Here is a 55,203-nt window from a genome sequence, read left to right as displayed (position 1 = left end):
ATAATTAAAATGAGAACCTATAAAACAAAAAACAGTAGTAAACCGGAGCTTACTACTGTTTAAAAATTGTACTTTTATTTTTTATTAATCCTGTATCGTTTTTTCAGGACTAGACAGAAATCAATTTAAATTTAGGCTATTGTACTTTCTAAACTTACTGCTTTCTTTAAAAATGATTTGATTAACAATCTATTCGGAGCCAATCCAGAAGTCATAATTTGTTTTTTTGTATTTATTCCTTCTTTTGAAATAGAGCTATTAGGATCTTGTTTTGACCCCATAAACCAAAGTACAAAATTCATAGTATTAGAAGAAGTATTTGTTGAAACATTTTCTTGTTTTACTACATTCAAAACTTCAGTATTATTATTAGTTGCTACAGTATTTTCAGTAGTTTGACCAAAAACAGAAACATTAGACACTAAAATAATTACTAGCAACATAAAAAAGTTGTTGTTTATTTTATTATTAGTATGTTTTGAAAAATGATTCATTTGTGTATTTTTTTTAAAATCAATAAGATGTTTCTCTTATTCTGATACGAAACTATACCATTAAATTTCTAATAAAAAATATTTTCGATGAATCGCCTTAATACTCGTCAAAGCGACAAAATTCGAATAAAAACTCTGTTTATTTTTACAGCATTAACATGAGGTAATCAACCATTTTCCTTTTTAACTTTAAAGAAAAAAAAAAAAAAATGAATTATAATACTAAAAAAAGGTTTTTCATTAAAAAAATGACAAAAAAAGGCTCCATTTCTGGAGCCTTTTAACTATAACTTAGAATTATGCTTGTCCTGCAGGGCCAAAATTAAGTGGTATTGAAGGTTGTTCACTATCTTTTATTTCGCCGTGAGCGACTTCAAATCGATGAATATTTTCTCCAATCGCTTTTAACAATCTTTTGGCATGTTGCGGTGTCAAGACAATTCTTGATTTTACCTTAGCTTTAGGAATACCAGGCATGATACTTACAAAATCCAAAACAAATTCTGAAGATGAATGATTGATTATTGCCAAATTAGAATAAATTCCTTCGGCAGTTTTTTCATCCAACTCAATGTTGATTTGTTCTTGTTGTTGATTTGAATTGCTCATATCCTTTTATTAATAAATGTATTCCTCTTTATTAGCCATCATATCATTGTAATCTTCTTTCGAACCTACAATAGTATTATCATATTCTCTCATACCAGTTCCTGCAGGGATTCTATGTCCTACAATTACATTTTCTTTCAATCCTTCTAAGTAATCGATTTTACCCGCAACAGCAGCTTCATTCAATACTTTAGTAGTTTCTTGGAAAGATGCAGCAGAAATAAATGATTTCGTTTGAAGTGATGCTCTAGTAATCCCTTGTAAAACTGGTGTTGCTGTTGCTGTAACAACATCACGAGCTACTACAAGATTTTTATCTGTACGTTTCAAAAGAGAGTTTTCATCACGCAACTCACGAGGCGTAATAATTTGTCCTTCTTTTAAAGCACTAGAATCTCCAGCATCTTCAACTACTTTCATACCATATAATTTATCATTTTGAACGATAAAATCTTTAGTATGAATCAATTGATCTTCTAAGAATAAAGTATCACCCGGATCTTGTACTCTTACTTTACGCATCATTTGACGTATTACTACTTCAAAGTGTTTGTCGTTGATTTTTACCCCTTGTAAACGGTATACTTCTTGAATTTCATTTACCAAATACTGCTGAACAGCTGCTGGCCCTTGGATTCTTAAAATATCATCCGGAGTAATTGCACCATCAGATAAAGGTACACCTGCTCTTACGAAGTCATTTTCTTGAACTAGAATTTGGCTTGATAATTTAACCAAGTATTTTCTAATATCACCAAATTTAGATTCGATAACAATCTCACGGTTACCTCTTTTGATTTTTCCAAAAGAAACAACACCATCGATTTCAGAAACAACAGCTGGGTTTGAAGGATTACGAGCTTCCAACAACTCAGTAATTCTAGGTAAACCTCCTGTAATATCTCCTGATTTAGAAGAACGACGTGGAATTTTTACCAATACTTTACCTGCTTTAATTTTCTCACCGTTTTCAACCATCAAGTGGGCTCCTACTGGTAAGTTATAAGAACGAATTAATTCATTGTCTTTACCGTAAACCAATAAAGTTGGAATTAATTTTTTAGCTCTAGATTCAGAAATTACTTTTTCTTGGAAACCAGTTTGCTCATCAATTTCAACCATGAATGATTGACCTTGCTCTAAATCTTCGTAAGCAATTTTACCAGTAAACTCAGAAACGATAACTCCATTATATGGATCCCATTTACAAATCACATCTCCTTTAACAACAGATTGACCGTCTTTAACGAAAATACTAGAACCGTAAGGAATGTTATTAGTACTTAATAAGATACCTGTTCTCTCATCGATTAATTTTAATTCAGTTGAACGAGAAACTACAATATCAACTGCATTACCTTCACTATCTTCTCCTTTAACCGTTTTTAAATCTTCAATTTCTAGTTTACCGTTAAATTTGGTAACAATACTAGACTCTTCAGATATACCACCCGCAACCCCACCAACGTGGAATGTACGTAATGTCAACTGTGTACCAGGTTCTCCAATAGATTGTGCTGCAATTACACCAACCGCTTCACCTCTTTGTGTCATTTTACCTGTAGCTAAATTTCTACCGTAACATTTTGCACAAATACCTTTCAACGCTTCACAAGTTAATGGTGAACGAACTTCCACTTTCTCGATAGGAGAAGCGTCAATTGCTTTCATTATAACTTCTGTAATTTGCTCACCAGATTTAACTAAAATCTCACTAGTTAAAGGATTTATTAAGTCTTGCAATGCAACACGTCCTAAAATTCTTTCTCCTAGAGATTCAACTATTTCCTCATTCTTTTTCAATGCTGATACTTCAACACCTCTTAATGTACCACAATCTTCGATATTAACAATAACATCTTGAGATACATCATGCAATCTTCTTGTTAAATATCCTGCATCGGCCGTTTTCAAAGCCGTATCCGCAAGACCTTTACGCGCACCGTGAGTAGAGATAAAGTACTCAAGGATAGAAAGACCTTCTTTAAAGTTAGAAAGAATCGGGTTTTCAATAATTTCACCACCACCAGCAGTAGATTTTTTAGGCTTAGCCATCAAACCACGCATACCGGTTAACTGACGAATTTGTTCTTTGGAACCCCTCGCTCCAGAATCAAGCATCATATACACCGAGTTGAAACCTTGTTGGTCTTCTCTAATGTTTTTCATTGCTAACTCTGTAAGTTGAGCATTCGCTGAAGTCCATACATCAATAACTTGGTTGTAACGTTCGTTATTAGTGATAAGACCCATGTTATAATTAGCCGAAATACCTTGAACTTGTTCTCTGGCGTCTGCAATTAATTTAGGTTTTTGATCTGGAATTCTAATATCCCCAAGAGAGAATGACAATCCACCTTTAAAGGCAAATTTGTAACCCATATCTTTCATGTTATCCAAGAAAGCCGCAGTTGTAGGTACATCAGTAGAACTTAAAACGTGTCCGATAATGTCTCTAAGGTTTTTCTTAGTCAATACATCATTGATATATCCAGCTGCTTCCGGTACTACTTCATTAAATAATACACGACCAGCAGTAGTTTGTATGATTTGGAACACCAAGTCACCTGCTTCATTAAAATGTTTTGCTCTAATTTTCACACGAGCATTCAATTCTAATCTGCCTTCATTCAAAGCAATATTTACTTCTTCAGCAGAGTAAAAAGTGATTCCTTCTCCTAAAATTTTAAGCTCAGGAGTAGATAAACGTTCTTTGGTCATATAGTATAGACCCAAAACCATATCCTGAGAAGGTACCGTGATTGGAGCACCATTTGCAGGATTCAGAATATTGTGAGAACCCAACATTAATAGTTGTGCTTCCAAAATAGCTTCTGGTCCTAATGGCAAGTGAACTGCCATTTGATCCCCATCAAAATCCGCATTAAATGCAGTACAAACTAAAGGGTGCAATTGGATTGCTTTTCCTTCAATTAATTTTGGTTGGAATGCTTGGATACCTAATCTGTGCAAAGTAGGAGCACGATTCAGTAATATTGGGTGACCTTTGATTACATTTTCAAGGATATCCCAAACTACAGGCTCTTTCTTATCTATTATTTTCTTAGCTGATTTTACAGTTTTTACAATTCCTCTTTCTATCAATTTACGGATAACGAAAGGTTTGTATAATTCTGCTGCCATATCTTTAGGGATACCACACTCAGATAATTTCAATTCTGGTCCAACAACAATTACCGAACGAGCAGAATAATCCACACGTTTTCCAAGTAAATTTTGACGGAAACGTCCTTGTTTACCTTTAAGGGAATCAGATAATGATTTTAATGGTCTGTTTGATTCTGTTTTTACTGCAGAAGCTTTACGCGTATTATCGAAAAGTGAATCTACAGATTCCTGCAACATACGTTTTTCGTTTCTTAAGATAACTTCTGGAGCTTTAATCTCCATTAATCTTTTCAAACGGTTGTTACGTATAATTACACGACGGTATAAATCATTTAAATCTGAAGTTGCAAAACGACCTCCATCAAGTGGCACAAGCGGACGTAATTCTGGTGGAATAACTGGTACCACTTTCATAATCATCCACTCTGGACGATTCTCACGGTTCAAGTTAGACTCACGGAAAGATTCAACTACTTGTAATCTTTTTAACGCTTCAGTTTTACGTTGTTTAGACGTTTCATTGTTCGCATTATGTCTCAATTGGTAAGACAATGCATCAAGATCAATTCTTGCCAATAAATCCATAATACACTCCGCTCCCATTTTGGCAACAAATTTATTAGGATCAAAATCATCAAGGTACTGATTATCAGCAGGAAGCGTATCTAAAATATTTAAATATTCTTCTTCTGTCAAAAAGTCTAATCTTTGCAGTGATTCACCATCTGCATTTTTAGCAATACCAGCTTGGATAACTACGTATCTTTCGTAGTAGATAATCATATCTAATTTCTTAGATGGAAGACCAAGGATATAACCAATTTTGTTTGGAAGAGAACGGAAATACCAGATATGAGCAATTGGCACAACAAGATTGATGTGACCTACTCTATCTCTACGTACTTTTTTCTCCGTAACTTCTACACCACAACGGTCACAGATGATCCCTTTGTAACGTATTCTTTTATACTTACCACAAGCACATTCAAAATCTTTTACTGGTCCGAAAATACGTTCACAGAAAAGACCATCACGCTCCGGTTTGTGCGTTCTGTAGTTGATAGTTTCCGGCTTCAATACTTCACCTCTTGATTCTTTCAAGATAGATTCAGGAGAAGCAAGTCCTATGGAGATTTTATTAAACCTTTTTACAGGGTTTTTATCTTTATTGTTATTATTTCTATTATTCATCATAGTTTTTACTATTGATTTATTTGCAATTAAAAATTGATTTTCGTTTTAATCTAAAGTCAAATATCATAAAGTTTTTAAAGTCACAGATGACTTTAGACTTTGGACTTTGAAACTTTCGACTTAAACACTTCCTCGAGTTACTTCTCTAAACTTCAAATAAAAATTTTGAAGTGCTATTTATAAAACCAATTGGGTCTAAATAAAAAATCGGAACGGGTTACGGGTATAAATCCTAAAAACTTCTATAAATGCCAAAGTAGAGACGCGATTAATCGCGTCTCTACAGTTGACAAAATTTATTTATTCTTCTAAACGAATGTCAAGTCCAAGACCTTTCAATTCATGCATTAATACATTGAATGATTCCGGTAATCCTGGTTCTGGCATAGATTCACCCTTAACGATTGCTTCGTAAGTTTTTGCTCTACCGATAACATCATCAGACTTCACAGTCAAGATTTCTCTAAGTGTACTTGATGCTCCATAAGCTTCAAGTGCCCAAACCTCCATCTCTCCAAAACGTTGACCTCCAAATTGAGCTTTACCTCCAAGTGGTTGTTGTGTGATCAACGAGTATGGACCTATAGAACGTGCGTGCATTTTATCGTCAACCATGTGTCCAAGTTTCAACATGTAGATAACTCCTACTGTTGCCGCTTGATGGAAACGTTCTCCTGTACCACCATCATATAAATGTGTATGTCCAAAACGTGGTATTCCAGCTTCGTCAGTCAATTCATTGATTTGATCAAGAGTTGCTCCGTCAAAAATTGGTGTAGCAAATTTTCTACCCAAGTTTTGTCCTGCCCAACCAAGAACTGTTTCATAAATCTGACCAATGTTCATACGTGAAGGTACACCTAGTGGGTTCAACACGATATCAACTGGCGTTCCGTCTTCAAGGAAAGGCATATCTTCATGACGAACGATACGAGCAACAATACCTTTGTTACCGTGACGCCCCGCCATTTTATCCCCAACTTTCAGTTTACGTTTTTTCGCAATATATACTTTCGCTAATTTCAAGATTCCTGCTGGCAATTCATCTCCAACAGTAATAGTGAATTTCTCTCTACGTAATGCACCTTGTAAATCGTTCAATTTAATTTTATAGTTATGAATTAAATCATTAACCATTTTATTAGTTGCATCATCAGCAACCCATTGACCTTTACTTAAGTGAGCAAAATCTTCAACTGCATAAAGCATTTTTTGCGTGTATTTTTTACCTTTTGGTAAAACTTCTTCACCCAAATCATTCATTACACCTTGAGATGTTTTTCCGTTAACGATTAAGAAAAGTTTCTCAACTAATTTGTCTTTTAATTCAACAAATTTAGTTTCGAATTCCATTTCTAAAGCGCCTAAAGCATCTTTATCTTGTGTACGTTTGCGTTTATCTTTTACTGCTCTTGCGAACAATTTTTTGTCTAAAACAACACCATGTAAAGAAGGAGATGCTTTCAATGAAGCATCTTTTACATCACCTGCTTTATCCCCGAAGATTGCACGAAGCAATTTTTCTTCCGGAGTAGGATCTGATTCCCCTTTTGGAGTAATTTTTCCGATAAGAATGTCACCAGGTTTAACCTCGGCACCAATTCTGATCATACCATTTTCATCTAAATCTTTAGTAGCTTCTTCAGAAACGTTTGGTATGTCATTCGTTAATTCTTCGTTACCTAATTTAGTATCTCTAACTTCTAATGAATAATCATCAACGTGAATAGAGGTAAAAATATCGTCACGAACTACTTTTTCAGAAATTACAATCGCATCCTCGAAGTTGTATCCTTTCCATGGCATAAAGGCAACTTTTAGGTTACGACCTAAAGCTAATTCACCATTTTGAGTCGCATATCCTTCAGATAATACTTGTCCAAGAACCACTCTGTCTCCTTTTCTTACGATAGGTTTCAAGTTGATACTTGTTCCTTGATTGGTTTTTCTAAATTTAATTAGATTGTATGTTTTTTCATCAGGCTCAAAACTTACCATTCTTTCTTCCTCAGAACGATCGTATTTGATAGTGATGATATTAGCATCTACATATTCAATAACTCCATCTCCTTCAGCGTTAATTAAAACTCTAGAATCAGAAGCTACTTGACGCTCTAAACCAGTTCCAACAATTGGAGCTTCAGGACGAATTAATGGTACAGCCTGACGCATCATGTTAGATCCCATCAAGGCTCTATTCGCATCATCATGTTCTAAGAAAGGAATCAAAGAAGCTGAAATAGAAGCAATTTGATTTGGAGCAACATCAGTATAATCAACTCTTGTTGGTTCAATTACTGGGAAATCACCTTCTTGACGTGCAATTACGTCTTCTGCAGTAATTTTTCCTGTAGCATCCATTTGGATATTTGCCTGAGCAATCATCATTCCTTCTTCTTCTTCTGCGCTTAAGTAAACTGGAGTAGACACTAAATCTACAGTTCCGTTAGTTACTTTACGGTAAGGTGTTTCGATAAAACCCATTCCGTTTACTTTAGCATAAACACCAAGAGAAGATATCAAACCAATGTTTGGTCCCTCAGGAGTTTCAATTGGACATAAACGTCCGTAATGCGTATAGTGAACGTCACGTACCTCAAAACCTGCTCTTTCTCTCGAAAGTCCACCTGGTCCTAGTGCAGATAATCTTCTTTTGTGTGTAATCTCGGCAAGTGGATTCGTTTGATCCATAAACTGAGACAACTGGTTTGTTCCAAAGAAAGAGTTGATAACAGAGGATAATGTTTTAGCATTAATCAAATCTATTGGCGTAAACACCTCGTTATCTCTAACGTTCATACGCTCTCTAATAGTTCTAGCCATACGCGCTAAACCAACACCGAATTGTTGAGACAATTGTTCTCCAACTGTTCTAACACGACGGTTTGATAAATGGTCAATATCATCAATCTCTGCTTTAGAGTTGATCAATTCGATCAAATATTTTACAATGGTGATGATATCTTCTTTGGTAAGCACTTGCTTTTCCATTGGGATATCTAAACCTAGTTTTTTATTCATTCTATAACGACCTACTTCACCTAAGTTGTAACGTTGATCAGAGAAGAATAATTTATCTATAATCCCACGAGCAGTTTCTTCATCAGGCGGTTCTGCGTTACGCAATTGTCTGTAGATATGCTCAACAGCTTCTTTTTCAGAGTTTGTTGGATCTTTTTGAAGCGTATTGTGAATGATGGCATAATCTCCTTGATTAGCATCTTCTTTATGCAACAAAATTGATTTAACGTTAGAATCGATGATTTCTTCCACATTATCTTTATCGATAATGGTATCTCTATCAAGGATTATTTCGTTACGTTCGATAGAAACTACTTCACCAGTATCTTCATCTACAAAATCCTCGTGCCATGTATTCAATACACGAGCAGCTAATTTTCTACCAACATATTTTTTAAGACCTGTTTTAGAAACCTTAATTTCTTCCGCAAGATCAAAAATTTCTAGAATATCTTTATCTCTTTCAAAACCAATTGCTCTAAAAAGAGTGGTAACTGGTAATTTTTTCTTTCTATCGATATAAGCATACATTACGCTATTAATATCTGTAGAAAATTCTATCCAAGATCCTTTAAAAGGAATTACTCTGGCAGAATACAATTTTGTACCATTTGCATGGAATGATTGACCAAAGAAAACACCCGGTGATCTGTGTAATTGAGATACAACTACACGCTCAGCACCATTAATAACAAAGGTACCACTTGGTGTCATATAAGGAATTGTACCAAGATATACATCCTGAACAATTGTTTCAAAATCTTCGTGTTCTGGATCTGTACAATATAGTTTTAACCTTGCTTTTAAAGGCACACTATACGTAAGACCTCTTTCTATACATTCTTGAATGGTGTAACGTGGTGGATCTACAAAATAATCAAGGAATTCCAATACGAAGTTATTTCTTGTATCAGTAATTGGGAAATTTTCCATGAAGGTATTGTAAAGCCCTTCGTCGCCTCTTTCGTCAGATTTAGTTTCTAATTGAAAAAAATCTTTAAACGATTTAACCTGAACATCTAGAAAATCTGGATAATCAGGAATGTTTTTTGTAGAGGCAAAATTCAATCTTTCAGTCTGATTTGTTATCATCAATGGACAAAATTTTGATTAAAAAAGTAATTTTTCTTTGTACAAATAGGGATTATTTATACGTTCCTTTTACAACCATTACATCTTTAAAAACCAATTTAAGATAACTACTTTCTTATTATCTGTTAATTTTTTTTCCTCGTAATGGGTAAAATGAATTTGTTTTAAAAGGCTCTTATGTACTTACACAAGGCAGACTTTTGTTATACGAAAAATGGTTTAGGTCATTGGGTGACTAAACCCAAGACCTAAACCTTATTCTTTAAACCGAGTTTAACTATTTAAGTTCAACCTCAGCTCCAGCTTCTTCTAAAGATTTTTTAAGCCCTTCAGCTTCTTCTTTAGAAACACCTTCTTTTACATTACTTGGTGCGCTATCAACTACATCTTTAGCTTCTTTCAAACCTAAACCTGTAAGTTCTTTAACTAATTTTACTACTGCTAATTTAGAAGCACCTGCTGCTTTTAATACAACTGTAAATTCAGTTTGAACGTCTTCAACAGCAGCGTCACCACCACCAGAAACTACTGCAGCTGCAGCAGCTGGTTCGATACCGTACTCATCTTTTAATATTGTTGCTAATTCGTTAACTTCTTTTACTGTTAGGTTAACTAATTGTTCTGCGAATTGTTTCAAATCTGCCATTTTTTCTATCGTTTTAAAATGATTTGTAAAAAATATAATTTATTTATTGTGCGCGTTTTTTGTAATAAAATTAGAGTAAGACTCTATTTTCATTATGCTTCCACTTCTTCTGTAGCCTCTTCGCTTTTTGCGAATTGGTTTTGAAGAGCAGAAATAACTCTTTGTGCTGGTGACTGCAATAATCCAATAAGTTCGCCGATAAGCTCTTCTTTAGATTTAATAGTTGCTAATGCATCTAATTGATCATCTCCAATATAAATTTCAGAGTTAATAAAAGCTCCTTTTAATACAGGTTTAGCTGATTTTTTTCTGAAATCTTTGATTATTTTACCAGGAGCGTTTGCTATCTCAGAAATGAATATAGCACTATTACCAGTCAAAACTGAAGGTAAATCTCCATAATCATTAGCTGAAGCTTCCATTGCTTTTGCAAGCAAAGTATTTTTAACCACTTCTAATTTTATACCTGCTTTAAAGCAAGCTCTTCTCAAGTTTGAAGTTGTTTCTGCATTCATTCCAGAAATATCAGATACATAAACAATGTTTGTACCAGCTAACTGTGCAGTTAAAACTTCAATCGCGATTGATTTTTCTTCTCTAGTCATACTAAAAATTTTTAACTACCAATTATACTGCTTTAGGGTCCAAAGCAATTGCAGGACTCATAGTGCTAGTTAGGTAAATACTTTTGATGTATGTTCCTTTAGCAGCAGTTGGCTTAAGTTTGATTAATGTTTGAATAATTTCGTGTGCATTGTCAACGATTTGTTCGCTTCCAAAAGAAATTTTACCAATTCCTGCATGCACAATACCAGTTTTATCAACTTTAAAGTCAATTTTACCAGCTTTAACCTCTTGAACAGCTTTAGCAACATCCATAGTTACCGTACCTGTTTTAGGGTTTGGCATTAAACCTCTAGGTCCTAAAATACGACCTAATGGACCTAATTTACCCATAACAGAAGGCATAGTGATGATTACATCAACATCTGTCCAACCGTCTTTGATTTTTTGTAAATAATCGTCAAGACCTACATAGTCTGCACCAGCTGCTAAAGCTTCCGCTTCTTTATCTGGAGTAACTAATGCTAATACTTTAACATCTTTACCAGTTCCATGAGGTAATGTTACCACACCTCTAACCATTTGATTCGCTTTTCTTGGATCTACACCCAATCGAACTGCGATATCAACAGACTCATCAAATTTTGCAGAAGCAATTACTTTTATCAATGCAGCTGCATCTTTTAAAGAGTATAATTTGTTCTTTTCAATTTTTGAAGCAGCCTCTTTTTGCTTTTTTGTCAATTTTGCCATGTCTTTCTCTTAATTAAAAAGGAGAATCTCCTGATACAGTTATACCCATAGATCTAGCTGTTCCAGCGATCATGCTCATAGCAGATTCGATTGTGAATGCATTTAAATCTACCATTTTATCTTCAGCAATTGCTTTGATAACATCCCAAGTAACGCTAGCTACTTTTTTACGATTTGGCTCACCTGATCCGGACTTTAGCTTTGCAGCTTCCAATAACTGGACAGCAGCAGGAGGAGTTTTTACAACAAAATCAAATGATTTGTCTTTATACACAGTAATTTGTACTGGGCATATTTTGCCGGGTTTATCTTGAGTTCTAGCATTAAATTGCTTACAGAATTCCATGATGTTTACCCCAGCAGCTCCTAAAGCAGGTCCAACCGGTGGCGACGGGTTCGCAGCACCTCCCTTAACTTGTAGTTTAACTACCTTACTAATTTCTTTAGCCATTTTTTAAAAAATTTAACACTACAATCATTGGAAGCGATTGTAATGGATATTATAGATGTAACAAAAAATTATACTTTTTCAACTTGCATAAAACTCAACTCCAATGGTGTTTTTCTTCCGAAAATTTTCACCATCACTTCTAGTTTACGCTTTTCTTCATTGATTTTCTCAACCGTTCCATTGAAACCATTGAAAGGACCATCAACAACCTTAATAGTTTCTCCAATATTGAAAGGAATAGAACGAGTATCTGTATTAACAGCTAACTCATCTACTTTACCTAACATTCTATTTACTTCAGAAAGTCTTAATGGTACAGGCTCACCACCTTTAATTTCACCTAAAAAACCAATAACACTTGTTATAGACTTGATAATATGAGGTATTTCCCCTATTAGATTTGCCTCAATCATAACATAACCCGGAAAATAAACTTTATCCTTGATTATTTTTTTTCCTTCTTTTACAGTAACTACTTTTTCAGTAGGAACGAGAACTTGCGAAACATAATCACCCATCCCTAATCTTGCGATTTCAGTCTCGATATATGCTTTCACTTTATTTTCTTGTCCGCTTACTGCTCTAACGACATACCACTTTTTAATACTACTATCTGCCATAACAAAAAAATTACGCTTTTATCCAGTTAAAAAATCCAGCCAAAGCTTTAGCGAAAATTTCATCTACTCCCCAAGTTGCCAAAGCGAATAATACTGAAAAAACAGCAACAACAATCGTTAGACGTTGAACCTCAGCCCAATCCGGCCAAGTTACATTTGACTTTAATTCTTCAAATGCTTCTGATATGTAATTAACAACTTTTGTCATTATGATTTAGTTTATTTGCACGGGCGGAGGGATTCGAACCCCCATCAACGGTTTTGGAGACCGCTATTCTACCCTTGAACTACGCCCGTCTGTTAATAAAAGCCAGCAACAACCTAAGAAGTTACTGGCTTCATAATTTATTTATAGGATTATGCTACAATCTCAGTTACCTGACCTGCACCTACTGTTCTACCACCTTCACGGATAGCGAAACGTAAACCAACATTTAATGCAATTGCACTAAGCAATACAACATCAATAGTTAAGTTATCCCCAGGCATAACCATTTCTACACCTGTAGGCAAAGTAATGATACCTGTTACGTCAGTTGTACGTACGTAAAACTGTGGACGGTAGTTATTATGAAATGGTGTGTGACGACCACCTTCTTCTTTTTTCAAGATATAAACCTCTGCTTTAAAAGTAGCGTGTGGTTTAACTGAACCTGGCTTACAAATAACCATTCCTCTTTTGATGTCTTCTTTTTGAATACCTCTCAAAAGAATACCTACGTTATCTCCAGCTTCTCCTCTATCAAGGATTTTACGGAACATCTCAACTCCAGTAATAGTAGAAGTTAATTTTTCAGCTCCCATACCAATGATTTCAACTGGATCTCCAGTATTAGCAACTCCTGTTTCGATACGACCTGTAGCAACAGTTCCACGACCAGTGATTGAGAATACATCTTCAACAGGCATTAAGAAAGGTTTTGCAACGTCTCTTACTGGCTCTTCGATCCAAGCATCAACAGCTTCCATCAATTCAAGAATTTTTGGTACCCAAGCTGGATCATTATTCAATCCACCTAAAGCTGAACCTTGAACAACAGGACCATTATCTCCATCATATTCGTAGAAAGATAACAAGTCTCTGATTTCCATCTCAACTAATTCAAGTAATTCCTCATCATCAACCATATCCACTTTGTTCATGAATACAACCATTCTAGGAATACCTACCTGACGTCCTAAAAGGATATGCTCACGCGTTTGTGGCATTGGTCCATCAGTCGCAGCAACTACAAGAATAGCACCATCCATTTGAGCAGCACCTGTAACCATGTTTTTTACGTAATCCGCGTGACCAGGACAGTCAACGTGAGCGTAATGACGATTAGCAGTTTCATACTCAACGTGAGATGTATTAATTGTAATACCTCTTTCTTTTTCTTCTGGAGCATTATCAATTTGATCAAATGATTTTGCTTGACAGTAACCTGCATCAGACAATACTTTTGTAATTGCCGCAGTTAATGTCGTTTTTCCGTGATCCACATGCCCAATTGTTCCAATGTTTAAGTGGGGCTTGTTACGGTTAAAATTTTCCTTTGCCATTTTACTTAATTTTTAATCTTAGTTATATATTAATTTTCAATTTCCTACTTACTTGAGCCAACTACGGGAATTGAACCCGTGACCTCTTCCTTACCAAGGAAGCACTCTACCTCTGAGCTAAGTCGGCAGAGAATTCTGATTGTAGATTTCCGATTCGAGATTTAAAAACTCTAAACCTCCATTCTGAAATCTCAATTTCTTTCTTGTGGGGAGAGCAGGATTCGAACCTGCGAAGTTTACACAGCAGATTTACAGTCTGCCCTCGTTGGCCGCTTGAGTATCTCCCCTTTTATTGATTTTCAGTACCTTAAAAGAACTATTTCCAAATGCTTTGGAAACAAATTTTTAGAGCCGGCGGAGGGACTCGAACCCACGACCTGCTGATTACAAATCAGCTGCTCTAGCCAACTGAGCTACGCTGGCAATATCAATAAAAAAGTCCGCTATTTCTAACGGACTGCAAATGTAGAGATTTTATCTCTCAATCAAAACATTTTTTCAAAAAAATTTATATTAAATGTGCGAACTTATTTTTTCTTTCCTTTTTACCAACAATCGCTCTAAAGATTCAGCACAAAGCTCCACTGCTTCTTCAAAAATTTTACACTGCTTTTTAACCACAAAATCATCACCTGGAACATTAATTTTTATCTCAGCAATTTTGTTCTCTTTATCACTTGTCTTTTCAACTTTTAAAAAAACATCTACGGACACCACCTTATCGTAATATTTTTCTAATTTGTCCATTCTTTCTTGAACAAAATCAACTAGCTTTTTGTCAACAGTAAAGTTAACTGCATGAACATTTACCTTCATAATCATTATTTTTTAATAGTTAAACATTTCCGAACTACTTCTGATTCCTTGGATGCGCATCTCCATATACTTTTTTTAGTTCTGCCAAACTATTGTGCGTATATATTTGCGTTGACGCTAAACTGGAATGTCCTAATAATTCTTTTACTGAGTTCAAATCGGCTCCGTTATTTAATAGATGAGTCGCAAACGTATGTCGCAATATATGCGGACTCTTTTTTACTTTCTCGGAGACAGCACTAAAGTAAGAATTTATTAATCGATAGACAAAAGAATCATTTAATTTTAACCCTTTTTTTGTGAGAAAAAAATAATCGTCATCTACTATTGACAACATGAAAGAGCGCTCCTTCAAATATAAAAAAAACTGATTTATAATTATCGGCAAAACTGGCAATATCCGCTCCTTATTCCTTTTTCCCAGCACTTTGATTGTAGCACTAGACAAATTGACATTAACTACTTTTAAATGAATCAACTCCGTTCTTCGCATGCCGGTAGTATAAAATAAATCAACTATCAGCTTATTTCTTATTTCCTCAAAGCCTACAGGATTTTGCAAATGACCTAATGCATCTTCAACTTCTTTTTCAGAAAACGGAATTTGTACTATTTTAGGAGTCTTTAGCGCTTTATGTTTCAATAGCGGACTCGCCTTTATTTGTTTTGTTTTTAATAGAAATTTATAAAACGCTTTTAAGGATGCAATTTTTCTATTAACTGAGGTATTTGATATATCATTATCGACAAGAGAAACAACCCAAGTCCTAATTTGGCTATAATTAACCTGCTCTATGCCCTCTTGGTCAAAATGAATCGTATTAAATAATTCAAAAGAAGCAATGTCATTACAATACGCAGTTACGGTATGTGAAGAATATTTTTTCTCCAACTGTAGATAATCCCGAAATGCATCTTTATTAGTAGCCATAAAAAAACCGTTAGCATCAAAGTTATAAAACTTTAATGACTAACGGTACTTTATTCTAATAGATATTGACTAACTCTCTAAGTTATCTCTCATATTTTGGATATAAGCCGCTTTTTGAATTTTGATTCTATTTGTAACTGAAGGCTTAATAAAAGCAGTACGTGCTCTTAATTGACGAACAGTTCCTGTTTTATCAAATTTTCTTTTGTAACGTTTTAACGCTCTATCGATATTTTCTCCGTCTTTAATTGGTATAATTAACATAATATAGACACCCCCTTTCTTTAAGTGTGCAAAAGTAAACATTATTTTGAATTACGAGTCATGAATTATAGATTATTTTTGGGCATGTCGGCGGACACCACTTTTATCATTCACAAAACATCAATTCGTCCGCCGTCAGGCTGTCCGTTGCAAGTCCTCATTGCATTCCGGGCTTTCCTCTTCCATCCTTCACGCAAAAAAAAGAGCCAATCTACAATTTAATGCATCTTGACTCTTTATACTATATTCAATTTTCAAAAACTATCCTTTCAACAAATTTCTGGAAATCACTATTTTTTGAATTTCTGTAGTTCCTTCCCCAATGGTACACAATTTAGAATCTCTATAGAATTTCTCCACTGGATAATCTTTAATATAACCATATCCTCCGTGAATTTGCACCGCTTCATTCGCTACTTTTACACAAACTTCTGAAGCATACATTTTAGCCATAGCTCCCATCGTGGTAACCGGTTTGTGTTGTTGTTTCAAGAAAGCCGCTTTATGCAACAATAATTCCGAAGCTTCAATTTCAGTTGCCATATCGGCTAACTTGAATGAAATTCCTTGAAATTCACAAATTGGCTGCCCAAATTGATGCCTTTCTTTAGAATATTTCAACGCCGCTTCATACGCTCCCTTAGCAATTCCTAGCGACAATGCTCCAATAGATATTCTTCCTCCATCTAAAACTTTCATCGCTTGAATAAAACCTTGTCCTACTTCCCCTAATCTGTTGGCATCAGGAATACGACAATTATCAAATATTAATTCAGCTGTTTCACTGGCACGCATTCCTAATTTATTCTCTTTTTTCCCAGAAGCAAAACCTGGCATTCCTTTTTCGAATACAAAAGCAGTCATTCCTTTTGAATCGCCTTTTTCACCGGTACGAACAATAACCACAGCGATATCTCCCGAAATAGCATGTGTAATAAAATTCTTAGCTCCATTAACAATCCAGAAATCTCCATCTTTTTTTGCCGTAGTATTCATTCCACCTGCATCTGATCCTGTATTGTGTTCTGTCAATCCCCAAGCACCTATATGTTCAGCGGTCGCTAGTTTCGGAATCCATCTTTTCTTTTGCTCTTCGTTTCCAAAGGTTAAAATATGATTCGTACATAAAGAATTATGCGCTGCAACTGACAATCCAATAGATGGATCAACTTTTGATATTTCTTCTACAATAGTTATGTATTCATGATATCCCAATCCAGAACCTCCAAGCTCTTCTGGAACTAAAACACCCATAAAACCCATTTCACCTAATTTTTTAAACAAAGGCACAGGAAATGTTTGCGCTTCATCCCACTCCATTATATTTGGACGAATTTCTTTTTCAGCAAAATCTCTTATAGATTGTGCAATCATAGATTGCGTTTCGTTGTAATCAAAGTTCATTGTGACAGTGTTTTATTTTAAAAGTCCAAATATAAGCCAATTAAATTTGCTTTATCAACAGGAAATCCCTTAATTTTTGTTAAATCCTCAATATTCTTAATATTTCCTATCATACTCCTATAAGTCACAATTTCTTTAGCCAAAGCATATCTGAAATAATAAAACTGGGAAAGCTCTTTTAAAGAAGCATTATTAATCGCTATTTTTTTAAAATTCGGGAGTACTGAAATTTTAAAATGGGTATTCAAATTTTCAATAACTTCAGGTGATAACCCCCAAACATCTTTCATTTGTTCCATGGAAACAAACCCTCCTAAACTTTCTTTTTGTTTTAAAATCCGCAAAGAAATTGCCTCACCTATTCCGTAAATTTTTATCAAATCCTCCTTGGTTGCCTGATTGATATCGATTAAAACAATTTTTTCCTTTTTGGCAAAAGCCTGATCTGGATAATTTTTATATCCTTTATATTCTTTTTTATTCTTTACCCAATCTGGAAATTCAAAAAAGGGAGCAATCACATTTAATAACGAATCCGAAACTTTAGTCACGTTTTGAAATTCCTCTGCAGAATTAACATATTTGTTTTCTTTTCTAAAAGCCAACAAGCGGTCAATTTCCTGAACTGACATTCCTAGTTTATATCCTTTATAGTCTGTAATAAAATTAGGATTGAAAGGATATATTTTAGGGAAAGCCTTAGAATTATCAGTTTTCATGGAATCAATTTGAGATTGTAGTGAAAGCCATTTCTGTTTCTCTGGATAATTCTTTATGGCAGCACTAAAATCAACAAAAAAATATATCAGTTGCAAAACAATGATAATCGCAAATAATAAAAACAAACCATTACGTTGTTCACGAGTGAACTTAAAATAAGTGAGAATTGTTTTATAACTCATACAATGATTTGATTTTAATTTATTTAAATACAAATCCTAAAATTATAAATTAAATCTAGACGCTTTACTTTCTAAAGGAAAATATTTGATGCAACTGAAAATTTATTCTGAGTTCCAACGTAATATTCGATACAGATAGATCCCACAAAGGATTTTCTACAGCATAAACCCCTAAAAAGAGTTGCAGATTATTTTTTTATAACTTAAAACTGAATTATTGTTTTTATTTTTTATAAAAAAGAATACATTTGGAGCTTAATAACAAAAAACACACAAAACATGTCTATTTGGAAAAGAAAACCATTAGCTCAGCTTTTAGCAGAGGCCGCTGATTCTGAAAAGGGATTAAAAAGAACATTAACTGCTTGGACTCTAATTGCATTAGGCATTGGTGCTATAATTGGCGCAGGATTGTTTGTAAGAACTGCTATGGCTGCTTCACAAAATGCAGGACCATCTGTGACAATAGCGTTTGTTGTTGCTGCTATTGGGTGTGCATTAGCCGGATTGTGTTATGCAGAGCTTTCTTCTTCAATTCCTATTTCAGGTAGTGCTTACACCTATACCTATGCTACAATGGGTGAATTTTTAGCTTGGATTATTGGTTGGGATTTAATTCTTGAATATGCTGTAGGCGCAGCCACTGTAGGAATCGCCTGGAGCGAATACCTTAATAATTTACTGGTCAATGTACTCCACATGAGCCCAATACCCTATTCGTTATCACATTCTCCATTTCAAACTGATCCAATAACTGGTGAACATGGAATGATCAACTTACCAGCATTATTTATAGTTGGTGTTATTAGTTTATTATTAATAAAAGGAATTCAAGAATCAGCTTTTGTTAATGGAATCATTGTAATCGTAAAAGTTGCTATTGTAATAATGATCATTGTTATAGGATGGCATTTTGTAAATCCGGCAAATCATACCCCTTATATTCCAGCAAGTTCAATTTTCACAGATGAACATGGGATCGATCATAAATTTGGAGGCTTTTGGGGAATAATTGGAGCAGCCGGAACGGTTTTCTTTGCTTTTATAGGATTCGATGCTGTAAGTACAGCTGCACAGGAAACGATAAACCCAAAAAGAAATATGCCAATAGGTATCTTGGGTTCATTAGCTATTTGCACCGTATTATATATTTTATTTGCTCATGTTCTTACCGGAGTAGCAACTATAGAAGATTTTAGAACAGGTGGTAAAGAAGCTTCTGTAGCATTTGCAATTAACAAATACATGATTGGATATGCTTGGTTAGGTCAATTAGTAACAGTAGCTATTTTGGCAGGATTTTCTTCTGTAATTTTAGTGATGCTATTAGGACAATCCAGAGTATTTTATGCAATGGGTAAAGATGGTTTATTGCCTAAAATGTTTAGCGACTTACATCCAAAATACAAAACACCATACAAAGCTAATATCGCTATTTTAATAATTGTTGGCGCATTTGCCGCTTTTATTCCTGGAGATATCGTAGGAGACATGACTAGTATTGGAACATTGTTTGCTTTTTCATTAGTATGTGTATCCGTAATAATTCTAAGAAAAAAAGAACCAAACATGGTTCGCGAATTCAAAACACCATTCGTACCTTTAGTTCCAATTTTAGGAGTTATCACTTGCGTCTTGATGATGGCAGGTTTAGGTTGGACAAACTGGCTTAGACTTTTTGCATGGATGGCAATAGGTGTTATTTTCTATTTTGCTTACGGAAAGAAAAATAGTGTATTAAACAATACTAAAGAATAAATTTATTTTCACAAAATAAAAAAGGGATTATAAAGTACTTAAATACTTTGTAATCCCTTTTTCTTATTTATATATTTTACAAATCAAAAACTGAAGTGCGTTTAGCCCGAATTAAATCCTTCAAACGAATCCAAAAAGCCAATGTCAAATAAACGGCAAACCACAATCCAACAGTAACAAACGACAAATAGATAAAAAACAATCGCACACTACTGGCCCTCATTCCTAATGTATCAGCCATACGGGAAGAAACATGAAAACCGTGTTTCTCAAAAAAAAACTTGAGTTTGATTACTACTGACATTTTTTATTTTATTTATTGAACTGGTTATCGTTTATTCGAAAAACAAATTTACAACATTACAGCAATCTCCAGTAAACAAATCCAAAATAACTCAATCAGTATTTTTTCAACAATTCCATCCCTACGGCACATTCTAAACATTTGCTTTTATTACAATATTCATTTTTGAGTTGTAACAAAGATTGCGTTTCAAAAGCACTTTTTGGTTGTATTCCAAAAGAGCTAAATTTATCTATAATCGCATTTTTCTCTGGAGCGACTTCACTTAAAAGATCTATCAAATCCTCTAAAATTTCCTTTCCTTGACTTTTTGCAAAAGCAAACTGAAGTGGAATGATAGTATTTATAACAATCAAATCGATGAAAGATTTAGAAAGCGGTTTCTTTTTCTTCGTACTTTCTTTGTCAAATTGATAATGATTTAACCAATATTCCGAAGCGGATACTTGAAAAACTCCGTAAATATCTTTTAATGAATTTAGAGTGCTTATTTTAGAAAATAAATTTTGCTGACTGTTGTATAAATTGGCCAATTGAGAAAGTCGTATCGTAGGAAAATTATCCGGACGATGCTTAAAAAACTGAACTGGTTCAATGCAACTTTTCTCTATTTGATATTTATGTAATAAGTAGAAATATCGAAATTTTAAATCTTTGAAATAATTATCTTCTTTTTCTGAATCCAATAATCCTGAAGCTCCAAAAATCAAAGCTTCTAGATTCTCCACTTCAAAACTTTCCTTTCTTATGATTGAAAAGGGAATAGATTGCGCTATTTTTAAAAAGATTTCCCCATTCGTATTCAGACCAAAATTCTTTGCTAAAAGACAAAACAAAACCGCGTCCCAATCTTGGTTGGTTTGTTCCAATAAATCAAATATAGGTTGTGATTTCCTTTCTAAACGCTCAAAAAACAACCGTTCTTCCCAATTTTCAAAAGCAAATTCATCAATCTCTTTCAGTTGCTTTTCGCAAAAAACCCAAGATTTAGGAGCCATTAAAGATTGGTAATTTTCGACAGTCTCTTTTCCAACATATTCTTTGAGTTCCAAAACCGGAATTTCAGTATTGTTGCTTCTAAAAATCGCTGTGTCATGTTCCCAAACCACATGTAAAATTACGTTTTCATAACTCGTATCTTTTTCGTGATGATGCACATACCAATCTGAAGATTTAAGATGAATTTCAACGTTTCCAGCCCATTTCTGCTCCCCAATAGTAATTTGAGCATTGAAGAAATCAGGACCTGCCAATTCAAGATATTGACCTACATTGATAATGGTGATTTCCTCATTGTTGAATGTTTTTAAATTCAAAGTATCGAACTTTTTGAATTTCCAGAGATAATGGAGAAAATCTTCTTTCATTTTGATATTTTAGATGAAAGACTAAAGTAATGAAAAAACAGAAATGAAAGAAATTTATTTCAATAAATACAATTTAGCGCAAGCACGAGCATCAGATAACGCTTCGTGATGATTTAATGAAATATTCATTTCCCTACAGCAATCACTTAATTTGGTTGGTTTTAATCCTTTGGCTTTATAAATTTTTACCGTGCATTCCCAACGAGAAGCGATATTCAAATCAGCATAATCTAAACCATAAAGCACCATTGATTTGGCAAGAACATTTCTGTCGAAACTCTCATTATGAGCTACAATAACCCTATTTTGTAGCCGTTTTTGAATTTCTGGATATATTTGTGCAAATGATTTTGCATTTACCGTATCACGTGGATAAATTCCATGCACTTGAATCGTAAAAGGAGAATATAAATTATTTGGCGGCTTGATTAAACTGACAAATTCATCTACAATTATTCCGTTTTCTACGGTAACAATACCTACGGAGCAAGGATGGAATGCTGTTGCGGTTTCAAAATCTATAGCAGTGAAGGTCATTAAATTTGCATTTTTATAAAACTAAAAAACCACAAATTTAACGAATTTAATTCGTCAAATTTGTGGTTATAAAAATTTTAATACTTGAAAAATATATTATTATTTTATTGAGCCAATAATATCATATTTAGTAATAATATGGTGATTTCCATTCTCTAATTCAACCAAAACCGCATCGTTTTCTTTGGTAAATAATTTTGAAACTTCTTCTATTGAGGTTCCTAATTTTACGATTGGAAATGGTTTTCCCATAATTTCTTTAATAGGTCTGTCCGCTACATTTTTATCGGCAACGTAACTTTGGAACAAATCACTTTCATCAACCGAACCTACAAATCCTGTGACATCAATCACCGGAATTTGAGAAATCTTGTATTTACGCATTCTTTCTATAGCGTGTGAAACTAATTCTTCTGTACGAACTACAATCAATGGTTTGTCGATATGATCTTTGATAACATCTTCCGCTTTTTTGATTTCCTCATCCAAAAATCCTCTTTCACGCATCCAATCATCATTGAACATTTTGCCTACATAACGACTTCCAGAATCATGAAAAAGAACCACAACCACATCTTCCGGTTTGAAATGTTCTTTGAGTTGCAACAATCCTTTTACCGCTGCACCAGCAGAATTGCCTACAAATATCCCTTCTTCAAGTGCTATTTTTCGGGTATAAACCGCTGCATCTTTATCCGTTACTTTTGTAAAACCATCAATCAAAGAGAAATCAACATTCTTTGGTAATATGTCTTCGCCAATTCCTTCGGTTATATAAGAATAGATTTCATTTTCGTCGAAAATTCCTGTTTCATGGTACTTTTTAAACACAGAACCATACGTATCAATTCCCCAAATTTTAATATTCGGATTTCTTTCTTTCAAATATTTCCCAACTCCTGAAATTGTTCCTCCAGTTCCTACACCCGACACAAAATGAGTGATTTTACCACCGGTTTGTTCCCAAATTTCAGGTCCGGTTTGCTCATAATGCGCTAAAGAATTGGATGGATTATCGTATTGGTTTACATACCAGGAATTAGGTGTCTCCTCCGCTAATCTTTTAGAAACAGAATAATACGAACGTGGATCGGTAGGTTCGACATCAGTAGGACAAACTACTACTTTTGCGCCTACAGCACGAAGAATATCCATTTTTTCTTTGGACTGTTTATCCGAAATCACACAAATAAGTTTGTACCCTTTTATGATAGCCACTAATGCCAATCCCATTCCGGTATTTCCTGAAGTCCCTTCGATAATGGTTCCTCCTGGCTTTAGTCTTCCATCCGCTTCGGCATCTTCAATCATTTTAACAGCCATCCTGTCTTTTACAGAATTTCCCGGATTGAAAGTCTCTACTTTAGCAAGTACCAAAGCATCTATTCCGGCAACAACTTTATTAAGTTTTACTAATGGTGTGTTGCCTATTGTGCCTAATATGTTTTCTGCGTAGTGCATTTTATTATTCATTTAAGAGCGTTCGTTGTTATAAATCACTATACAAAGATAGCATATTGTTACAAAAAAATCCTGCTTAAAGAATTTTACACTCTTTATTACTTCGCTATACTTTTATTTTATTGGGAGTTCCTTTAATTTTATTTACAGTAATATCCTTCACTAGCTTATTCTCTAGCGAGTAAAAGCATATCGGTTAGCATTGAAAAAAGGACTTTTTTGCTAAATAGTGCGCTACTATTTATTAATTGAAGAAATTCCAAACCAGTCCAAAACGGATTGTAAAATCACGAGACGGATTATTAGGTGACGCGTAAAAATTGTTGCCCGATAAAGAGGAATTAAAATGCTCTGCTTTAAAGTAAATTCTGGTTCTTTGAATCTTGGCATTAATAAAGAAATCAAGGTTTGGGGAATTGCCAATTTCCTTTTTGTTTTGAACGAAAAACTCACCAATAACTGGATTATAATCATTGGCAAAATATTTCGTAAAATAATTCAAAGAAATACCTGTTTGCAAAAACAAAGCTTTCTTTTTGAAAAAAGAACCCGAGTAATAGAAGGTATTTCTCGTCACAATTTCAGGAACGTTTAAGACATTATCTTGCTGATCAACTTTTTGATACAAAACAGTATTATCTAATGCGAAACTACCAAATTTCAATTCTTTGTTCACTTTCACAGACAAATAATTTATGGTATTAGCGTATTGTGCCGGAGCAACGATTTGAGTACGTGCCAATATTTGCGCATCAGTTGAAACATCATTAAAATACAAATGATCATTTAGAACGGAATACTGTAACGAGGCATTAAACCACGGTGTAATTGCATTAGCACTAATTGAGTTTATTTTCTCATTCTTGAAATCATTTGACCAGTTGTACTGAACATAACTACTCTGATACAGATTGTAATTATTATTTGGTAACTTATTTATGTTTTGATATTGAAATGATAACTGCGTATCCTCATTGAAACCATATTTAACTTTAGCATCTAAATTTGATAACGATTGATTCGTAATCGATCTTGAATACAAAAATTTCCCATTCCATTTATTTTTTTGATACTCATATTGCCCTCCTGCATTATTTATTTTTTGAGCCAAAGAACCCGGAACCGTTTTATTATCAAAAATTAATATCTGGTTGTAGTAATAATTAGACCTAAAATCATCTACAAAAAACTGAAATTTTCCTAAAGTTGTGTTCTCATAAATCAACCCGGCTCTATTATACATTTTATTGTAACGGGTTTGATCATTGATTCCACTGTCTTTAAAAGAAGCCCCAAATCGATATACAATTTCAGAACCCACGGTAGAAGGAACGGTTACCTGATTGTATTCGAAAAACTTATTTTCATAATTAAATTGGTGCGTTACATATAAATTATTTGCGCCTTTATTTGCATTTATTCTAAAATTGTGATCTAAGAATATTCTTTTCCCTTTCAGAAATGATTTAGCATTTAAAAAAAAGACTTCAAATCGTTGTCTATTATTGTATTTTGGATCTTCACTTTCAAAATCACTAATGGTTGTAATTCCTCCATTTTCGTCATTTAAAATGTCTTGTGATGTAAAATGTGCATTAGAATAATAGCGCTTATTTTTAGTGTTATAGCTTACGGTAAATCTGAAATTTCCTGTACTTGCCAATTGATTTAAATACTCTCCCTGAGAGCGCAATCCTCTGTAGGCTATAGAAAAATTAAGATTTTCAGACGTGTTTAAAGCAATGAATGCATCTGTCGATTGTCCTTTTTGCATGACACTTTTAAAATATAATTCGGTAACTGGAGTGGCAACTGAACTATATCGTATTTGGTTTGCCTCCAGAAAATTAAAATGTTTCGCTTTGAAACCAAATTCTGGTAAAGGCGAAAAATCAGTTAAACTATATTGCAACGTATTATACGTTTGACCTTCATTTGCAAAAGGCAAAAGTCCAAAAATGTCTTTTCGCAAATAATTATGGCTGTATTCTTTTTGGATAGTAAGTGAAGTATCTATGTAAGTTGTGTCTCGATCCAAAGTAATCACGCGATACATATCTATGGTAGCTACAGGTTGTTTAACCTTTTTGATAGAATCGGAACCGTTGTATTTGCTATTGTAATCTAATTCTTTACTATTTCTTTCTTGAGAAAACAGCAAAGTGGAGAATGATATAAAAATAAAAAAAAAGAAAATTCTCATTTGAATGGGGTATAATTAGGCAATTATTTTTACAATTTTAATCAAGCAAAGGTAATTTATAAAAACATATAAATAAAAAAACACAGCATTTTATAGGATTGTTATAACAAATAGATAACTAACGGGTTTTTACAGCGAAAATTTTATAATATTTGTTTCTTTAAAAAACAGAACATGCTCGAAAACAATTTTTCGAAAATTATCCTCGAAAGCGGAACTGATGAAGCGGGTCGTGGCTGTCTTGCGGGTCCAGTAACTGCAGCAGCCGTTATATTGCCTTTCGATTTTGAAAACGCTATCCTGAACGACAGTAAACAATTATCAGAAAAAGTTCGAGAAAAGTTAAGACCTATTATTGAGCAGCAAGCCATTTCCTTTGCGGTAACGCATCTTGAGCCTTTGGTAATTGACGAGATTAACATTCTGAACGCATCGATAAAAGCGATGCAAGAAAGCATTCTAAAACTCCATCCCAGACCCGAATATATTATTGTGGATGGAAATGCGCCATTAATCCACAAAAAAGGAATAAAGAACCGTGGAGGAAAAATTTTTACTGCTGCTGAACTCGAAATTTTAAATTCGATTCCAAACACCAGTATCATAAAGGGAGATTCTAAGTTTATGAGTATTGCTGCTGCCTCCGTTTTGGCAAAAACCTACCGCGATGAATACATGAACCGCATTCATGAAGAATTCCCAATGTACAATTGGAAACAAAACAAAGGATACCCTACCAAAGAACATCGTGAAGCGATACGGAAATATGGGATAACGAAATACCACCGAATAACGTTTCGATTATTACCGGAACAATATTCTTTTGATCTTTGATTGCCGATTAACGATTTTTGATTTAAGATTTCTCAAATCTAGCTTCGAACAAATGGGAGAAATGTTTTAGGATTTTCTCTTTCACTTCTTCTTCGTTTACTCTTTCAACTCCAAGTTCTACGTTTAATGTAGTTACGGCTTTACCGCGAATTCCACACGGAATGATGTTATCAAAATAACCCAAATCAGCATTTACGTTTAGTGCAAATCCATGCATGGTTACCCAACGGGAAGCACGTACGCCCATGGCACAAATTTTTCTTGCAAATGGAGTTCCTGCACCTAACCAAACTCCGGTTTCGCCTTCACTTCTTCCACAAACAATTCCATATTCTTGAAGGGTAAGAATAATGGCTTCTTCCAGAAAACGCAAGTATTTATGAATATCCGTAAAGAAATTTTCTAAGTCAATAATTGGGTAACCCACAATTTGTCCGGGTCCGTGATAGGTAATATCGCCACCACGATTGATTTTGTAGAAAGTGGCTCCTTTGGCTTCGAGTTGTTTTTCGGATAAAAGTAAATTGCTTAAATCACCACTTTTCCCCAAAGTATACACGTGCGGATGTTCCACAAAAAGGAAATAATTGGGCGTTTGTAAACTCGTTTCCTCTCTCCTATTTTTAATTTTTAAGTCAACTATTCCTTTGAACAATTCTTCTTGGTATTCCCAAGTTTCCTTGTAATCTTTGTTTCCTAAATCTTGAAGTTGGATGGTTTTGTTCATTTGTCATTGCGATGAACGAAGCAATCCTATTTCGTTCCCTTATTTTTGATTGGCAAAGGTACAAAGGTTTGTTGAATGTTTATTTTAAAAATAATGATGTTATGAAACCCAATCCCTAGCCCAGATTACAGTGGAAATCCTTTTTATTTTTGCTGCCAAAAATAAAAAGATTATAACGGAAAGCTGGAAATAGCTCCAAAAAACGGTTAGCACTTTGCTACTTTGCTACTTATACAGTATCTTTGTGCTCTTAAAAACAGCATAAAATGGCATTATCCGAACAAGAAATATTACGTAGAGAAGCACTTACCGAATTACGCAATTTAGGCATTGAGCCTTATCCAGCAGCCGAATTTATCACAACCGCTTATTCGAGCGAAATCTTAGCCGATTTCGAGAAGTACGAAGGAAAGGAAGTTGTTTTAGCAGGTCGTTTGATGGGTAAGCGTATCATGGGAAAGGCGTCGTTTGCAGAATTGAAAGATGCAGAAGGACGTATTCAAATCTATGTTTCTAGAGATGATATTTCGACTGATGAGGAGAAAACAATGTACAATGTGGTTTTCAAAAAACTATTGGATATTGGCGATTTTATTGGGATTCGCGGAACGGTTTTCAAAACGCAAGTTGGGGAAATCTCGGTTCATGTTTATGGATTGACAGTTTTGGCGAAAGCCTTGAAACCACTTCCTGTGGTAAAAACGGATGCTGATGGAAAAACGCACGATGCTTTTGCCGATCCAGAACAAAGATACCGTCGTCGTTATGTGGATTTAACGGTGAACGATCATGTCAAAGAAACGTTTATCAAAAGAACTAAATTGTTCAATGCGATGCGTTCTTTCTTTAATGATAAAGGATATTTGGAGGTAGAAACACCTGTTCTACAACCAATTCCTGGTGGAGCTGCAGCGCGTCCTTTTATCACGCACCACAACTCGCTTGATATGCCTTTATACATGCGTATTGCGAATGAGTTGTACTTAAAAAGATTGATTGTTGGTGGTTTTGAAGGGGTTTATGAGTTTTCGAAAAACTTTCGTAACGAAGGAATGGACAGAACGCACAACCCGGAATTTACTGCTATGGAAATATATGTAGCCTACAAAGACTACAATTGGATGATGAAATTTGCCGAAGATCTTTTGGAGCATTGCGCAATTGCCGTAAATGGAACTTCAGAAGTGACTTTTGGAGAACACACCATCAATTTCAAAGCGCCTTATGCACGAGTTACAATGACCGATTCTATCAAACATTTCACTGGATTTGATATTTCAGGAAAAAGTGAAACAGAGCTATTTGACGCTGCCAGAGGTATGGGAATTGATGTAGATCCCACAATGGGTAAGGGAAAACTGATTGATGAGATTTTTGGAGCAAAATGTGAAGGAAATTATATTCAACCAACTTATATCACGGATTATCCAAAGGAAATGTCACCATTATGTAAGCAACACCGTGACAATCCAGAATTGACAGAACGTTTTGAATTAATGGTTTGTGGTAAAGAAGTAGCGAACGCTTATTCTGAATTGAACGATCCGATTGACCAAAGAGAACGTTTTGAAGACCAAAGGAGATTGGCTGAAAAAGGAGATGATGAAGCCACTGGAATAATTGATGAAGATTTCTTAAGAGCTTTAGAATATGGAATGCCTCCAACATCCGGAATGGGAATTGGGATGGATCGATTAATTATGTATTTGACTAATAATGCTTCTATCCAAGAAGTGTTGTTGTTCCCGCAAATGAGACCAGAAAAGAAACAAGTTCAAATTGAATTGCTAGACGAAGAGAAATTAATCATTGCTCTTTTGAAAACCAATGAAAGCAAAATGGATTTGGGATTATTGAAAGTAAAATCAGATTTAAGCGGAAAGAAATGGGATGCTGCCATGAAAGGCTTGGCTAAGCATGGTTTAGTGAAAGTAGCTTTAGTAGGTGGTAGTAAAGTGGTGGAATTAGCCGAATAAAAATATTAAAACACTCATTTAATCTGTTGGATATTAATATTGATAACAGGTTATGACATTAGTTTGTAAGTAAAATTGGGTTTAGGCATTTTGTATGATTGTATAACTTGTTACTTTAACAACTCGAGACTTATGGAAAAAATAAAAAACGGCGTGTATAAAACTTTGACTGCGTGAGCACAATTTTATTATAACCTAATGTCAAGTGAATAGTTCAAAGTTTGGGTTCGAATCCCTACTCACGCGCAAAAAAAGGAGCTTCGATTGAAGCTCCTTTTCTTATTTATGTTCTTTGATTTTCTAAAAATAGTACTAACCCATCAACATTAGTATATGGGTTTAAATTAAAAATCTCAACGCCGTAATTATTTTCAACAACTGATAATCTAATATTTTCAGCATTTGATTTGGCAGAAGCCAACTTATCTTTTAGTATCGAATAATGTTTGAAATCATTTTTCTCATAATTTTCCATTCCAACACATTTCTTTAATTCTTTTTCCAACACTTCTTCAGAGGCAAATGCCCTAGTGGAATTTCTGAAATGAAACAAATACCAAGCTTCGAAACAAATACTTGAAAAAATGACTGATATACCTTTATCCAAAGCTAACTTGAAAGCTTCATCCCTTTTGTCCTGATTATCATGATCAAAAACCACAAATATTTCTTCAAAACCTTCTCTTTTCGCTTTTTTTATTGCTTCTTCCACAACTCCTTTACAATCTACTTTATTACTTTGAAAAACTTCTACACCTATAGTCTTAGGCAAACGAAAATCCTCTTTCATTGCATTAAAATAATTTTTCTCGGTCAATCCTTCACATAAAATTAACACTTTAGATCTAAATCCTCTTGTTTTAAAAGTATTACTGGGTCTTTTAGCCATAATTATGAATTTATAAAATCAATCAATTCATGTCTAAAAGTTTCTCTGGCAATATTTGGAACTGCACCCAATCTACCCTCTAAATACCATTTTTCATAATTTCCTTCTCGAATTCCTTTTATATCCGAAACTGCAAACATCTCTGTTTCTCCTTTTTCATTTTTTTCGACCAAATTAATTTGATCTCTTCTTAATTTATTTTCCGGACTTAACAAAGTGGTATCGTGAGTAGCAAATATAAATTGTGCTCCTTTTTTATTTACTTCTGGATCATTAAATAGTCCTAAAATAAATTGAGCAATTTCAGGATGCAAACTTCTTTCGAACTCATCTACTACTAAAACATCTCCATATTTTAATGTTTTAAAAACAAACGGAACGAATGCAATTACCCTTTGAGTACCTGAAGATTCTTCCTCAAACTCAAATTCAATTTTTTCGTTTTTATCATTCAAATGAAATGTTTTAATTTTACCATTTATTTCTTCAAAATCAACAACTTGAGTATCGATTTTCTGAATTAAAGATTTAGACAATTTCAAAGGTGTTCTCCACAATTCTGAATTCTTAAACATAATTGTACTGAACATTTTATTAAAATCATGGGAATGAAAAGTATCAGTTGTAAGAACAGCTATAAAATCAATACTTTGATAAACATTTTTTATAACTTCTACATTTTCTAAAGCTGCTTTACCTAAAAACAACTGATTTTCTGTTGTACGCAATTTGATCGTTTCAAATATTCCTTCATAACCATTCCCTTTAGAAAATTCTTGACGACTCCTTTCAAAAACCTTAACCCGTAACCCTTTTGGATAAATAAATAGTGATTCCTTTAAAATTTCATTTCTAAAAACTTCAAGAGAATAAACATGCAAAATATTTTTAATTAATAAATCAATCGAAAAACAAGATGCTTTTTGCGAATTATCTTTATTTAGTTTAAATGGACTGTATAAGCTTATTTCTTCATTTGGTTTATTGTCCGTAGATTGCCTCACAAACTGTATAAAATCATGCATGCCTTTTACAATATTACTCTTTCCACTAGCATTTGGACCATAAATAGCAGCAGAAGTAAGTCCATAATAGTCTTTGTTCTTTATTGCGTTTGGATTTGTCTTTATAATTCTGTTAACTGGATTTTTTAAATCGCTAGGAATCATAGACAATTCAACCATTTCATTAATAGAACGAAAATTAGTTATTCTAAAGTTTAACAACATCACTTAAAGGTTTAATTTGTAAATATATTGCAAATATAGACATTAATTGACTTCTGTCCGCCAAATCTATCATAAAAAGGGAGCTTCAATTCGAAGCTCCTTTTTTGTTGTTATAAAGTATAATTCAAATTGACACTCCAACGGTAATTGGCTTCGATTTTTGAATTGGATAAATGTTGATTGATGGGAAGCATCGCATTGACACCGATCGAAAAGTCTCCTTTTCCGGCTTCAATCCCAAATTTACTAAAAAGAATATCTCCTGCTGTATCTGGTAATTTCTGCCCAAACTGTTTGTTGGTTTCATACATTTCGCCCGCCAAGCCCAATTGTGGAACCAGTTTTATTGTAGGTAAATCAAAAAGATAAAACAGCGTACTGGCATAATTAAATTGATTTCCAAATTGATACTGCTTTTGATTTTCGGTTTTGAAAGTATAATTCAGCATGGTACTTAATCCCAAATTTTTCTTTTTTATAACATATTCCGATACCAAAAGATAATCCCAACTGCCTGTTCCTACTTGGAAACTCTGATTAACACTTCCGGTATTGTTAGCTTCCTCAAATTTCCCTGTTGGTATTTTTACTCCACCGCCCAATTGCAGTTTATGGGTAAAAACTGTGCTATCTTTTTGCGTTTGATATATGGAGTACATCGCCATAACGGAGACATCGCCTAATCCTTGAATATTTTCTGTTCCAGTGGAACGTTCTCGATTGTGAAAATGATACGGAACCAATGCCGAAATCTGGATTTTTTCTGTAATTGGTATTTTTGTCCAAATTTGGATTGTATTGAAATTTTCGTCAATCCACGGTGAGTTGGCAAAAATTCCGTCTCTACTGGTATAACTTTGATTGAAATAGCGCAAGCCTACAAAATTATTATTCAGCATGGAACTAAATCCCATACTTCCACCACTGGCCGAACAGCCACAAGCATCACAATCATCTTCGAAATCTTCCAGCAATTGCATTTTCTGGAAAGTAAATCTCGAAATGCTATCTTTTTCAATCTTAGCAGAAACAAACTGGTTTACAAAAAGAAATAAAACAATAATTAAAATTTTATTTTTCATGGTTTTAATATTCTGAGAATCGTTTATCGGTGAGATATTGATTATCTGTTAGTGTTTTTAGGAAGGCAATTAATTGTGTTTTTTGAGCATCAGAAAGCGGAATTCCTAAATTTCCGTTTTGTTTTAGAATTGGGTCTAAAGTTGCCCCATTTACAATTCCGGAAGCATAATGATTCAAAACCGATTCTAATGTCCCAAATCTTCCATCGTGCATGTAAGGGGCTGTTTTTTCAACATTTCGCAAACTTGGCACTTTGAATTTATAATAATCTGTTGCTACTTGCGTCACACGAAATCTTCCCACATCATTTATTTGCGGATTGACCGCTAAACCATTATTCCGATAGGAATTATCGGTCATTAAATCTGTGGCGTGACACGAAGCACATTTTGCATTAAAAAGAGCATACCCAGTGGATTCTTCCGAAGTTAAAGTCCCCCCCGTTTCATTACGTCGGTATTTATCAAATTTAGAATTGGATGACGTCACCATCAACATGAATTGAGAAAGTGCTTTCAGCATATTTTCGGTATTTATGGTCCCATCAGTAAATGCTTGCTGAAAAAGCTTTTGATAGGTTTTATCCGCTTTCATCATGGCAACAATTGTCGTCAGATCACCATTCATTTCAATCGCACTTGTCAATGGAATAATAGGCTGTAAATCCAGATGCATTGTGGCTCCATCATACATAAATGCCGTTTGATAGCCAAGATTTTGAATCGGAGGCGTATTTCTGGTTCCTATATTATCTCCAACGCCATGACTGAAAGTATGTCCGTGATGGGTAAATGCATTTTCCTGAATGTGACAAAACCCGCAAGAAACAAGACCATCTGAAGACAATCTTCCGTCGTAAAATAGCTTTTTTCCCAGTTCAAATCCTTTCTCTGTTGGTGGATTCAGCGCGATATTATAAGCCAAATCCGGAAAATTAGACGGCACTTCGAAATCTAAAGGTTTATTGACATAAACGTCATCTTGATCTGAACAACTGGAAAGTAAAGTCAAAAAGAGAAATAACAAAATTTTGTTCATCTTCGTATTTTTTAGCCCTGATAGTAATGGAAAGCCCGCAGCAGAAAAATGTAGTTTTTCTTGCTGGAAAAAAGCGACCAAAGGAAGCTCTTTTTCCAGCTTAGAAAACCACATTTTTTAGCGAGGACTTGCAATGTATAGCAGGAAATAGCTTCTAATTCAACACGAATTAATCGTTATGAACGTGAGCTACCGTAAACATTCCGTTAAGATTTGCTGTGATTAAAGGCAAATTTGTACCGCCCATAATCATGGCTCCCATTCCACCCATATTATTATCAGACAACTTGATTTTGTTTGTTCCGTCAATAATTTTAGACACATCGGCTACAACATGAATTTCTGGAGTAATGGTAGTACGTACCATCGCTTTTGTTGGTAAATCAAGCGTAATTTCGGTATAGTTATAATTTGTTCCCGTTTGTCCTGTATGAACCATAAACGAGGTACTGTTAGCCATTGTTGGGGACGTAAATGTACCTTCGAAAGCAAGGAATTTATACCCCGCAGACCAACTCCACAACATATCGGCAGCTTGAGCTGTAGCCAGGAAATTTCCTTGGCCCGCTGCGCCCAATTCCCATTGCGCTTTATCAACTCCTATTCCGAATTTTATTTTGGTATAATTTGCCGCAGGAACATTGGTTAATTCTAATAAGCGACTGGCTACAGTAGCTTCGTCAACAATAAAATAGCTTTCACTTTTTGGATAAGTAAACGTTGTTCCATCCTCTTTGGTCAAGACGATATTACTGATAATGTATTTAATTTTATTGATTTTCAACACTTCGTTGTTGGAAGTCGTGTTTGCTTGAGTACTTAAAATCAAGTCATTTGAACCAAAAGAATTATCGAATTCAACCCCTAAGTTTCCTGTTCCGGAGATTACCTCATCATTAGTAGTACAGCCTGTAAATACAGCGCTTAATGCAATAATTGCTATTGCTTTATTCAGTAAATTTTTCATTTATATGATTGTATATTTCTTCTTATTTGCTTTGAAATAATTACGCGTACAAGCTGATTTCAAATGAGATTGTCAAATGAAAAAATACACGCAAAAGTGTTTCAACTAAAATTTAGGAAATAAAAATGGGCGGATGAAAAATGGAATATAAATTCAGGTGAGAATATAAATTATTATATTTTGAATGTATTGTTGTTTTGGTATTTCCATTATAAACTAATAAGGAAAAGTCGTTTTTGATGTCCAAGATTAAATCAACAGTATCAAATGTTGTATTCTTTTTGTTAGAAGGTGTTTGTTTTTCTTCTTCTTGTGCTTTGGCTAATTCTTTCATCAAATGGCACTTTCCATTACAATGCATCATCGGTTTTGCCTTGTTAACACAAAGTACTTTTGAAATATATTCATAATTAACCGCATATTCTAAAACCGGAAATAGTGGTTTTAGAAACAGGAATAATACTATTATGAATGCTATTTTTTTCACGGGGCAAAGGTAGATTATAATTTTTTAAAGTAAATATAATTTAAAAAATTAAAAGCCCCTTTTTTATTTCATTTCAACATTTCTTCAAATTTCAGAAAACAATAAAATAGGCCTGAAAAAACTTCAAACCTATTTAGTATTAAACCAGAATTAATTCAGGAATTTCAATTTCTATCAATTCAGTTTTATAGGAATTAAATTGATTTAGAATCTGTTTTTTAGTGCTTTCGAAAAAAGGTGTTGCTGAAAATAAATCTTCATAATATGCAATTCCTTCCATCAAATTCTTTTTAAATGAATGCCATTTTTTTATTTGTGACGCAGTAATTTCATTCGAAACTGCTGAGATTTCATTTTTCAAATAATCCAAATACATTTTTAATTCTTTGACAAATAAATTCGGGCGATCTGTAACCATTAATACAGAAGCGTTTCCATAAATATGTTGCACCATTTTAGAAAGCGAAACTTCCTGATCAAAATAAGCCATGTTTGGTCCGGGACAAATGATCACACCTTGTGCCTGTCCTTTAATTTTAATGTCATTTTCAAGATAAGAAGCATTAGCCAAACCTACGCAAAGACACGCTTTTTCAGTGATACTGCTTTTCTTTTTTTCGAAAATTTCCGCAGATAAAACCTCTTTTTGTTGTAGTAATTCTTCCAGTTTTAAATCTTGGTATTTTTTGGAAGAAGTACAAATTCCTTTCACATCGTATTCTTTGCTTAACGCCAAAAATCGCTTTGGACACGAACTTCCCGCTTTGCTTTCTTCAATACGTTTCAATTTCAATTTTTCATTGGTCGTTCCTCGTAACGTATTAAAAGGAATTCCCAACGGCGAAATATGACTTAAATACAGATCCTTTTCTTTGGCTCCAGCCAATAATGCTCTGGTGTGTTTATCGACCGAAGTAGCTTCAGGAACCAATAAAAACGGGGAACCCCAACCCACAGAATATACATCATAATGGCCCAATAGAAAATCATGTTCTTCAGCAGTTCCTACGCCGCCTTGAACGGTGATTTTTAAATCCAATGGTTGTTCCGGAACATGCATTTCTTTTTGTCCCAATGCTTTCACCATCAACTCATGCGCAGATTGAATCAATTGTTCTTTTTTCTGTTTGAATTCTTCTAAAATGGGTCCCAACAAATACCCTTCGGTTGCAAAAGCATGTCCGCCACAATTTAAACCGGATTCAATTCGATATTCAGAAACCCAAAGTCCTTTCTTGGCTAAAAAATTTCCTTGAATCATCGCCGAACGAAAATCGCTTACTTTCAGCGTGATTTTCTTTTTCAGCGTGTTATTCAAATCTGGAAAGAAAGCCGTAAAATTCTCAAAATAACTATACAATCTTGGATTCATTCCCGCAGACAAAACAACTGAAGATTCTAATGTACTATTCGCAAAACCCCGAAGAGCAGCATGTGCATCATTGAAAGCAATTGGTAATTGTTCGTCTTTAATGAAATTATCCTTATCGAGTTTGGTCATTATATTTACATCAATAGCACCCGGATAAAGATTATTCTTCAGATAATTTTCAACATTTTCTTTGAAAGCAAAACCGTCTTCCAACAAATTTTGCAAGCCTAATTTAATTTCCGATTTATTGGGCAACATTGCCATGTAATTTTCTAATGCCAATTTGCTCTCGGACAATTCGATTTTCAAATTTTCAAATTTTTCTTTTACGATTTTGTCAACCAAATTCAAATAAGAAGTAATGCGTTCTGCCCTATAATCATGAATTTTTTGAGTGATTTCTTGGTAAGGAAGATCAAATTTCTTACTGTAAAATGCATTCATTTTTTCGATAAGTTCATCATCCATAATTGAAATCACAGAAGAGATTCCATACTTCGCCACTCTTATCGGGCTATCAATCGTATATGCAAGTCCCATTACCGGAATATGAAATGTATGAAGTGGTTTAATTGTTGTCATGCCAAAATGATTTAATAAATAAACCACAAAAGTCGAGAAACAAAACGGCATAAAAGCTGATAAATATCATGCGCTATAAATTACTACGCTGAAAAAAATAATACTTTTTAGGTAGCTGAACAATAAGTTTTCTCCCATTATCCAAACGGTAAACTTTTGTTAACGATTAAACTTTTCATTTCTTCTGTTGTCTTATAACCATAACTTAAAACAATAGAAATGAAAAAATTAATTATCGCCGCATTATTAGTTGTTGGTATGTCCGCTTTTGCTCAAGACAAAAAAGAAATGGAAAAAAGACCTCATAGAGATGAGATGGAAAAATTTACTCCAGAACAACGAAATCAATTAATGTTAAAAAAAATGACATTAGACCTAGACTTGAATGCCAAACAGCAAGAACAAATGAAACAAATCATTGCTGAACAAAGTACCAAAAGAGAAGCTATGAGAACGGCGCGAAAAGCAAATCAGGAAAAACCGACTAGTGATGAACTTTTTGCTATGAAAAACAAGATGCTAGATGAGCAAATTGTCATGAAGAATAAAATGAAAAGTATATTGTCTCCGGAACAATTTGAAAAATGGGACGCAATGAAAGAAAAACAGCACCAAAGAAATGGACATCGTGGACATCATGGAGGAGAAAGAAAAGCAGAGTTAAAAAAATAACATAAATAAAAACCTCAAAATTTAAGATTTTGGGGTTTTATATTTTGCCGTAATGACATATTGCAATAGCTTCTTACCCTAACATCAATGTCACTTCCTGATTCAATTCTAATTCCGAATCATGTTCAAAGAAAATGGCTCTTCTTTCAAAAGCTGCTTTTATCAAATAATGGCTTCCTTTAAAATAACATTGTTTTACAACTACGTGCATCATTGCGTTATCGACTACTTTTAATTGGTGTGGATACAATAAAAGTGTTTCATCATCTCCATCCAGTTCAATTAATTGTGATAATTTCAATTCATTTACTTCTCCAAAAAGAGACGCAACATATTTATTTGTGGGATTTTCATATAGGAATTTTGAGTTTCCTTTAGCAACTACCCTTCCGTTTTGAACCACTATCGTTTCATCCGAAAAAGACAAAGCATCTGTACTATCATGCGTGGCAATGATACAGGTAATTCCCTTTTGTTTTAAATAACTGAATAAATTTCTACGCAAGGCATTTTTTCTGAAGGAATCAATCTGACTAAAAGGTTCATCCAACAAAATTATTTCCGGCTCCAACGCCAAAACTCTTGCCAATGCTACTCGTTGCTGTTGTCCCCCACTAAGATATTTGGCTTTCACTTTTGCAAATTCAGTCATTTCTACCATTTCCAAAAGTTCTTGAACTCTGGCTTTCTTTTTCTCTTTATAAATATTAGACAAAAACTTCCCTACGTTCTCTTCAACAGATATATAAGGCATCAAGTCAAAATCCTGCGCTAAGTATTTAATATAATCTTCCCCGGGAACAAGATTGCGTTTGGGTCCAAAAATGGGTTTATTATTATAGGTTATTTCCCCTTCATCTAAATCATATAATCCATATATCAATTTCAACAAAGTACTTTTCCCACAGCCACTTTCACCAATTACAGCTACATTTTGTCCTTGAGTAATTTCAAAACTAACATTCTTGATAACGGGATTTTCAATGTAAGTAAAAAATATATTTTTTATTTCAAGCATGTTTAATATTTAAGAGCGCAAATTTACAATGTTTAATTTAAAAATGTAGTCAAAAAAAAAGCTGTTTCATTACGAAACAGCTTTCATTTTTATAGAAAATTAGTTTATTGCTTCACTTCCGTTTTTGCATCTTGAATCATTTTCTCATTTGCGGTAATGGCAAATTCAACACGACGGTTTTGACTTCTTCCATCAGCTGTTTCATTTGAAGCAATTGGATCAGCAATTCCCAAACCAGTTACTTGAAATCTACTAGAAGAAACCCCTTTGCTTGCTAAATAACTTTTAACTGATGCAGCTCTTTCTCCAGAAAGTTTTAAATTATAATCTGCTGGACCAGTACTGTCAGTATATCCGTAAATAGTAATATTAGTATCTGGATATTCTCCAAAAACAGGAACCAATTTATCTAAATTAGCTTTTGCAGAAGCTGTCAAAGAAGATTTATTAGTATTAAAACGCACTGCATTTTCATTCAAAACTAATTTAATTCCTTCTCCTACACGAACTACTTCAGCTCCTGGAAGTGCAGCATCAATTTCTCTTGCTTGTTTATCCATTTTGTTACCAATAACCCCACCAGCAACTCCACCAACAACTCCACCTAATACCGCTCCTAATGCTCCGTTACCACCTTTACCTAAATTATTCCCTAGGACTCCTCCTAAAACAGCTCCGGCAACAGCACCTATTCCAGCTCCTCTTTGTGTTTTATTCGTGTTTTTAACTGCCTCACAGCTAGTAAACATTGAGCCCATTAACATTATTGTTGCCATTGCAACTATTGAAATCTTTTTCATATTTGTATTTTTAATTAATTAGTTTTTTTGAAATTGGTAAACCACATCAGTCATTTTTCCTCCTACATCAATTTTATCAATCAATTGAAAAGAAGTTTCTGTTTGGTTTGCTACATATAATATATACCCTTCTCTAACTTTTTTTGCTTTTATGCCTGCATCCAAAACTTTCAAAATAAATTGACCATCTTTATTTACAAACCAAGTAATTGGAGAACTAAATGCAGTACAATTCGCTTTTGTCAAAGCCATATTTCCTTTATTATTATTAGAAATAAATTTCCAAGTACTGCCTACAAAACACTCTGAATCGGCAATTTGAAATGAATTCACTTTAATGTATTGTGAACCTGGATAGGTTACGGAACTGATTACCCAGTTTCCTTTCATGGCAACTTGCCCTTTTCTATCGGTATTCGTACTTGTTACTGATGTTGACTTACATGCAAACATCAAAACTGCTAATGTGCATAATAAAATGACTTTTCTCATCGTTTTGAAAAATTTGTGATTAATATTAGTACAAAGATACGAAGCATAAAAACAAAAATGTTTCACAATTAAATTAATTTATATCATAATTAACGCTTACGACAATTTGTCACTTTAATCTAGATTGGTATCTTATTTGACTGAATAGTTCCAAATTCAAACTTAAAAATTCAAAATATGACAACTGGAAAAATTAATGTTTCGGTAGAAAACATCTTCCCCCTAATCAAGAAATTCTTGTACAGTGATCACGAAATTTTCTTGCGTGAATTGATTTCAAATGGGACTGATGCAACGCTAAAATTAAAACATTTAACAAGCATTGGCGAAGCCAAAGTAGAATATGGCAACCCCATTATCGAAGTAAAAATCGACAAAGAAGGCAAAAAACTGCACATTATCGATCAAGGTTTAGGAATGACTGCAGATGAAGTAGAAAAATACATCAACCAAGTAGCCTTTTCTGGTGCTGAAGAATTTTTGGACAAATACAAAGATTCAGCTAAAGATTCAGGAATTATTGGTCATTTTGGTCTTGGGTTTTATTCTGCATTTATGGTGGCCGAAAAAGTGGAAATTATCACTAAATCGTTCAAAGACGAACCGGCAGCACACTGGACCTGCGACGGAAGTCCTGAATTCACCTTAGAACCTGCTGATAAAACCACTCGTGGAACAGAAATTATTTTACATATTGCTGAAGATTCTTTAGAATTTCTGGAAGAGTCTAAAATCAACCAGTTATTAAATAAATACAATAAGTTCATGCCTATTCCAATTAAATTTGGAACTAAGACAGAAAAAATTGAACAAAAAAAGGGTGAAGAAGTTGCTCCAGAAGACAAAGAGGAAACTTTCAAATCGGTTGAAGTGGACAACATCATCAATAATCCAAATCCAGCTTGGACTAAACAACCAACTGAATTATCAGATGAAGATTATAAAAATTTCTACCATGAATTGTATCCAATGCAATTTGAAGAACCGTTATTTCACATTCATTTAAATGTGGATTACCCGTTCAATTTAACCGGTATTTTATATTTCCCAAAACTGGGTTCTGATTTGCAAATTCAGAAAGATAAAATTCAATTGTACCAAAATCAGGTTTACGTAACGGATAACGTAGAAGGAATTGTTCCTGAATTTTTAATGATGCTAAAAGGTGTTGTTGATTCACCGGATATTCCATTGAATGTATCGCGTTCTGGATTACAAGCTGATACTGCCGTTAAGAAAATCTCGAATTACATCACGCGAAAAGTTGCTGATAAATTAAAGTCTTTATTCAACGAAAACCGTGAAGATTTCGAGAAAAAATGGAACGACATTAAAATCGTTTTGGAATACGGAATGCTTTCTGAAGATAAATTCTACGAAAAATCAAGTGCTTTCGTTTTGTATCCTACAGTAGATGACAAATTTTACACGCTGGAAGAGTTAAAAGAAAAACTGGCCGCTAATCAAACGGACAAAGACGGAAAACTAGTTGTTTTATATGCCGGAAGTAAAGAAGCACAACACTCTTATATCGAAATTGCAAAAGAAAAAGGATATGAAGTGTTATTACTAGACTCCCCGATTATCTCGCATTTAATCCAAAAAATTGAAGGCGACAACAGCGGAATGACTTTCGTGCGTGTCGATTCAGACCATATTGATAATTTAATCAAGAAAGAGGAAACTACCATTTCTAAATTATCGGAGGAAGAGCAAACCAATTTAAAAACTGTTTTAGAAACGATAGTTCCAAAACAAAACTATTCCGTACAACTGGAAGCAATGGACAGTCAAGCGGCTCCATTCATTATTACGCAACCAGAATTCATGCGTAGAATGAAAGAAATGAGTCAGTCTGGCGGCGGTGGCGGAATGTTCGGAATGGGAAATATGCCGGAAATGTACAATTTGGTTGTGAATACCAATTCAGATTTGGCTACAACCATTCTAAACAACAAAGACAAAGATGCTCAGGAAAGTTTGGTAAAACAAGCGCTTGACTTAGCCAAATTATCACAAAACCTATTAAAAGGAGAAGCATTAACGGCTTTCGTGAAAAGAAGTTTTGAGATGATAAAATAAGTAGAGAACCCATTTTATGAAGTAAAATGGTGTGAATCGCTTATTCCGAACTTGTTTCGGAATATCCAAAATGCTAAAGGCTGTCCACATCGGGCAGCCTTTTTTTGTTTAGGAGCAGAATGATTGGTTTTCATAAGAACGCCTCGTCCTGCTGTCCATTACAATCCACGCCCGATTGCTTCGTCCCTCGCAAAGGCGCGGGATTTTCATTGCCATCAGGGCTATTTAGAGTGTTTTTATTTTCACAATAATGTTCATCAAAACCGCTCAAACCAATTCACTCATTAAATAATCGGTTGTAACTATTTGTAAAGAATTATTTATATATTTGAATTATAACAAAGTATGACGTTTGTCATATATATCTATCCATAAATGGGCGGCTTTGTATGATTTGGTCATACATATAAACGAGTTACAGGATATTGTAAACCAATCTATGCGTTGAAAAAACAAGCAGAAAAATGGATGTACTTTGGAATAAAATTTGTTGTATATTTGATATAATAAAATCTTTACTTAAAATGGCAAAAACTTCCAAAAACATATTTGTTAGAAAATTTTCAGGTTCTTCAGTATCTGTTGGTAGTCCTTTTGGTAAAATACTAATAAATAGTATTGATTCAAAAGCGGTTGCTACTGCTGTAAGAGCATCTATTAAAGGAAAGAAACAGACAGTAAAATTATCCGATGACACGTTAAAGCATATTGAATTAGCTAAAGCAGAATAGATGGAAATTGCTTTAGGCGCCTTGATAATAATTATTTTACTGCTTCCAGGAATTTGCTTCAGAAAAGGATACTTTTCTGAAGAATTCTCAAACCAATACACAATAAAAGATTTCTTTCAATTATTTGTAAATACTTTTATTCCAAGCATAGTTTTATATTTAATTGCTTTACCAATAATCCTTATTTTTGGTTATAAATACAATATATCAACACTTATAGGTTTAATTTCCTCAAACGATACTCTTTTCGTTAAGTCTGTAGATAAAGTTGGTAAATTTCAAAATGAAATTTTATTATTCCAATTTATAATTAATTCTATATCCTTTTTAATTGGGTATCAATTAAAAAACCACTTTATCCGAAAATCTTTAGACTCTACAATTGAATTTTTCAGATATAAAAATATTTGGCATTATGTATTATCTGCAAAATTCATAAATTTTGAACGTTCCCAAATTTCGCTTAATAATAACACGGTGGAAGATGTAGACATAACTTATGTTGATGCATTAGTTGCAGTAGGCGAAAAAGTTTTTATTTATAATGGAATGTTGGTAGATTATCAATTAGCTACAGAAGGACATCTTGATTTTTTAATAATTAAGGATGTTCAAAGAAAACAAATAGATAAGAGAAGATATAAAGATGTTAATGGTCACGTAATAATTCTAAAGTATGAAAATATAATAAATTTAAACTTGACATTTATAGAAGCCGAAGAAGATGGTTTCGGAGGAGTTAGTTTTAGACCAATATCATAAAACAACATCCTGTAACACACGCTACAAGCAAGCGCAAAACGCACGTCATTAGTCCAATAAAATAAGAAAATTTAATCATTAATATAATATTTCATCCATTTAAAGTATTTTTGTAATAGACTTAAATTGGAGCTAAATCTATATGAAAAATATTGACAAAAATAGTTTAGAAAACGCATATCGATTGTTTGAATCGAACGACATTGACAAAATAGAAATCGGCACCACAAAAGGCCTCAAAGAAATATACCGCTATCTATTTCATGGTTTATATGATTTCGCTGGAGAAATAAGAAAACTCAATATTTCTAAAGGCGGTTTTAGATTTGCAAACGCTTTATATCTCAGTGAAATTTTAGTAAAGATCGAGCAAATGCCCGAAAATAATTTTCATGAAATTGTTGCTAAATATGTCGAGATGAATATTGCTCATCCTTTTATGGAAGGTAACGGAAGATCTATGAGAATTTGGCTGGATATGATTTTAAAAAATAGACTTAAGAAGGTTGTAAATTGGCAACTCGTTGACAAAACTCTTTATATACAATCAATGGAGAGAAGTCCAATTAATGATTTGGAATTACGGACTTTATTACAAGAAAATCTAACTAACGATGTTAACGATAGGGAAATTATCTTTAAAGGAATTGAACAGTCATATTATTATGAAGGCTACGAAAAAGATGAAGAATAAAATCCCCCAGCGAGCGTCTCGCTCGTGCCCACAAACAAAATCAGATAAATAAATTACAACTAAAATGATGTACGTATTAATTTAAATGAGTTTACTTTTTGTGGCAATAGGATTTATTGTAACAGTAAATAAATAAAGCCGTTTTCTCTAACAAGAAAAAACGGCTTTTTGCAAACTTCTATAGACTAAAGGCCTAATCGTATGCTGGGGGCACGCACGCCTATTTGTGTATTTACCGAAGTATTGCTTGGTGTTCTTTGATAATTTCTTTGATCATATTCGTAATAATAAAATCCTGCGTGTCCATAAAAGGAATCACTGTGGTGGCAATGGGCATCACAATGAGAATAATGCGTGGTATACACATCTTGCTTGCTGGCAATATAAGCCTGATACGCTTTTCTATTCTTTTTCCTTAAATCCTTTTCGTAGGCTTTTTGCTCTTTCCAAAAAGCTTTCTCTTCGGCTTTCGTTTTAGCCTTAAATGTTAATTCATAATTGGCATCTTGACTACCTCTTTGTTGATAATACGTAATTTTATCGGGATTGCTATTTATACTGGATTCACTTTCTACACGGGTTTCTTGTGCCTGTACTGTTGCTATTGTTCCTAAAAAAAGTATTGCGAATAAGGTTTTAATTGTTTTCATGATTATAAATTTTAATTACAGTTACTATCGTTTGTATTGCTAACTTCAATAGTAAGACAACTGTAAAGTACTTTACCCTACCTAAAAGTTGTATTATTTTAAAAAAATATCAAAATACTGCAAATAGGCAATTCATCCAACTTTGAATCGAATTGCGTACTTTAGATTTATACAAAAAACAAAACCACAATTATGACCTTACATATAGAAACTCCTGCCTTGCTTTTCTCTGCCACATCATTGATTTTACTCGCTTATACTAATCGGTTTCTAACAATTGCCACTATCATTAGAGGACTGAAAAAAGTATACAAGGAGAAAGAAAACAGCTTGATTTTATTGGAAATCAAAAACTTAAACTTACGATTAACACTCATTCGCTACATGCAAATGGCTGGTGTATTGAGTTTATTCCTATCGGTATTTACCATGTTGTTATTGTTTTTAGAACAGCAATTATTTGGCGTTTATCTTTTTGGATTGAGTTTATTTAGTTTACTCATTTCATTGGGTTTATCATTTTGGGAAATAAACATTTCAGTCGATGCATTGCGTTTGCATTTAAGTGATTTGATAGAAAAAGAGACAAAATAATTCTCACATTTAGAAGAAATTTTTAAATTGTTGCTTTAAGGAAATACTAAAACTCGCATCTTAATTCATAATTGACACGCATCCTAACAACAAAAAACTATCTTTGCCCGCTTTTTAAATTAGAATAAATGATAAAGAACAATGTATTAAAAGGAGTCTTTTTAGTAGGTCTTGGCGCAACGAGCTACGGAATGCTGGCTACGTTTGTAAAAATAGCTTATGGCGAAGGTTTTACCACTCCCGAAGTGACAATAGCCCAATTTGTATATGGAATTCTGGGAATGTTGATTATCAATAGCTATCAAAAAGCTAAAAAAGGGAATGATGTTGTAAAAGCCTCCAAGAAAAACATTTTTCAATTGATGCTTGCCGGAACTTCTCTGGGAATGACAAGTGTTTTTTATTATTTAGCCATCAAATACATTCCAGTTTCAATTGCTATCATATTGTTGATGCAAACGGTTTGGATGGGCGTTTTATTCGAAATGATTTTAGAAAAGAAAACACCTTCCACACAAAAAATCATATCCGTAATCATCGTATTAATAGGAACGGCTCTTGCTACGAATCTAATTCAGAGTAAAGTCGATTTTGACTGGCGCGGTATCGTATTAGGACTTTTATCAGCGGCTTCGTTTACCACAACAATGTTTACCGCTAATCGTGTGGCAACACATGTTTCGTCAGCGCAACGCAGTTTATTTATGCTTTTGGGTGGAGCAATAATCGTATTTGGGTTTGCAATTGCAACACAAAACACTCCTTTCAATTTTGAGATTTTCATGAAATGGGGAATTGTATTGGCCCTTTTTGGGACAGTGATTCCACCATTATTATTCAATGCAGGTTTCCCGCTTACCGGAATTGGATTAGGAAGCATTGTATCCGCATTAGAACTTCCGGTATCGGTACTAATGGCTTATTTTCTTTTAAGCGAAAAGGTAAATACCGTTCAATGGTTTGGAATTCTTTTAATTATTCTGGCTATTATCATCATGAATGTAAATTTTAAGAAAACAACCTAATTTTCATTTAAAGCTAAAATTATTAATTTAATTGTATTATTTGTATTAATAATTTTACTAAATTCGTAACAAACAACTTGTTATGACTTTACCTTGGCATTTATACGCAATGGCTTTTGTTTATATTTTAGCAGGATTAAATCATTTCAGAAACCCTCGACTTTACCTAAAAATCATTCCTCCTTATTTTCCAAATCCAAAATTATTAAATTCCATAAGCGGTTTTGCTGAAATACTTCTGGGAATAGCACTCTGCATTCCTGCTACTTCAAAACTTGCCTCTTGGGGGATTATAGCGTTGTTATTTGCAATTTTTCCAACACATATTTATATGTATGTAAATGAAAAAGCGAGAATGGGTTTACCCAAATGGATTTTACTTCTGCGAATTCCCTTGCAGTTTGGCTTGATGTATTGGGCCTTTCAATATACATTTTTCAATAATTAACTTTACCCTTAATTTAAATAAATCTATTATGAAAAAACTTTTTGCAGAATTTTTCGGAACCTATTGGTTGGTATTTGGAGGTTGTGGCAGTGCACTTTTTGCTGCTGGAATTCCTGATTTAGGAATTGGATTTGTGGGCGTTTCTCTAGCTTTTGGTTTAACGGTTTTGACTATGGCGTATGCAGTAGGTCACATTTCCGGCGGGCATTTTAATCCAGCAGTTTCTTTTGGATTATGGGCAGGAGGTAGATTTTCGGCCAAAGAATTACTGCCTTATATCATTGCCCAATGTGTTGGTGCTATTGCCGCCGCAGGAACTTTGTTCACAATTGCATCCGGAAAAGCTGGTTTTATGATAGACAATACTAAGGCAGGAGCTTTTGCTTCGAATGGATTTGGTACTTTTTCACCCGATGGATATTCCATGCAAGCTGCTTTTATAGCCGAATTTGTATTGACATTATTTTTCTTATTGATTATTCTTGGTGCAACCGATAAATTTGCAAATGGAAAATTCGCAGGAATTGCCATTGGTTTAGCATTAACCTTAATCCACTTAATTAGTATTCCTATCACCAATACTTCTGTAAATCCGGCAAGATCATTATCGCAGGCTTTATTTGTAGGAGGTGAACCTTTATCACAAGTATGGTTGTTTTGGGTAGCACCAATATTAGGCGCTATTATGGCTGGTTTTATTTATAAAAATCTATTACAGGATAATTCAGAAGTATAGCTTTTTAAAAAACATATTTATTACAAAGAGGAAAATGAACCCGCAACGTTACGTTTTTCTCTTTATTTTTGTAAAATGAATTCACTATTTCAATCGGAACCGATACATCTCCATTTGCCGGATGCAGAAATTATGTATTATCCAGCTTTTTTTGACAAAGAAGAAGCCGATAGTATTTATGCTGAACTGATACATGAAATTACTTGGCAACAGGATGAAATTCGAGTTTTTGGTAAAATTCATCCGCAACCTAGATTGACAGCTTTGTATGGAAACGAAGGAAAAACATATTCCTATTCGAATATAAAAATGCAACCGCATCCTTGGAATTTGCTTTTGCAAAAGATAAAATCACGAATTGAAAGTGTTTCTGATACTAATTTCACGACCGTTTTACTCAATCAGTATCGTGACGGAAAAGACAGTAACGGCTGGCACGCCGATAACGAAAAAGAATTAGGGACAAATCCTGTAATTGCTTCAGTCAGTTTTGGTGCTGAACGCATCTTTCAATTAAAACACAATTCTGATAAGGACCAGAAAAAAAGCATCATTCTGGAACACGGGAGTTTATTACTAATGAAAGGAACCACGCAGCATTTCTGGAAACACCAGATTCCAAAAACCGCTAAACCCATAGGTCCCAGAATAAATGGTACTTTTCGGGTAATCAAATAGATAATTTCTGCTAAAAATCATTAGATTTGAAATAAATACCCAAATTATGAATGATATTATTGCCTATTTTTCTACAATTCCATCTTCACATAGGAGTTTAATTCTTGTGAGTGGAATCACTATTTTTTGGTTGATAGAAAATGCTTTTCCGCTTTTTAATTTCACCTATAAAAAATGGCATCATGCCAGTATCAATATTTTTTTGACTTTGACGACTATCATTATCAATTTCTTACTGGCTTTTATTTTATTAAAATCTGCAGATTGGACCGTTGCAAACCATTTTGGAATTCTACAATGGCTTCCACAAATGCCCTTAGGAATTTACGCTCTTGTTGGATTACTTTTATTGGATTTAATAGGCGCTTATTTAGTTCATTTAGTAGAACACAAAACTAAATTACTATGGCGTTTTCACTTAATTCACCATACTGATACTTGGGTTGACACAACTACTGCAAACAGACATCATCCAGGAGAAAGTATAATTCGTTTTACGTTTACCACTCTGGGTGTTTTAATCGTAGGAAGTCCCATGTGGATGGTTTTTCTTTATCAGACTTTATCCGTTATTGCTACACAATTTAATCACGCCAATATTTCGCTTCCTAAAAAAGTAGATACGATTTTGAGTTATTTTATCGTCTCTCCAGATATGCATAAAGTACACCATCATCATATGTTGCCCTATACTGATAGTAATTACGGAAATATATTTTCGATTTGGGACCGTCTTTTTGGGACTTTTATGGCACTCCCGAAAGAAGAAATTATCTATGGTATCGATACATATCCCAATCCCGAAGAGCACAATCAATTGAAAAATTTGCTCGAAATACCGTTTCAAAAACCACGTTCAACAGAAAACAACTAAAAAACAATAAAAAAAATCTTGTTTTGATACGAAGTAATTATTTTTTTTCTTAATATTGGAATATAATTAGAAATGACATTTATTAATCATTAACAACTTATTTGAATTAATTTTCACGTGATGAAAAAGAGTAACCGCAAAGAATTGAACTGGGAACAAACAGAAAAACTTGTTACACTGGCCTTAGAGGAAAAAAATCCTTTTGAAATTATCAAAAAAGAATTTGGTTTGGCTGAAAAAGAGGTTCTTGAGATCATGAAAAAGAAGATGCCAGCAGAAAAATTTGAAATGTGGAAAAAGAAAGCTACTGCAAATAAACCAAAACCAAAACCTGTTAAAATAGATGATTTTGATGAAGATTTGGATGGTAAATATTACATAAAAAATAAACTTGACTAAAAACGAAACTCCTGTATATTCAGGAGTTTTTTGTTTTTAGTCAAGTTTATTTTTTATTCTCAAGTACCTTTTTCAAAATTACATTTTAAATAATATTAATAAATAAATAAATAATATTTATAAATTTATAAATATTGTTTATATTTGTATACTAATTCAATGGTATGCAACCAAAACTTCCTATCCAATGTCCGAGTTGCGAAAATGCACTTTCGGTCACCCAGCTTAGCTGCGAAAATTGCGCGACGATAGTGTCAGGCAATTATTCCTTACCGCTACTCCTTCAAATTTCTGAAGAAGAACAAAACTTTATTCTTCAATTTTTCATGACAAGCGGAAGTTTGAAAGAAATGGCTTCTCAAATGGGAAACAGTTACCCCACCGTAAGAAATAAGCTAGACGATATTATTCAAAAAATAAGCTCCTTAAAACAAAACCAAAACAGATGAAAACAGTACTATTTAACCCTTTCGAAAAATATACGGAAAGGATTTTAATTGTTGCAGGGTTGACAGCTACTCTTATTGGTGGTTACTTAGGTTTTGTTTTCAATGCGCGCTTTGACGGAGTTATTGATTTACATTTTGTAGAAAGAGTAACTCTGTATCAACCTATTTTAGAAATTGGAATTAATATTTTATGTACAACTGTTTTATTATTTATTGTTGGCAAAATCATTAATCCAAAAACGAGAATTATTGATATATTTTTGACAAGTATGATTGCTCGAATTCCATACTACATTATTACTTTCTTCAATGCAAATAATAAAGCGTATACTATTTCACAAGGAATTTTAAACTTGGTGAAATCCAATAAAACAAACCCGCTTTCAAGTACAGATATTTTCTATTTATTACTGATGTCATTTGCAATTATTGCTTCGTTAATTTGGTTCATCGCATTACTTTTTAACGGATTTAAAATAGCCGTAAATGCAAAAGGAACTAAACATGTCTTATTATTTATAGCAGCTATCGTTGTTGCAGAAATTATTTCTAAAATAGTAATTATTAATTTTTCATAAATCTAAAATTATAGTTTCAGCAACATTAAATGGCGATGAATTTATTTTCAAAATCAAAGGCTTTCACAAAATATGGGCGATGAAAAGTAAAATTACCATTTCAAAAGAAAATATAATAAGGGCATACCAAAACGAAAATGAGTTTACGTTTTGGAAAGGTTTTAGATTGCCCGGCACAGAAATTCCCGGTATCATTATCGCAGGGACATTTTATAAAAAAGGCAAAAATTTTTGGGATGTTATGAACAAAAAAAATGCCCTGATTGTGGAACTAAAAGACAATTATTATAAAAAACTGATTCTCCGAGTTGCCAATCCAGAAGAAACAATGCGCCTATTAAACACTAAATAAAAATGAAAAAATCACTACTCTTATTCCTGATATTATTTTCAATACTATGTCATTCTCAAGAAAAAACAGCAATTAAGACTTTTAACAAAGAAGAAATTTCTATAAATACATTGATAAAAGGTTCGTTGTATTCTCCTTTAAAACAAAATAAAAAGACGAATCTTGTTATTCTAATTGCAGGCTCTGGACCTACGGATAGAGATGGAAACCAAAAAGGTTTAATCAACAACGCTTCAAAATACTTATCCGAAGAATTAGTAAAAAATGACATTGTCGTTTTCAGTTATGACAAAAGAATTATTGCGCAAATGCTATCCGGAACTGTAAATGAAGTAACACTTTCATTTGATGATTTTGTCAATGATGCAAAAGACGTTTTTACTTATTTCAAAAATCAAAAAAAATACAACAAAATAATAATTGCTGGACATAGCGAGGGCTCATTAATAGGAATACTAGCGGCAAATAACAATTCCGATGCTTTCATTTCATTGGCTGGAGCGGGTAGAACGATTGACGCTGTTTTAGTAGAGCAAATAGAGAAACAAGCTCCTTTTCTAAAAGAAGAAGTACAAAAAGATCTTGAAATTCTTAAAAGCGGGAAAACTTTTGAACTAAAAAATCAAATGTTAGCTTCCTTATTTAGAGCTAGCGTTCAACCCTATATGATATCATGGATAAAATACAATCCGCAAGACGAAATCAAAAAGTTAAAAATTCCGGTATTGCTAATCAATGGAACCAAAGATTTACAAGTCAATATTACGGATGCGGAGCTGTTGAAAAAAGCAAAACCTGATGCTGAACTCTTTATCATTGATAATATGAATCACATTTTCAAAGAAATTATGGGTGATAATACCGAAAATATGAAATCATATACCAATCCTGATTTACCGGTATCGCCAAAATTAACTAATACTATTACTGTTTTCATTAAATCCTTATAAACTGTAACAATAGCAGGGTTTAAATGACTTATAACAAAAATAAAACGAATAAAATGAAACGAATACTTTTTCCCCTTGCTTTAGCCTCAGTTCTTTGGAGCTGTAAAACGGCAAGTCTTTCTATTACTAATGCTTCAAAACAAGAAGTTCAGGTTGCAATCAATCTAAATGATATAAAAAATGATAAGGTGATGGTAACCGTAAATGCGCCATCAATTTCGGCTGATGAAATCACGTATCATATTCCAAAAACAGTTCCTGGAACGTATTCTGAAGACAACTACGGGAGATACATTGATGATTTAAAAGCGTATGATGCAAAAGGAAATCTTTTGGCGGTAAAGAAAACGGATGCTAATTCTTGGTCCATTGCCAATGCAAAAACGTTAGACAAGATTACTTATTTGGTAAATGATTCATTTGATACCGAAACTGGTAAAAAATTTGGTGATGATGAAATTTTTTCACCTGCAGGTTCTAATATTGATGCCGGTAAAAACATAATGCTGAACACCCATTGTTTTGTGGGTTATTTTACAAATTACATGTCAATACCGTATGAAGTAACGGTTTCACATTCTGCAACACTTTGGGGTGCAACTTCCATGACAGACTTGGACGCCAGTACTACTAATGATAAATTCATAACGTCTCGTTATGCTGAATTAGTAGAAAATCCAATCATGTATGCCAAGCCAGATTACACCACTTTTACTGTTGATGGAATGGAAATATTGATTGGTGTTTATTCACCAACTGGAAAATATACGGCTGAAAGCATTACTCCAGAGATGAAAACGATGATGACTACCCAAAAGAACTTTTTAGGTAAAATAAATTCCACTAAAAAATACAGTGTTTTGTTATATCTGTCAACTATGAAGGAAGATGACGCAAAAGGATTTGGTGCTTTAGAACACCCTACAGCAACAACGGTAGTTTTACCTGAAATGATGCCAAAAGATGAATTAGTAAAATCGATGAAAGATGTGGTTTCACATGAATTTTTCCATATTGTAACTCCTTTGTCTATTCATTCTAAAGAGATTCAATATTTTGATTACAATGCCCCAAAAATGTCTCAACACTTATGGATGTACGAAGGCGTTACAGAATATTTTGCTAATCTTTTCCAAATTAACCAAGGCTTAATTGATGAAGATGAATTCTATACGCGTATAGCAGAAAAAATAACTCGTGCCAACACTATGAATGATACCATGTCATTTACAACGATGAGCGCTAATGTACTGACTCAACCTTACAAAGACCAATATTTGAATGTATATGAAAAGGGAGCGCTTATCGGAATGTGTTTGGATATCATAATTCGAGAAAAAAGCAACGGAGAAAAAGGGATTCTTGATTTGATGCAAAAGCTATCAAATGAATATGGTCCAACAAAACCATTTAATGATGAGGAACTTTTCGCAAAAATAACGGCTTTAACCTATCCTGAAGTAGGAACTTTTTTAAGTACCTATGTATCTGGAACAACCCCAATTCCTTATGCTACTTACTTGGCCAAAGTGGGTGTTACTAATACAATCGAAAAAGTACCCGGTAACGTATTCTTAAAAGGAAAAATACCCTATATCAATGTTGACCAAAAAACTAAAGAAATAATCGTTGATCCAAAGATAACTTTAATTGATTTTTATACAAGTTTGGGACTTAAAGGTGGAGATATTATAATCGCTATAAATGACAAGCCCTATTTTTTAGACAATATTTATGAAATGATTGCCGAAAGTCAAAAATGGAAAGAAAACGATGCGATTTCCGTAAAAATAAAACGCAACGGCGCAACACAAATTATTAACGGAAAGGTAAAATTACCTTACGAAGAAAAAGACGGTTTGAAAGCTACAGATTCTTCAAAAAACAAATTAAAAGAAGCTTGGTTTAAAGCATAAACCAAAAAACAATTCATAAAATCCCAATTTAGAAATAGATTGGGATTTTTTTTGCAAAATTTGAATGCGTTGCCAAATCATTCCAACAATTTTCTTTATTTTGCGTCAAAATATAAACGCAAATGAAATCGCCATGATTCAATTCCGAAGCTTCGGGACAAATCATACTAAAGAATGGCGATACCAGTTTCAAAAAAAACAAATATTAACTTCACATGAAAAAATCTATTATCGCATTCGCTACCCTTTTGCTTTTATCTTCTTGTAGCGAAAAGGAATCAAAAACAAACTTACATATTACCGGAAATATTAAAGGATTAAAAAAAGGAACTTTATATATTCAAAGAATAGTCGATACCAGCCTTGTAGCTATTGATACTATTAACATCGATGGAAGCTCTGCTTTTGAAAGTGACTTAGATTTAAAATCTCCTGAAATGCTTTATTTATTTTTGGATAGAGGCGTAAGTAATTCACTTGATAACAACATCACATTCTTTGCCGAACCGGGAAATATAACTATTGAAACTAATTTAGACTCGTATCTTTCTGGTGCAAAAATTACAGGATCAAAAAATAACGATTTATATCAAGAGTATAAAAAGATAAATTCTCGTTTCACAGATGAAAATCTTACTTTAATTGAGAAAAAATTCAATGCCATTAAAAATAATAACACTAAAACGATTGACAGCTTAAGTGCAAAACAAGACTCTAATATAAAAAGAAAATATCTATTTGCTACCAACTTTGCAATAAACAATAGAAACTACGATGTAGCGCCTTATATCGCATTGTCAGAGATATATGATATTAATATTAAATATTTAGATACGATTCAAAAATCAATGTCTCCAAAAGTAGCACAATCACTTTATGGAAAAAAATTGACTAAATATGTTGCCGACATCAAAAAACAAAAATAAATTGGGTTCAAATTTGTCTAGTCCTGAAAAAACGATACAGGATTAATAAAAAATAAAAGTACAATTTTTAAACAGTAGTAAGCTCCGGTTTACTACTGTTTTTTGTTTTATAGGTTCTCATTTTAATT

The 55,203-nt window shown here is 33.6% G+C and carries 54 protein-coding genes and 4 tRNA genes; 21 read left to right on the top strand and 37 right to left on the bottom strand.

The genetic code is table 11. The annotated features are described in order from the left end of the window. Positions 1–131: 131 nt before the first annotated feature. The 20 genes from ACM55I_RS12110 to ACM55I_RS12015 all read right to left on the bottom strand — a co-directional run bounded on the left by ACM55I_RS12110 (position 132) and on the right by ACM55I_RS12015 (position 18,435). Positions 132–494, bottom strand: coding sequence for a hypothetical protein (locus tag ACM55I_RS12110; protein WP_416847066.1), 363 nt, complete (start codon positions 492–494; stop codon positions 132–134). Positions 495–791: 297 nt separating this feature from the next. Then, positions 792–1,103 carry a DUF3467 domain-containing protein gene (locus ACM55I_RS12105; RefSeq protein WP_035670440.1) on the bottom strand — a complete coding sequence of 104 codons (312 nt, stop codon included), beginning with the start codon at positions 1,101–1,103 and terminating at the stop codon, positions 792–794. 9 nt (positions 1,104–1,112) lie between these two features. Continuing rightward, on the bottom strand, positions 1,113–5,426 hold the full coding sequence (gene rpoC / locus ACM55I_RS12100) for a DNA-directed RNA polymerase subunit beta' (RefSeq protein ID WP_416847065.1): 4,314 nt from the start codon (positions 5,424–5,426) through the stop codon (positions 1,113–1,115). A gap of 300 nt (positions 5,427–5,726) precedes the next feature. Beyond that, positions 5,727–9,539, bottom strand: a complete 3,813-nt coding sequence (gene rpoB / locus ACM55I_RS12095; RefSeq protein ID WP_416847064.1) for a DNA-directed RNA polymerase subunit beta — start codon at positions 9,537–9,539, stop codon at positions 5,727–5,729. Between the two features lie 277 nt (positions 9,540–9,816). Further along, positions 9,817–10,185, bottom strand: a complete 369-nt coding sequence (rplL, locus tag ACM55I_RS12090) for a 50S ribosomal protein L7/L12 (RefSeq protein ID WP_416847063.1) — start codon at positions 10,183–10,185, stop codon at positions 9,817–9,819. Between the two features lie 92 nt (positions 10,186–10,277). Beyond that, complete coding sequence (rplJ, locus tag ACM55I_RS12085; RefSeq protein ID WP_039109062.1) at positions 10,278–10,790, bottom strand: 50S ribosomal protein L10; 513 nt, start codon at positions 10,788–10,790, stop codon at positions 10,278–10,280. Between the two features lie 22 nt (positions 10,791–10,812). Next, positions 10,813–11,502, bottom strand: coding sequence for a 50S ribosomal protein L1 (gene rplA / locus ACM55I_RS12080; RefSeq protein WP_416847062.1), 690 nt, complete (start codon positions 11,500–11,502; stop codon positions 10,813–10,815). 13 nt (positions 11,503–11,515) lie between these two features. Beyond that, the gene (gene rplK, locus ACM55I_RS12075) at positions 11,516–11,953 is read right to left on the bottom strand and encodes a 50S ribosomal protein L11 (RefSeq protein ID WP_035639405.1); all 438 of its coding nucleotides are present in this window, start codon (positions 11,951–11,953) and stop codon (positions 11,516–11,518) included. 68 nt (positions 11,954–12,021) lie between these two features. Next, entirely contained in the window at positions 12,022–12,573 is a 552-nt protein-coding gene (nusG, locus tag ACM55I_RS12070; protein WP_416847061.1) for a transcription termination/antitermination protein NusG, read from the bottom strand. A gap of 10 nt (positions 12,574–12,583) precedes the next feature. Beyond that, positions 12,584–12,781: a preprotein translocase subunit SecE gene (gene secE / locus ACM55I_RS12065; protein WP_416847060.1), complete on the bottom strand. Its 198-nt coding sequence runs from the start codon at positions 12,779–12,781 to the stop codon at positions 12,584–12,586. A gap of 18 nt (positions 12,782–12,799) precedes the next feature. Then, positions 12,800–12,870: transfer RNA gene (locus ACM55I_RS12060), tRNA-Trp, on the bottom strand. A gap of 60 nt (positions 12,871–12,930) precedes the next feature. Then, entirely contained in the window at positions 12,931–14,118 is a 1,188-nt protein-coding gene (gene tuf / locus ACM55I_RS12055) for an elongation factor Tu (protein ID WP_416844030.1), read from the bottom strand. Between the two features lie 55 nt (positions 14,119–14,173). Continuing rightward, positions 14,174–14,245 (bottom strand) — tRNA-Thr (locus ACM55I_RS12050). A 79-nt stretch (positions 14,246–14,324) separates the two neighbouring features. After that, a tRNA-Tyr gene (locus ACM55I_RS12045) sits at positions 14,325–14,405 on the bottom strand. A 62-nt stretch (positions 14,406–14,467) separates the two neighbouring features. Continuing rightward, a tRNA-Thr gene (locus ACM55I_RS12040) sits at positions 14,468–14,541 on the bottom strand. A 90-nt stretch (positions 14,542–14,631) separates the two neighbouring features. Beyond that, complete coding sequence (gene hpf / locus ACM55I_RS12035) at positions 14,632–14,934, bottom strand: ribosome hibernation-promoting factor, HPF/YfiA family (RefSeq protein ID WP_039109464.1); 303 nt, start codon at positions 14,932–14,934, stop codon at positions 14,632–14,634. A gap of 34 nt (positions 14,935–14,968) precedes the next feature. Next, a complete protein-coding gene (locus ACM55I_RS12030) occupies positions 14,969–15,865 on the bottom strand; it encodes a tyrosine-type recombinase/integrase (RefSeq protein ID WP_416847058.1) in 897 nt (298 codons plus the stop codon). A 69-nt stretch (positions 15,866–15,934) separates the two neighbouring features. After that, positions 15,935–16,129, bottom strand: a complete 195-nt coding sequence (gene rpsU, locus ACM55I_RS12025; protein ID WP_035670421.1) for a 30S ribosomal protein S21 — start codon at positions 16,127–16,129, stop codon at positions 15,935–15,937. A gap of 261 nt (positions 16,130–16,390) precedes the next feature. Then, positions 16,391–17,533, bottom strand: coding sequence for an acyl-CoA dehydrogenase family protein (locus tag ACM55I_RS12020; RefSeq protein WP_416847057.1), 1,143 nt, complete (start codon positions 17,531–17,533; stop codon positions 16,391–16,393). A gap of 17 nt (positions 17,534–17,550) precedes the next feature. Further along, a complete protein-coding gene (locus ACM55I_RS12015) occupies positions 17,551–18,435 on the bottom strand; it encodes a ComEA family DNA-binding protein (protein WP_416847056.1) in 885 nt (294 codons plus the stop codon). Between the two features lie 279 nt (positions 18,436–18,714). Here ACM55I_RS12015 and ACM55I_RS12010 point away from each other — a divergent pair, with 279 nt between their 5' ends. Then, positions 18,715–20,193 (top strand): amino acid permease, encoded by a 1,479-nt coding sequence (locus tag ACM55I_RS12010; RefSeq protein ID WP_416847055.1) that lies wholly within the window; start codon positions 18,715–18,717, stop codon positions 20,191–20,193. Between the two features lie 76 nt (positions 20,194–20,269). Here ACM55I_RS12010 and ACM55I_RS12005 read toward each other — a convergent pair whose 3' ends face one another. The 5 genes from ACM55I_RS12005 to ACM55I_RS11985 all read right to left on the bottom strand — a co-directional run bounded on the left by ACM55I_RS12005 (position 20,270) and on the right by ACM55I_RS11985 (position 26,065). Next, positions 20,270–20,497 carry a hypothetical protein gene (locus ACM55I_RS12005; protein WP_039109053.1) on the bottom strand — a complete coding sequence of 76 codons (228 nt, stop codon included), beginning with the start codon at positions 20,495–20,497 and terminating at the stop codon, positions 20,270–20,272. Between the two features lie 95 nt (positions 20,498–20,592). Continuing rightward, entirely contained in the window at positions 20,593–21,864 is a 1,272-nt protein-coding gene (locus ACM55I_RS12000) for a DUF2851 family protein (RefSeq protein WP_416847053.1), read from the bottom strand. 54 nt (positions 21,865–21,918) lie between these two features. Beyond that, a complete protein-coding gene (locus ACM55I_RS11995) occupies positions 21,919–22,401 on the bottom strand; it encodes a 3'-5' exonuclease (RefSeq protein WP_416847052.1) in 483 nt (160 codons plus the stop codon). Positions 22,402–22,500: 99 nt separating this feature from the next. Continuing rightward, positions 22,501–23,862: a pyridoxal-phosphate dependent enzyme gene (locus ACM55I_RS11990; RefSeq protein WP_416847050.1), complete on the bottom strand. Its 1,362-nt coding sequence runs from the start codon at positions 23,860–23,862 to the stop codon at positions 22,501–22,503. A gap of 244 nt (positions 23,863–24,106) precedes the next feature. Then, positions 24,107–26,065: a putative porin gene (locus tag ACM55I_RS11985; protein ID WP_416847049.1), complete on the bottom strand. Its 1,959-nt coding sequence runs from the start codon at positions 26,063–26,065 to the stop codon at positions 24,107–24,109. A gap of 174 nt (positions 26,066–26,239) precedes the next feature. Here ACM55I_RS11985 and ACM55I_RS11980 point away from each other — a divergent pair, with 174 nt between their 5' ends. After that, complete coding sequence (locus ACM55I_RS11980; protein WP_416847048.1) at positions 26,240–26,899, top strand: ribonuclease HII; 660 nt, start codon at positions 26,240–26,242, stop codon at positions 26,897–26,899. Between the two features lie 22 nt (positions 26,900–26,921). On the opposite strand, the gene lipB is transcribed toward ACM55I_RS11980, so the two are convergent. After that, complete coding sequence (gene lipB / locus ACM55I_RS11975; protein ID WP_416847046.1) at positions 26,922–27,626, bottom strand: lipoyl(octanoyl) transferase LipB; 705 nt, start codon at positions 27,624–27,626, stop codon at positions 26,922–26,924. A gap of 266 nt (positions 27,627–27,892) precedes the next feature. Between lipB and lysS the strand changes: the two genes are divergently transcribed. Continuing rightward, entirely contained in the window at positions 27,893–29,602 is a 1,710-nt protein-coding gene (gene lysS, locus ACM55I_RS11970) for a lysine--tRNA ligase (protein ID WP_416847044.1), read from the top strand. A 283-nt stretch (positions 29,603–29,885) separates the two neighbouring features. On the opposite strand, the gene ACM55I_RS11965 is transcribed toward lysS, so the two are convergent. The 7 genes from ACM55I_RS11965 to ACM55I_RS11935 all read right to left on the bottom strand — a co-directional run bounded on the left by ACM55I_RS11965 (position 29,886) and on the right by ACM55I_RS11935 (position 37,249). Further along, complete coding sequence (locus ACM55I_RS11965) at positions 29,886–30,491, bottom strand: RloB family protein (RefSeq protein ID WP_416847043.1); 606 nt, start codon at positions 30,489–30,491, stop codon at positions 29,886–29,888. 2 nt (positions 30,492–30,493) lie between these two features. Continuing rightward, on the bottom strand, positions 30,494–31,720 hold the full coding sequence (locus ACM55I_RS11960) for an AAA family ATPase (protein WP_416847042.1): 1,227 nt from the start codon (positions 31,718–31,720) through the stop codon (positions 30,494–30,496). A 110-nt stretch (positions 31,721–31,830) separates the two neighbouring features. After that, entirely contained in the window at positions 31,831–32,802 is a 972-nt protein-coding gene (locus ACM55I_RS11955; RefSeq protein WP_416847040.1) for a transporter, read from the bottom strand. A 4-nt stretch (positions 32,803–32,806) separates the two neighbouring features. Next, the gene (locus ACM55I_RS11950; protein ID WP_416847039.1) at positions 32,807–33,841 is read right to left on the bottom strand and encodes a cytochrome-c peroxidase; all 1,035 of its coding nucleotides are present in this window, start codon (positions 33,839–33,841) and stop codon (positions 32,807–32,809) included. A gap of 169 nt (positions 33,842–34,010) precedes the next feature. Then, positions 34,011–34,808 carry an MbnP family protein gene (locus ACM55I_RS11945; RefSeq protein WP_416847038.1) on the bottom strand — a complete coding sequence of 266 codons (798 nt, stop codon included), beginning with the start codon at positions 34,806–34,808 and terminating at the stop codon, positions 34,011–34,013. A gap of 112 nt (positions 34,809–34,920) precedes the next feature. Then, complete coding sequence (locus tag ACM55I_RS11940; RefSeq protein WP_416847037.1) at positions 34,921–35,295, bottom strand: hypothetical protein; 375 nt, start codon at positions 35,293–35,295, stop codon at positions 34,921–34,923. Between the two features lie 139 nt (positions 35,296–35,434). Next, the gene (locus ACM55I_RS11935; protein ID WP_416847036.1) at positions 35,435–37,249 is read right to left on the bottom strand and encodes a hypothetical protein; all 1,815 of its coding nucleotides are present in this window, start codon (positions 37,247–37,249) and stop codon (positions 35,435–35,437) included. A 219-nt stretch (positions 37,250–37,468) separates the two neighbouring features. On the opposite strand from ACM55I_RS11935, the gene ACM55I_RS11930 reads away from it, so the two are divergent. Beyond that, on the top strand, positions 37,469–37,921 hold the full coding sequence (locus ACM55I_RS11930; RefSeq protein ID WP_416847035.1) for a hypothetical protein: 453 nt from the start codon (positions 37,469–37,471) through the stop codon (positions 37,919–37,921). A 73-nt stretch (positions 37,922–37,994) separates the two neighbouring features. Here the strand turns inward: ACM55I_RS11930 and ACM55I_RS11925 are convergent, their stop codons facing one another. The 3 genes from ACM55I_RS11925 to ACM55I_RS11915 form a co-directional block, all read right to left on the bottom strand. Further along, on the bottom strand, positions 37,995–38,939 hold the full coding sequence (locus ACM55I_RS11925; RefSeq protein ID WP_416847033.1) for an ABC transporter ATP-binding protein: 945 nt from the start codon (positions 38,937–38,939) through the stop codon (positions 37,995–37,997). A 104-nt stretch (positions 38,940–39,043) separates the two neighbouring features. After that, positions 39,044–39,739, bottom strand: a complete 696-nt coding sequence (locus tag ACM55I_RS11920; protein ID WP_416836138.1) for a YiaD family glycine zipper/OmpA-like lipoprotein — start codon at positions 39,737–39,739, stop codon at positions 39,044–39,046. Positions 39,740–39,757: 18 nt separating this feature from the next. Then, the gene (locus ACM55I_RS11915) at positions 39,758–40,231 is read right to left on the bottom strand and encodes a lipocalin family protein (protein WP_416847031.1); all 474 of its coding nucleotides are present in this window, start codon (positions 40,229–40,231) and stop codon (positions 39,758–39,760) included. A 177-nt stretch (positions 40,232–40,408) separates the two neighbouring features. Between ACM55I_RS11915 and htpG the strand changes: the two genes are divergently transcribed. The 4 genes from htpG to fic all read left to right on the top strand — a co-directional run bounded on the left by htpG (position 40,409) and on the right by fic (position 44,500). After that, positions 40,409–42,313: a molecular chaperone HtpG gene (gene htpG, locus ACM55I_RS11910; RefSeq protein ID WP_416847030.1), complete on the top strand. Its 1,905-nt coding sequence runs from the start codon at positions 40,409–40,411 to the stop codon at positions 42,311–42,313. A 524-nt stretch (positions 42,314–42,837) separates the two neighbouring features. Then, positions 42,838–43,044, top strand: a complete 207-nt coding sequence (locus tag ACM55I_RS11905; RefSeq protein ID WP_416847029.1) for a hypothetical protein — start codon at positions 42,838–42,840, stop codon at positions 43,042–43,044. Further along, positions 43,045–43,806 carry a hypothetical protein gene (locus ACM55I_RS11900; RefSeq protein ID WP_416847028.1) on the top strand — a complete coding sequence of 254 codons (762 nt, stop codon included), beginning with the start codon at positions 43,045–43,047 and terminating at the stop codon, positions 43,804–43,806. Between the two features lie 142 nt (positions 43,807–43,948). Further along, positions 43,949–44,500 carry a protein adenylyltransferase Fic gene (fic, locus tag ACM55I_RS11895; RefSeq protein ID WP_416847027.1) on the top strand — a complete coding sequence of 184 codons (552 nt, stop codon included), beginning with the start codon at positions 43,949–43,951 and terminating at the stop codon, positions 44,498–44,500. Positions 44,501–44,685: 185 nt separating this feature from the next. Here the strand turns inward: fic and ACM55I_RS11890 are convergent, their stop codons facing one another. Continuing rightward, a complete protein-coding gene (locus ACM55I_RS11890) occupies positions 44,686–45,150 on the bottom strand; it encodes a hypothetical protein (RefSeq protein ID WP_416847026.1) in 465 nt (154 codons plus the stop codon). A gap of 192 nt (positions 45,151–45,342) precedes the next feature. On the opposite strand from ACM55I_RS11890, the gene ACM55I_RS11885 reads away from it, so the two are divergent. The 13 genes from ACM55I_RS11885 to ACM55I_RS11825 all read left to right on the top strand — a co-directional run bounded on the left by ACM55I_RS11885 (position 45,343) and on the right by ACM55I_RS11825 (position 55,075). Further along, positions 45,343–45,744: a DUF2721 domain-containing protein gene (locus ACM55I_RS11885; protein ID WP_416847025.1), complete on the top strand. Its 402-nt coding sequence runs from the start codon at positions 45,343–45,345 to the stop codon at positions 45,742–45,744. A gap of 128 nt (positions 45,745–45,872) precedes the next feature. After that, the gene (locus ACM55I_RS11880) at positions 45,873–46,769 is read left to right on the top strand and encodes an EamA family transporter (RefSeq protein WP_416847024.1); all 897 of its coding nucleotides are present in this window, start codon (positions 45,873–45,875) and stop codon (positions 46,767–46,769) included. 82 nt (positions 46,770–46,851) lie between these two features. Continuing rightward, the gene (locus ACM55I_RS11875) at positions 46,852–47,217 is read left to right on the top strand and encodes a DoxX family protein (protein WP_416847022.1); all 366 of its coding nucleotides are present in this window, start codon (positions 46,852–46,854) and stop codon (positions 47,215–47,217) included. Between the two features lie 28 nt (positions 47,218–47,245). After that, on the top strand, positions 47,246–47,953 hold the full coding sequence (gene aqpZ, locus ACM55I_RS11870) for an aquaporin Z (protein ID WP_416847021.1): 708 nt from the start codon (positions 47,246–47,248) through the stop codon (positions 47,951–47,953). A gap of 75 nt (positions 47,954–48,028) precedes the next feature. Further along, a complete protein-coding gene (locus ACM55I_RS11865) occupies positions 48,029–48,631 on the top strand; it encodes an alpha-ketoglutarate-dependent dioxygenase AlkB family protein (protein ID WP_416847020.1) in 603 nt (200 codons plus the stop codon). Between the two features lie 46 nt (positions 48,632–48,677). Beyond that, positions 48,678–49,505, top strand: coding sequence for a sterol desaturase family protein (locus ACM55I_RS11860; RefSeq protein WP_416847019.1), 828 nt, complete (start codon positions 48,678–48,680; stop codon positions 49,503–49,505). Between the two features lie 120 nt (positions 49,506–49,625). After that, a complete protein-coding gene (locus ACM55I_RS11855; protein ID WP_035670363.1) occupies positions 49,626–49,904 on the top strand; it encodes a DUF2805 domain-containing protein in 279 nt (92 codons plus the stop codon). A 164-nt stretch (positions 49,905–50,068) separates the two neighbouring features. Continuing rightward, a complete protein-coding gene (locus ACM55I_RS11850) occupies positions 50,069–50,353 on the top strand; it encodes a DUF2089 family protein (protein ID WP_416847018.1) in 285 nt (94 codons plus the stop codon). Further along, a complete protein-coding gene (locus ACM55I_RS11845; RefSeq protein ID WP_416847017.1) occupies positions 50,350–50,931 on the top strand; it encodes a hypothetical protein in 582 nt (193 codons plus the stop codon). The genes ACM55I_RS11850 and ACM55I_RS11845 overlap by 4 nt, the downstream gene beginning before the upstream one ends. A 79-nt stretch (positions 50,932–51,010) precedes the next feature. Then, the gene (locus ACM55I_RS11840) at positions 51,011–51,283 is read left to right on the top strand and encodes a hypothetical protein (RefSeq protein WP_416847016.1); all 273 of its coding nucleotides are present in this window, start codon (positions 51,011–51,013) and stop codon (positions 51,281–51,283) included. Between the two features lie 2 nt (positions 51,284–51,285). Then, positions 51,286–52,233: an alpha/beta hydrolase gene (locus ACM55I_RS11835; protein WP_416847015.1), complete on the top strand. Its 948-nt coding sequence runs from the start codon at positions 51,286–51,288 to the stop codon at positions 52,231–52,233. Between the two features lie 53 nt (positions 52,234–52,286). Next, entirely contained in the window at positions 52,287–54,149 is a 1,863-nt protein-coding gene (locus tag ACM55I_RS11830) for a M61 family metallopeptidase (protein ID WP_416847014.1), read from the top strand. Positions 54,150–54,364: 215 nt separating this feature from the next. Then, on the top strand, positions 54,365–55,075 hold the full coding sequence (locus tag ACM55I_RS11825) for a DUF4369 domain-containing protein (RefSeq protein WP_416847013.1): 711 nt from the start codon (positions 54,365–54,367) through the stop codon (positions 55,073–55,075). Positions 55,076–55,203: the final 128 nt, after the last annotated feature.

Source organism: Flavobacterium algoris (genome assembly GCF_048158525.1).
GTDB lineage: Bacteria > Bacteroidota > Bacteroidia > Flavobacteriales > Flavobacteriaceae > Flavobacterium > Flavobacterium algoris.
This window is presented reverse-complemented; position numbering and strand designations above follow the sequence as displayed.

Bases quoted from the DNA above. Each gene is read 5' to 3' on its own strand.
- ACM55I_RS12110 (WP_416847066.1), bottom strand. From the start codon at position 494: ATGAATCATTTTTCAAAACATACTAATAATAAAATAAACAACAACTTT.
- ACM55I_RS12105 (WP_035670440.1), bottom strand. From the start codon at position 1,103: ATGAGCAATTCAAATCAACAACAAGAACAAATCAACATTGAGTTGGAT.
- rpoC (WP_416847065.1), bottom strand. From the start codon at position 5,426: ATGATGAATAATAGAAATAATAACAATAAAGATAAAAACCCTGTAAAA.
- rpoB (WP_416847064.1), bottom strand. From the start codon at position 9,539: ATGATAACAAATCAGACTGAAAGATTGAATTTTGCCTCTACAAAAAAC.
- rplL (WP_416847063.1), bottom strand. From the start codon at position 10,185: ATGGCAGATTTGAAACAATTCGCAGAACAATTAGTTAACCTAACAGTA.
- rplJ (WP_039109062.1), bottom strand. From the start codon at position 10,790: ATGACTAGAGAAGAAAAATCAATCGCGATTGAAGTTTTAACTGCACAG.
- rplA (WP_416847062.1), bottom strand. From the start codon at position 11,502: ATGGCAAAATTGACAAAAAAGCAAAAAGAGGCTGCTTCAAAAATTGAA.
- rplK (WP_035639405.1), bottom strand. From the start codon at position 11,953: ATGGCTAAAGAAATTAGTAAGGTAGTTAAACTACAAGTTAAGGGAGGT.
- nusG (WP_416847061.1), bottom strand. From the start codon at position 12,573: ATGGCAGATAGTAGTATTAAAAAGTGGTATGTCGTTAGAGCAGTAAGC.
- secE (WP_416847060.1), bottom strand. From the start codon at position 12,781: ATGACAAAAGTTGTTAATTACATATCAGAAGCATTTGAAGAATTAAAG.
- tuf (WP_416844030.1), bottom strand. From the start codon at position 14,118: ATGGCAAAGGAAAATTTTAACCGTAACAAGCCCCACTTAAACATTGGA.
- hpf (WP_039109464.1), bottom strand. From the start codon at position 14,934: ATGAAGGTAAATGTTCATGCAGTTAACTTTACTGTTGACAAAAAGCTA.
- ACM55I_RS12030 (WP_416847058.1), bottom strand. From the start codon at position 15,865: ATGGCTACTAATAAAGATGCATTTCGGGATTATCTACAGTTGGAGAAA.
- rpsU (WP_035670421.1), bottom strand. From the start codon at position 16,129: ATGTTAATTATACCAATTAAAGACGGAGAAAATATCGATAGAGCGTTA.
- ACM55I_RS12020 (WP_416847057.1), bottom strand. From the start codon at position 17,533: ATGAACTTTGATTACAACGAAACGCAATCTATGATTGCACAATCTATA.
- ACM55I_RS12015 (WP_416847056.1), bottom strand. From the start codon at position 18,435: ATGAGTTATAAAACAATTCTCACTTATTTTAAGTTCACTCGTGAACAA.
- ACM55I_RS12010 (WP_416847055.1), top strand. From the start codon at position 18,715: ATGTCTATTTGGAAAAGAAAACCATTAGCTCAGCTTTTAGCAGAGGCC.
- ACM55I_RS12005 (WP_039109053.1), bottom strand. From the start codon at position 20,497: ATGTCAGTAGTAATCAAACTCAAGTTTTTTTTTGAGAAACACGGTTTT.
- ACM55I_RS12000 (WP_416847053.1), bottom strand. From the start codon at position 21,864: ATGAAAGAAGATTTTCTCCATTATCTCTGGAAATTCAAAAAGTTCGAT.
- ACM55I_RS11995 (WP_416847052.1), bottom strand. From the start codon at position 22,401: ATGACCTTCACTGCTATAGATTTTGAAACCGCAACAGCATTCCATCCT.
- ACM55I_RS11990 (WP_416847050.1), bottom strand. From the start codon at position 23,862: ATGCACTACGCAGAAAACATATTAGGCACAATAGGCAACACACCATTA.
- ACM55I_RS11985 (WP_416847049.1), bottom strand. From the start codon at position 26,065: ATGAGAATTTTCTTTTTTTTTATTTTTATATCATTCTCCACTTTGCTG.
- ACM55I_RS11980 (WP_416847048.1), top strand. From the start codon at position 26,240: ATGCTCGAAAACAATTTTTCGAAAATTATCCTCGAAAGCGGAACTGAT.
- lipB (WP_416847046.1), bottom strand. From the start codon at position 27,626: ATGAACAAAACCATCCAACTTCAAGATTTAGGAAACAAAGATTACAAG.
- lysS (WP_416847044.1), top strand. From the start codon at position 27,893: ATGGCATTATCCGAACAAGAAATATTACGTAGAGAAGCACTTACCGAA.
- ACM55I_RS11965 (WP_416847043.1), bottom strand. From the start codon at position 30,491: ATGGCTAAAAGACCCAGTAATACTTTTAAAACAAGAGGATTTAGATCT.
- ACM55I_RS11960 (WP_416847042.1), bottom strand. From the start codon at position 31,720: ATGTTGTTAAACTTTAGAATAACTAATTTTCGTTCTATTAATGAAATG.
- ACM55I_RS11955 (WP_416847040.1), bottom strand. From the start codon at position 32,802: ATGAAAAATAAAATTTTAATTATTGTTTTATTTCTTTTTGTAAACCAG.
- ACM55I_RS11950 (WP_416847039.1), bottom strand. From the start codon at position 33,841: ATGAACAAAATTTTGTTATTTCTCTTTTTGACTTTACTTTCCAGTTGT.
- ACM55I_RS11945 (WP_416847038.1), bottom strand. From the start codon at position 34,808: ATGAAAAATTTACTGAATAAAGCAATAGCAATTATTGCATTAAGCGCT.
- ACM55I_RS11935 (WP_416847036.1), bottom strand. From the start codon at position 37,249: ATGACAACAATTAAACCACTTCATACATTTCATATTCCGGTAATGGGA.
- ACM55I_RS11930 (WP_416847035.1), top strand. From the start codon at position 37,469: ATGAAAAAATTAATTATCGCCGCATTATTAGTTGTTGGTATGTCCGCT.
- ACM55I_RS11925 (WP_416847033.1), bottom strand. From the start codon at position 38,939: ATGCTTGAAATAAAAAATATATTTTTTACTTACATTGAAAATCCCGTT.
- ACM55I_RS11920 (WP_416836138.1), bottom strand. From the start codon at position 39,739: ATGAAAAAGATTTCAATAGTTGCAATGGCAACAATAATGTTAATGGGC.
- ACM55I_RS11915 (WP_416847031.1), bottom strand. From the start codon at position 40,231: ATGAGAAAAGTCATTTTATTATGCACATTAGCAGTTTTGATGTTTGCA.
- htpG (WP_416847030.1), top strand. From the start codon at position 40,409: ATGACAACTGGAAAAATTAATGTTTCGGTAGAAAACATCTTCCCCCTA.
- ACM55I_RS11905 (WP_416847029.1), top strand. From the start codon at position 42,838: ATGGCAAAAACTTCCAAAAACATATTTGTTAGAAAATTTTCAGGTTCT.
- ACM55I_RS11900 (WP_416847028.1), top strand. From the start codon at position 43,045: ATGGAAATTGCTTTAGGCGCCTTGATAATAATTATTTTACTGCTTCCA.
- fic (WP_416847027.1), top strand. From the start codon at position 43,949: ATGAAAAATATTGACAAAAATAGTTTAGAAAACGCATATCGATTGTTT.
- ACM55I_RS11890 (WP_416847026.1), bottom strand. From the start codon at position 45,150: ATGAAAACAATTAAAACCTTATTCGCAATACTTTTTTTAGGAACAATA.
- ACM55I_RS11885 (WP_416847025.1), top strand. From the start codon at position 45,343: ATGACCTTACATATAGAAACTCCTGCCTTGCTTTTCTCTGCCACATCA.
- ACM55I_RS11880 (WP_416847024.1), top strand. From the start codon at position 45,873: ATGATAAAGAACAATGTATTAAAAGGAGTCTTTTTAGTAGGTCTTGGC.
- ACM55I_RS11875 (WP_416847022.1), top strand. From the start codon at position 46,852: ATGACTTTACCTTGGCATTTATACGCAATGGCTTTTGTTTATATTTTA.
- aqpZ (WP_416847021.1), top strand. From the start codon at position 47,246: ATGAAAAAACTTTTTGCAGAATTTTTCGGAACCTATTGGTTGGTATTT.
- ACM55I_RS11865 (WP_416847020.1), top strand. From the start codon at position 48,029: ATGAATTCACTATTTCAATCGGAACCGATACATCTCCATTTGCCGGAT.
- ACM55I_RS11860 (WP_416847019.1), top strand. From the start codon at position 48,678: ATGAATGATATTATTGCCTATTTTTCTACAATTCCATCTTCACATAGG.
- ACM55I_RS11855 (WP_035670363.1), top strand. From the start codon at position 49,626: ATGAAAAAGAGTAACCGCAAAGAATTGAACTGGGAACAAACAGAAAAA.
- ACM55I_RS11850 (WP_416847018.1), top strand. From the start codon at position 50,069: ATGCAACCAAAACTTCCTATCCAATGTCCGAGTTGCGAAAATGCACTT.
- ACM55I_RS11845 (WP_416847017.1), top strand. From the start codon at position 50,350: ATGAAAACAGTACTATTTAACCCTTTCGAAAAATATACGGAAAGGATT.
- ACM55I_RS11840 (WP_416847016.1), top strand. From the start codon at position 51,011: ATGAAAAGTAAAATTACCATTTCAAAAGAAAATATAATAAGGGCATAC.
- ACM55I_RS11835 (WP_416847015.1), top strand. From the start codon at position 51,286: ATGAAAAAATCACTACTCTTATTCCTGATATTATTTTCAATACTATGT.
- ACM55I_RS11830 (WP_416847014.1), top strand. From the start codon at position 52,287: ATGAAACGAATACTTTTTCCCCTTGCTTTAGCCTCAGTTCTTTGGAGC.
- ACM55I_RS11825 (WP_416847013.1), top strand. From the start codon at position 54,365: ATGAAAAAATCTATTATCGCATTCGCTACCCTTTTGCTTTTATCTTCT.